We start from the raw sequence: 57,671 nt of genomic DNA on the forward strand, positions 1-57,671 counted from the left end.
CATTTATCCAAGTTGCTTGTGGATTTGGGCATTGAAGAAGCACATAAATACGGCTGGAATGATACTTATACTTTTACTAAATGGATGGGCGAGCAACTTCTTATTGAAAAACTAAACAAGAAGTCTTTGGCGATTGTTCGTCCTGCTATTATTGAAAGCACCATGTTTGGACCTCAGCCAGGTTGGATTGAGGGTGTTAAGGTGGCAGATGCAATTATCTTTGCCTATGCCCGAGGTAAAATTGCAATGTTTCCTGGTGATTCGAATGGTGTGATAGACATTATTCCGGCCGACTTGGTTGCTAATTCTATCATCCTGGCAATGACCAAAACCTTCAAAGACCCAGGTCAAATGAATATTTATCAGAGCTGTAGTAGTGGTACGAATCCAGCTCGAATTGGTCAGCTACGCGATTACATGGTGGATGAAGGTACAGCCAATTACGAAGCCTATCCTAAGTTATTTAAAGGCAAACGTCCGGCTGACTACTTCCCGTTGGCACCTCAGGCGGCATTTGATAACGCGCTTAAGGCGGTTCAGCTGCCGTTGGATGTGGCTCAAAGAGCGCGTTCAATTCTGGGTATGGAAGAGCAAAAATGGGGCTTCCACAAAAATATTGATACAGCGGCTAAGCTATCAACGGTTTTTGCTTTCTACTCTCAGCCAAAATACAAATTCCATAACGGGAAGATACTGGCACTTGCTGAAGAACTTGGTGTGGCAGGCGAGAGTGAGTTTGCAGTCGATCCTAAACTGATTGACTGGAAAAAGTACTTCGGAAAAACTCACATTGCTGGCTTAGAAAAATACGCGCTTATTGATAAATCCAGTAAACCAGGTCTAAAGCAGGAATCTGCTAAGGTAAAGAGCTTGTTTACTGAGAAAGCAAAATCTGAAATTGAAGAAAAGAAAGAAATCAAAGCCGTTGGATAAGGCTTGATTGATCGTCCAGATCCTTCTTTCTGATCAAACCCCATATTAATGAACATTAATATGGGGTTTTTTATGGCTTCAAACTTACTACTGTCTTTTAGCTGTGTAATAATGCGCGCTTTCTCCGTTTGACTCAATTTGGAATTCAGTTTTGATCTCTACAGCAAATATCACAATGCAGTTTGGTGCTAAGCCTTTATTTGAAAACGTATCTGTAAAGTTTGGCGAAGGTAATCGTTATGGACTCATTGGGGCTAACGGTTGCGGTAAATCTACTTTTATGAAAATTCTTGGTGGTGATCTGGAGCCTAGTGCCGGTAATGTCATCATTACTGAGAATGACCGGGTAGGTAAGTTACGCCAGGATCAATTTGCATATGAAGAGTATGCCGTGGTTGACACTGTCATCATGGGGCATACAGAGTTATGGGCTGTAAAAGAAGAACGGGATAAAATATATGCCAACCCGGATATGTCGGAAGAAGACGGAATTCGGGTTGCTGAGTTGGAAGTTGAGTTTGCGGAAATGGATGGCTATACCGCAGAATCCAGAGCATCTGAACTGTTATTGGGCGTAGGAATTCCTTTGGAGCAACATCATGGCCCTATGAGTGAAATTGCTCCGGGTTGGAAGCTTAGGGTTTTGCTCGCTCAGGTGTTATTTTCAGACCCTGACATCATGTTGCTTGACGAACCAACCAATAACCTCGACATCAACACGATTCGTTGGTTGGAAGGCGTTCTTAATGAACGTAACTGCACCATGATCATCATTTCGCACGACAGGCACTTTTTGAACAGTGTATGTACGCATATGGCGGATCTGGATTACGGTGAGCTGCGTCTCTATCCAGGCAATTATGATGAATACATGACCGCCTCAACGCAAGCGAGAGAGCGTTTGCTTTCCGATAACGCTAAGAAGAAAGCTCAAATTGCGGAGCTTAAAACGTTCGTTAGTCGATTTTCTGCCAATGCGTCTAAAGCGAAACAGGCCACTTCACGAGCTCGTCAGATTGATAAAATTAAGCTTGAAGAAGTTAAGCCATCAAGTCGTGTAAATCCGTTTATACGTTTTGAGCAAGAAAAAGAGCTGCACAGAACCGCATTAGAGGTTGAAGGATTAAACAAGTCTTACGATGATTTACACTTGATTAAGAACTTCAATATTATGATTGAAGTTGGTGAGCGAGTTGCCATCATCGGTGAAAACGGCATCGGTAAAACTACATTGTTAAGAATGCTTGCCAAGGATCTTGAAAGTGATTCAGGCATGATAAAGTGGTCTGAAAATGCCAACCTGGGTTATTTTGCTCAAGATCACGCCCATGATTTTGAAGAAGATAAAACCTTGTTTGACTGGATGACTGATTGCGGCAAAGAAGGCGATGACGAGCAAGTGATTCGTGGCACCCTAGGTAGATTGTTGTTTTCAAACAATGATATAGGTAAGAGTGTTAAAGTTATTTCTGGTGGAGAGCAGGGCAGAATGTTGTTTGGCCGTTTGATTCTTCAGCAGCCGAATATCTTGCTGATGGATGAGCCTACGAACCACTTGGACATGGAATCCATTGAATCGTTGAACATGGCGCTTGAGCAGTTTAAAGGCACGTTGTTTTTCGTGAGTCACGACCGGGAGTTTGTTTCTTCGTTGGCTACGCGTGTATTGGAAATTACCAAAGATGGTATTATTGACTATCAAGGCAGTTATGAGGACTACCTTAAGAGTCAAGGTATAGAAGAGTAAATTTTTGGGGATAAAGATGTCCGGTTCTCTTAAAGATCAATTATTGAAAGCTGGCCTGGTGTCGGAAAAACAGGTCAAAAAAGCGAAGAAAGATAAATATCAGAAGGGCAAAGAAGCCAGGAATGGTGGTGAAGCGCTTGTTGATCACGCTAAGATTGCGGCGGAAAAAGCCCGCTTGGCTAAGCTTGAAAAAGACAAAGCACTGAACCAGGAGCTGACAGAGAAAGCTAAAAAAAAGGCGATTTCTGCTCAGATCAAGCAGCTGATTGAAACCAATAGGTTGCCGAAAGATCCGGAAGGCCCTGCTTATAATTTTTCTGATGGTAAGCGAGTTAAGAAGATTAATATTTCTGAAGAGTTTATTAATCAGTTAAGTAAAGGCCGTTTATGCATCGTTAAATTGGGCGATCAATACGAAGTTATTCCTGTGCCTGTTGCCGACAAAATTGCTCAACGAGATGAGAGCAGGATCATTGTTCGTAATGAGAAGATTGAAGTCAGCGATGAACAGGAAGAGGATTGGTATGCTGATTATGAGATTCCTGACGATCTCATGTGGTAAGTCACTACTGAATACCTTATAAAAACACCCGCTTGTGCGGGTGTTTTTATTTGTAGGTATGCGGTAGCGGACAATGTGAAGTAAATGAGGTGTTGGTCGTTCAGACTGTTATCGCTTAACCAGGGATGCGCCGGACTCTGCGTGGTCTGTATAAGGGAATTGGTCAAACATGGCCATCCTTTTAATCTCATGTGTTTTGCTAAGTTCTTCCAAGTCGCGTTTCAGTGTCTCAGGGTTGCATGAAATATAAATAATGTGATCAAAACCACTGATTAGCTTTCGAGTCCCCTCATCCAGCCCAGCACGGGGCGGGTCAACAAATACGGTAGAGAAGTTGTATTCGTTTAGTTCTTCAAAAGGCATTCTCCGTGTTTCTTTACGTTTATGAGAAATTTCGGTGAATTCTTCGCTTGAAAGGCGTGCAACTCGAATATTTTGGATGTCGTTTTTCTCAATGTTATATTCTGCTGCGCGTACACTTGTTTTTGAAACCTCAGTGGCGAGTACTTTCTCGAACTTTGTGCTCAAGGGTAGGGTGAAATTGCCATTGCCACAGTAAAGCTCCAGCAAATCGCCTCCAATGCCTTCAGACTGTGAGCAGGCCCAGTTAATCATATGTTGATTCACTTTGGCGTTAGGTTGGGTAAAGCCGCCTTCAATTTGCTTGTAAGTGTAGGTGTTGTTGATCACACTTAAAGTTTCTTCAACATAGTCTTGCGTCAGAACATGGTGCAGTTTTCTGGCACGACCGATGATCATTACGTCAAGTTCGGCTTCTAGCTTTTTGGCTTCTTCGATCCATTCATCACCAACCTGTCTGTGATAAATCAATGTGATAAGTTTTTGACCCGACAGGGTGGTTAGGAATTCAACCTGAAAGAGTTTTTTACGGAGTTCTTGATTGCCTTTTAATTTATCAAGTAACTCAGGCATTAATGTCTGTATTTGTTTGTCCGCAATTAAAAATTCATCAATTCGGTAAGGTTGTTTAGATTCCCCTTTTTTGTACATGACATAGTATAAATCATCACCTTCGTGCCATACTTTAAACTCCGCTCTCATTCGAAAGCCTGTCTTCTCAGACCTGGCAACATCAAATGTTCCGCTGTAGAGCGGTTCGAATAACGCTCTGACTTGAGATACTTTCTCCTCAAGTAATTGATCATAATTTTCTGGTTTAACAGCGGATGTTGGCATAACAAATTCCTGGTAAATGGGGTAAATCTGACTTCAATCGATAATTTTCATAATCACAGATTTAAAGAGGCATGCTATTATACGCGGCTTAAGACAATCCTCAATCTCGGGTCTCATTTTAAGGTTCTAACACCCGAGTTTTTATACTGAGTTACATCTAAGGAAGTTTCATGTTCACCGGTATCGTTTCAAATACATTTCCTGTTGTTAAAATTCAAGACAGCGATGACTTAAGAAGAATTGTTGTAAAGCTTTCTCCTGAGTTGGTACACGGCCTGAAAATTGGCGCGAGTGTTGCCAATAATGGCGTTTGTTTAACCGTAGTTGGTTTTGATAATACAGAAGTGCACTTTGACATTATCGATGAGACCCTTCGACTGACCAATCTGGGTGAATTAGTGGAAGGTGACGTGGTCAACATTGAGCGTGCAGCATCATACGGTGATGAAATAGGCGGTCATGTGGTTTCCGGTCATATCGTAGGAACGGCTGACATTGTTGAAATTCACAAGACAGAAACGAACACCGCTATCTATTTACAAGCAGACCCCAAATGGTCTAAATACCTTATGCCAAAGGGGTTTGTATCTCTTAATGGCTGCAGTTTAACTGTAGGAGAGGAGGTGTCTGAAGGCCGGTTTTCCATACATCTCATCCCTGAAACGCTAGCCGTGACTACTTTTGGTGAGGCAAAAATTGGGGATCGGATTAACCTGGAAATAGACCCGTCTACTCAAACCATTGTTGATACCGTGGAGCGTTACTTAGCAAATAAGAGTTTTGGCTAAGAGGCTAATGGGTTGACGTATTCTCAAATCCTGTTTGAAACCCTTGACGTAACAAGCCCTATTTTTACCTTGGTATTTATGGGGTGGTGTCTTTCAAAGATTGGTTGGTTGTCCAGTCAGTTTATTAATTCTGCTTCTAACTTAATTTTCTCACTTTTCTTACCCATTTTAATTTTCCATTCCATTCTAAAAATGGACGTGGCCAATGAGCTGAATTGGCATGTGATATTTTTTGGCTGGGGTTTCTCTTTGGTGACTTTTCTGGTCGCTTGGTTGTTGGTTATCAAAACTGATGCTCCACCCAGTGATAAGGGTGTGTTTGTTCAGGGGGCTTTCAGGAGTAATCTTGGAATTCTCGGTATCGCCTTATGCTTTAATAGTTACGGAGATGCCGGTTCGGGGACGGCTGCGTTAATTTTGGCGATGGTAACCCCATTATTTAATGTACTTTCGGTCATCGTTCTTAGTCATTATCAGCACGATTCAACCGGCTTTGACTTAAAAGGCGTTCTGGTTAATATAGCAAAAAACCCACTGATCATTGCTATCATGATCGCCTTACCCATCAGCTACTTGGGGATTGCTCTTCCTGGTTGGGTTCATAAACCTATTGCATCGATTGCTGATATGACTTTGCCTTTAGCCTTGTTGTGTATTGGCGGTTCTCTGGATTTAAAAGCGCTCAGGAATGCATCGTATTTGTCTGTGATGAGCACAGGGCTCAAGCTTATGATTTTCCCGGCATTAGCGGCACTAGGGTGTGTTATTGTTGGGTTTGATTCACTAACTGTCGGCGTAGTTTACCTGATGTTTGCCAGTCCAACCGCTGCGGCCAGTTTTGTTATGGCCAAAGCTATGTCCGGCAATGCGACTATGGCGGCTAATATCATTGCACTATCAACGGTGTTGTCTGCTTTCAGTGTCAGTTTTGGTTTGTTTGTGTTGAAGTCTTTGGGTTGGGCGTTGTAAGTAGCAGGCTGTCGAGTTTCGTTATCGAGGCAGGACTAACAAGGCAAAATCAGGCGAAAACGCGGAGTCTATAATCATAAATGAGCATTTTGAGTCTGATTTTAACGCCGTTAGGGCAACACAGATAGAAAATCAACAACCTGCTAGGGGGGATTATGTGGTCTCAAACGCTGGTTCATCTTGCGCCAAAGAAGCGAGGATTTCATCTCATTACCGATGAGCTTTTATCTTCGATCAAAGAGTTGAATCGATTTAAAGTAGGTATGCTTAACTTGTTTATTCAGCACACATCGGCGTCCTTAACCATTAATGAAAATTGTGATCCGACTGTTCGGTCTGACATGGAGGCCCATTTTAATAAAATGGTTCCGGAAGGCGCGCCTTATTATCAGCATACTTATGAAGGCACAGATGACATGCCGGCCCACTTGAAAACGGTCATTATTGGGCCGTCAGTCAACATACCGATTGCAAACGGACGTCTCTTACTAGGAAGTTGGCAAGGAATTTATCTGGGAGAGCATCGAGATTTCGGTGGTTCACGAAAGATAGTTGCAACTATTTCCGGCGAATAATGACTAAGCAGTAATCTTATAAAAAAGCTAACTGTGCTATAACTTTCGTAGTGGCGCTATTTAGTCATAAATTATCTTGCTTTAAAAAAGGACTGTGTCTAGATGATGAACGCTGAAAATCCAGGTCGCCCGACCATTTTATTCTTATGTGTTGAAAACTCCTGCCGAAGCCAAATTGCAGAGGCTTACGCAAAAACTTTACTTTCTGATATCTGTGATTCCTACAGCAGTGGATCAAAACCCTCCGGTCAAGTTAATCCCAAAGCAATAGCGTCCATGGATCGAGCAGGGTATGACATGAATCGACATACTTCTAAGCCGATAGATGAGTTACCAACCAAGCGTTTTGATATTGCGATTACTATGGGGTGTGGCGACTTTTGCCCGGATATCAAGGCAGGGCACAGTGAGGACTGGGCCATCCCAGACCCAAAGCATCTAAACAGTTCTGAATTTGATCAAATACGAGATCAAATAAAAAATAGAGTAGAGGATTTAAGAACTTTATTGCTGCAATCGGCCTAAGATCTATCCATTAAAATAGGCACCTTCGATTACTGTATGGTTGGTGCTTTATTCCTTTCTCGCATTTCATAAACCCGGTTAATTGCACCAATCAGTTCCAGGACATATCTTAACTCTGAATAGTTGCAGCGCTGGGTGTTCATTACCAAAATCCTTCTTAATTAAATTTGAATACCCCAGCCTAGCGTCATTGGGTATAGTTCTTCAATACAAATTATGAATTTCAGTTATTTGCTTACAAGGATTTCATTTATGTCGGTGAAAGGTATTAAGAAAATTGCCATCGTAGGCACCGGAGCCATTGGAGGTTATTACGGTTGTAAATTAGCAAAGGCCGGGGTCGATGTTCATTTTTTGGCAAGATCGGACTATCAATATATTCAATCGCATGGTTTAAAAGTCGCTTCTGCGAAGGGACAGGATATTTCAGTTGATCCAGTCAATGTCTACAACGACAGCAAAGACATGCCGCAATGTGATTTGATTTTGATCACGTTAAAAACCACATCTAATGATCAGCTTAATGAATTATTAAAACCTCTGCTGCATGAAAAGTCTCTGCTTTGTTCTTTGCAGAATGGCTATGGTTTAGAGCATTATTTATCACAAGTATTTCCACAGGCTTCAATTATTGGCGGTTTATGTTTCATATGCTCTCAAAAAGTTAAGCCAGGAATCATTGATCACCAAGACTTTGGCTCTATTCGGCTTGCCGACTATAACGCAGGGGCTGAGAGGCTTTCGGATGTGGCCGAGCTATTTACTCAGGCAGAAGTACCTACTCAAACATCAGACTCATTAACTAAAGCTCGATGGGAAAAACTGGTGTGGAATGTTCCTTTCAATGGTTTGTCTGTGGTCTTAAATGCTAAAACAGATGCCATGCTGAATAAAGACTCAACTAGGGCATTGATTAAAGAGATTATGCTGGAAGTCATTCAGGTGGCTAGAGTCCATGCTGCGGATATTGACAATGATTTCGCAGACAAGCTCATCGAGCTGACAGACGGTATGGCGGCGTACTATCCAAGCATGAAGGTTGATTACGACCTCAAGCGGCCAATGGAACTGAAAGATATTTATCAAGCAACGCTCAATGCGGCATATGAGAAGGGCATTGCAATGCCTAAAACTGAGATGTTACTGGAATTGCTTACTTTTATGGATCACTCTTAAATGCAAGAGAGTAATAGTGACTATTACTCTCTGCAATCTACTTACGCGTTTAAAGATTATCTTGTTAGTCAATTAGGCCTTATCTTGAGCTTCGGCTGCTGTATTGGCTTGCTTTTTTGATTCAAGCGGGTCGTGCTTGTTCAGGTTGATGGGCTTATCACCGATCGAGATGTGAGAAGAAGCAATCATTTCCTCATCAATATTATCTTCACATTCATAAACAGGCCTTATGTCGTGGTCTGCGACTTCCTGATCAGAGGTATGAACGGCCGTGGAAGACTTTTTATTCTGTTCAATTGCTTCAGAGAACATAATGTATCTTGCTTTCATATAAGCGTCAGCTTGTTCCTGAAATGGAGAACGATAGGGGGTTAGCACAAGATCGAAGACCATAAACATGCAGCCGATAGATGCCCAGGCAATGATGATGCTCTCGCTGGTCGCAGCCTGCAAGTTAGGTGATTGACTCAGGAAGCCATTGAAAAGCTCTATCAACTGCTGAGAGAAAACAACCAAATTAAAATGGGATAATAGCAGGGGAACCCAAACTGTTAAGAAAACCGGAAAAAAACCAAAAGACCACAGAAGCTTTCGAAGCACATAAACTGCAACGCGCTTACGGTTTTCTTTTTTGAGTTCTTTGTCATCTTTAAGGCTGGTCAGGTAGTTTTCGCGAAGCTTCCAGTAATCATCAAGATATTCTTGCTTCAGGGACATATGTTTTGGTTGCATCCAATAACCTCAACTGTATACAAGTTGTACAGTGTTAACGATACCTGTCAAACACTGTTGTGATCAATCTAGGCATCTGCTAGAGTCCGGTCGATATTGTATGTAAATTATTAAATAATAATAGTTTCTTTTGTGACAAATTTTCGAACAAAGTTACCTCAAGTTGGTCTCATAATTGTTCTTCAAGGTTTAGTACTGTTTGTAAGAAGTTGAAACCTTGAATCTGAAATTTTGATATTAAAGGTAATCAGTTCGTAATCGGATAGCTTGAATGAATAACCCTCAGTCAATTTCGTCGTCTAATGTAACCCCTGCCTTGATTACAAAACAAGACCGACTTCCGTATGGTTTTGCTAAAAAGCACGGCGTTCTTCTTGAGTTAAACAGTACCGATGCACCGACTCTTTATGTAAAAAAAGAGACGCCGTTATTTGCATTGACAGAAGTACAACGCATATTAAATTGCCCGTTCAGTGTTTCTGAAGTAACAGACGATGAATTCGAGGATTTGATTGCCAGTCAATATCAGGCCCAGTCCAGTGACGCTATGCAAATGGTTGAAGGAATTGGCGAAGATATGAATCTTGAGTCTTTGGCCGACTCCGTACCTGAGAGTGAAGATCTTCTTGAGCAAGAAGATGATGCGCCAATCATTCGTTTGATCAATGCGATTCTTACCGAAGCCATTAAAGAAAATGCCTCGGATATTCATATTGAGACATTTGAGCGTAATTTGACGGTTCGATTCCGAATCGACGGTGTGCTGCGCGAAATAGTACAGCCTAAGAGACAGCTTGCGCCTCTTCTGGTTTCTCGCATCAAGGTCATGGCAAAACTTGATATTGCAGAGAAACGAGTACCTCAGGATGGCCGAATCTCATTAAGAATTGCAGGACGAGAAGTGGACGTACGTGTATCAACCATGCCTGCCTCTAACGGTGAGCGAGTGGTACTTCGTTTGCTGGACAAAAATGCAACCAGACTTGATCTGTCGCACTTGGGGATGATCGATCGAGACTACAAATTAATGACCGAACTGGTGAACAAACCGCACGGCATTATTCTGGTTACCGGGCCGACTGGCTCGGGTAAGACAACAACCTTGTATGCATCATTGTCTGATATTAATGATCAGAGCCGAAATATTCTTACCGTAGAAGATCCGATTGAATACAATTTACCTGGAATAGGTCAAACGCAGGTAAATACCAAAGCAGACATGACCTTTGCCCGAGGTTTACGTGCGATTCTTCGTCAAGACCCCGACGTTGTAATGATTGGTGAGATTCGAGACAAAGAGACTGCTGAAATTGCTGTTCAGGCGAGTTTAACAGGTCACTTAGTGTTATCGACACTTCATACCAATACAGCGGTAGGTGCAGTTACCCGACTGCAGGATATGGGCGTTGAGCCTTTCTTGATTTCAAGCAGTTTGCTCGGCGCATTAGCCCAGCGCCTGGTTAGGACGCTGTGTGAACAGTGCAAGAAACCGTACGTAGCGGATGAAGCCACCATGAAGTTATTGGGCTTAGACCCAGATGCCCCTGCGCCAACACTGTATCATCCGGTTGGGTGTGATAACTGTAACAATGGCGGCTACAAAGGAAGACAAGGGATTTATGAGTTGATTCACGTGGACGACGAAATGAGAAACCAAATTCACTCATGCGTTGGTGAGCAAGCGATGAACAGTCATGCACGAAAATTATCGCCAAGCATTCGACAAGATGGTATGGAAAAAGTAATGCAGGGCATAACCACAGTCGAAGAAGTTCTTCGAGTCACCAGAGAAGATTAATCCGGAGCTAACACAAGCATGGCAGCATTTGACTATGTCGCTCTGGATGAGCGAGGCAAAGAAAAAAAAGGCGTATTAGAAGGGGATAGTGCTCGTCAAATACGGCAGGCCCTGAGAGACAAAGGGTTCACACCCCTAAGTGTGGATCAGGCAAAAGAGAAATCGAAAGGCGCTGGTCTTAATCTTTCATTCAGTGGTAAGGGTCATATATCCACCCCTGACTTATCTTTGCTTACTCGGCAAATGGCTACCCTGATCCAATCGGGTTTACCACTTGAGGAAGTTTTACAGGCGGTGGCCAACCAAAGCCCAAAGGCTTCTGTAAAATCAATGATGCTATCGATTCGCTCCAAAGTATTGGAAGGTCATAGCCTTGCGAATGCTTTGGGTGAATACCCAGGCGCATTTCCTAAGCTGTTCCGGTCTACCGTTGCTGCAGGTGAGCACTCAGGGCATTTGGATTCTGTGCTTGAAAGCCTTGCTGATTACGTTGAACGTCAGCAGATGGCGGTTCGGAAAATCAAAATGGCCGCGATTTACCCGGTTATCCTTAGTTTTGTCGCCATCGGTGTTGTTGTTTTTCTTTTAACGACGGTCGTGCCTGATATTGTTGAGGTGTTTGATACCTCAAAACAAGAGCTGCCGCCGTTAACGGCAGGATTGATTGCCGTCAGTGATTGGTTGATGGCTTATGGCCACTTTTTGTTGATCTTTATTGTTCTTCTGGTTGTGGGCTATAAGTTTCAAATGAGTCGGAGTGAAGGTTTTGAGCGTAAAGCGCACCAGCTTTACCTTAAATTACCCTTAATCAGTCGCATTGCTCAAGGCGCAGACGTTTCTCGTTTTACCAGTACATTGAGTATCTTAACTTCCAGTGGTGTACCTTTGGTTGAATCCTTAGCTATTAGCTCGGAAGTGATGCAAAACAGAGTGTTACGGGAAGCTATTACAGTAACTTCTGACAAAGTTCGTGAAGGTGCAAGTTTGAAAAATGCACTGGAACAAACAGGTCACTTTCCACCTCTAATGCTCTACATGGTCGCCAGTGGCGAAAGCAGTGGCGAACTGGAAGGTATGCTCAAAAGGACGGCAGAGCAACAAGAACGCGAGCTTGAGTCTCTTGTCTCCACGCTTGTTGGTCTTTTCGAACCTCTGATGTTGTTGTTTATGGGCGGTATTGTCATGGTCATTGTTATGGCAATTATGATGCCGTTAATGAATATGAATACGCTAGTCAGCTAAGCACAAAATATATTTATAATTTTAAGGAAAAAGGCGTTTATAAATGAAAATACAACGTAACCAAGGCTTTACACTTATTGAAATTCTGGTGGTTTTAGTCATTCTCGCTACCTTGGTAGCCGCTGTTGCCCCAAATATTTTGGGGAAAAGTGATGATGCTCGTGTCACTGTTGCTAAAGCAGATTTAAAAGCCATCTCTAATGCACTGGATTTGTATAAATTAGATAACTTCAATTACCCAACAACAGAGCAAGGTCTAGAGGCATTGGTAAATAAGCCAACAGGGTTTCCTGAGCCAAAGAACTGGGCGAAAGGCGGTTATCTACCTAAGATTCCTAAAGATCCATGGGGAACGCCATATCAATATCTGAGCCCTGCTGAAGATAAGCCGTTCGATGTATATACACTAGGCGCTGACAGCCGTGAGGGTGGCGAAGATTATAATTCTGATTTAAGTGTTTGGGACGAGTAAAAAGTCAGTGCTGCAAAAACAACGAGGTTTCACATTAATTGAACTGCTGGTTGTAATGGTTTTAATCGGTGCCTTGTTTGGCACCGTTACCATTTCTATGGGGACTCGTAATGTTAAACGAGATCTTGTAGAGGAAGGCCAGCGACTACAAGCATTGTTTCAGGAAGCCTCACAGCAAGCCATTTTGTATAACCAGGAAGTGGGTTGGTATTTCAAAGAAGGCGAGTATGGCTTTCTATCTTTTGGCTACGAAGCCAACACTTGGTCTGCTATGTCTCAGCGCATGTTCCGACCTCGGGAGACCCTCTTTGAGTTTGAATTAATTGAGTTAGATGGCACGCCAATCTCCGAGAGGCTGGATGACGTTTATAAAGACTCAAATAAACCAGAAGACAGCGACAAGACAACACCTACCATCGTATTTCTTTCCAGTGGGGAAAGCTCTTCCTTTGAACTTTCTCTTTTTGAAAAAGAAGAACCGGACTGGTTGGTTCGTTTGAAATCTGACGGGTTTGCAGCGCCCGAACTGGAGCTTCCTTACGATGAAGACGAATAACCCAATGCGCCATACTCTAGGGTTTACTCTTATTGAGGTTATGATTGCTCTCATCATCTTTTCAGTGGTCGCTGTTTCAGTGGGCCGCTCAGCATCCATTTATATTAATAATGCCGCACGTTTGGAGTTAAAAACAGAAGCCTTGATTGTTGCAGAACAAGAGCTGAATAAGCTGATTCTTACGGGTGGTTTTTTGCCGATAAAAAACACCAATTATGATTTAGAAATTGGTGAAAAAACTTGGGTGGTTAATCAGAAAGTTTCGGCGACAGAAGATGTTAATATGAGACGTGTTGAGTTGAGCGTTTCAGAAAAAGGCGGGCTGTTTGGCCAGGATCACTCCATTATCAATTTATCTGGCTTCGTAGGAAGAAACAGTGGCTAGATCTAATTTCGCGATACTTAAATCAAAGAGTCAACAAGGCTTTACTTTACTTGAGGTTCTCTTAGCAATAGGGATAACCGCATTAATTGGCATTTCAAGTTATACGTTGTTGAGTCAAACGATACGAACGAAAGAAAGTCTTTCAAGCCAAACAGAACGTCTAAGACAGTTTCAGTTAGCCGCGACAATGATTCAAAACGATTTCAGGCAAATAGGTTCAAGAGTAGTCAGAGATCAGTTTGGGGATCATTTAACCACGTTACAAGTTGGGGGGTATAATATTCATGGTTTTGTTGAATTCTCACGAAACGGTATCTCGAATCCTCTAAAATTGAAAAAGTCGAATTATCAACGAGTTGCTTACAAGTTGGATGAAGACAAGCTCATTCGCGTAATTTGGCCTGTTTTGGATCGTGCTGCGGACACGGAACCTCGAACGCAAACATTACTCGAAGGCATCGTCAGTGCAGAAGTCAAAGTCTGGGATGCAGAAGCTAAGGTATGGCTTTCTGAGTGGCCTAACTCAGATCAAACGTCTCAAACACCTCAAACAAAATCTGAATTACCAGACGGCATCTCTTTAGAGATAAAAACAGAAACAGACAGAGTTTACCGCTGGATTGAACAAATATGATTAACAAACAATTTAATCAAAGTGGTTTGGCGCTTGTCTCTGTACTGTTTATTACTGCGTTAGTTGTAACCATCATTACTGCCATTTCTCACCGCCAAACATTAGACATTCAATTAACAGGCAATCTTGTTTTTAGAACGCAAGCTTTTCAATATGCAAAAGGGGCTGAGGTTTTTGCGTCTGAAATGCTATTTCGGGACTTTGAAGAGGACGGGTCTGGTAGTCTAGTTGATGGGCCAAACGATGCATGGGTTAAGTATGGCGCTGTTTTGCCTATGGACGATGGTGTGATTGAAGTTGAGCTGTGGGACCTACAAGGATTATACAATGTAAATAACCTTGTAAATAATGAATATAAGGTAGTTGCAGAGCAGTTGGATTACCTTGATCGTCTTTTTCAGAGAGTATCTGCACTTCATACCGTCACAATAAATCAAGAAATAGCTCAGTCCATAGCAGATTGGATTGATGAGGATGACTCCAGTACAGGGCTGGGTTCTGAAGAAGGGGATTATTTGGTTAAAACACCCGCCTACAGAACGGCTAATTTCTATATGTCTGACTCAGACGAACTATTGCTAATAGAAGGGGTTAATTTTGAGATTTTTGACCTGATTCATCCTTATCTCAGTGCACTTCCAACTAATGCGGCAAAACTGAACATTAATTTGGCATCGAAAGAGTTGTTACTAGCCATTCACCCGGACATCAAAGAATCTGATATTGATGAATTGATTAAGGATCGCGCAGAAGAAGATAACGAGTTTAAAGACGTAGCCACTTTTTTAGCACACCCAGCATTTGCAGGCCTTAAAGACCCGGCTCCAAAAGCGGATTCCTTCCAAGTCTATTCTAATTATTTTTTACTTAAATCCCGTATTACTTTAGGGGATCGCGTCGTCCAAATGCATAGTGTACTATATCGTGATGAAACAGACGGTAGAACAAAAGTACTCACAAGAAATATGAGTAAACGTTTTAATCCTATTAAGCCATTATTACCAATAAATTAATAAAATTATGAAAGAAAAAGGCTTCCTTTTCCTACCGAATAACATTCAGGAACTAACGCAAGATGAGTTCGGTGGTGAACCACAGCTCAGTTTTGTACGTTGGAGCGATGTTACTCGTTCAATTCAAAATCAATTGGATTCTGTTTCTGTTGATGAACTGAAAGAACACCTCATACAATTCCCGGTAGAGAACTTAATTGCCGTGTTGCCACCTTCATCGGTGTCTATGTTATCAGTTGAAGCGCCCACTAAAAAAGCGCGACAGCTTAAGCAAGCGATGCCATTTTTAGTTGAAGAGCTGTCCATTCAAGAGCCAGATCAAGTACTTTTGGTCTCGGATTATAAAATCCATAATAACAAGGTAAATGTCACAACGGTTGATAAATCATTATTGACGGGTGTGCTTTCCTTTTTGCAGACGCATGATTTGGATGTGAGTGAGGTGTTCTCAATTGAGCAACTTCTGCCCGTACTAAATCAACAATTGCTTATTATTTTAGATGGCTCTAACTGCTATATTTCTTCTGAATACCAAAAACCCATTTGTGTTCCCACACTGCAGCTATCATGGGCTTTAAAAAAGATCATCCAGTCGGACGACAAAACCGCAACCTTGAACGTTAAACTGGTTTTAACCAAAGCTTGCGATAAAGAGTATTCGGTTGTTCAAGAAGAAATAGAGCAATCGTTACCAGGAAGCGAACCTGTAGAGTTCTACCCTGAACGAGTGGATTCAATTGAGTCTTATTTGGCTGCGTTGGCCGGTGCCGCTGCTAATGATTCTGCTATTCTACAAAACTTGCTTGTGGGTGAGTTTAAACCTCAGAAAAAGAACAATACTTACGTTTCGGTATTTGTACCTACGATTGTCTTTGCTGTAATGGTGCTGTGTTTTCAGTTATCTCTGTCTCTGTACAACGGTTGGCAATATCAACAAAAAGCACAACAGTTACAGGCTGATATTTATTCTACTGTGAAAAAAGCAATTCCGGGTGCCAGAATTGAGAAACTCAGGGGCGATAAAGCACTGAGATCCAGAATCAAACAGGCGTTATCTTCAGGTTCGCAAGAATCATCTTCCCTGGCGATTGAAAAAGTAACGGGGGATATTATCTCGGCATTGACTTCATTCAAATCCGATAGGCCTTACGTTCAACGACTTTCTTATCGCTCTAATACTGGTGAGACGCAATTGGAACTACATGCCAACTCGTTTGCACAAGTAGATCAATTGAAAAATGCCTTAGATAAGACAGGGTATTTGGTCACAGTGGGTTCTGTTACTAATGATAACGGCTTATTCAAAGGCCGTATTACTTTACAAGCAAAGGAGGGCTAACGGATGTCTTTGATGGATAAAGCTGCGCGCTCTTCACTTTTAAATCCTTTGTTTGCTCAATGGAATCAACTATCAAACCGAGACCGACTGGCTCTTAAAGCTTTAAGTAGCTTTTTTGGTCTGTTCTTTATTTATACCTTGGCGATCAAACCTATTTTAGACTTCGAAACAGAGCAGCAAAAATACTTCGAGTCCAGAGTGGAATTTTTGACTGAGATCAAAGGCTATGAGCCAGATTTAAAGAGAATAAAAGGCAAGGGTGGTGCTAATGCTCGTGCGAGCGGATCAGCCACGTCCATTATCAATCGTCTGGCTCGCAGTAAGAGTATTTCAATAAAGCAGATTAGCCCAGACAGAGATAATAAAGTGAGAGCGACATTTGAAAATGTCAACGGCTTGAAGTTATTGGAACTTATTGAAGAGTTATCATCTAAGCATAATGTGACTGTATCGCAGGCGTCCATTGATCGTCGTGATGTAGGCAAAATTAATGCAAAACTTGTGTTTAATGGCTAATAAAAACGTAATAAAAACAAAGATGTTTGTTTGCTCCATATAAGCGTGCTAATTTTATATGGAAAGAACATCAGCAGGGAGAAGTAACGAGTGGGCGAACAATTTAAAGAAGAAGACCTACGATTTGTAAAAGCAGAACGGGACTCTGCTGGTGATTTAAAATCACTTCTTTTGCATATTTATGAAGATGAACCTACCTTTCGCTATTTATTCAATGCCGGTAAACCAGGTTACTCCCAACGAGTGAGGGCGACCATTCGTGAAGCGGTGCACAGCTATTTCGATGACGACCATACGGTTATGAGCCTGTATTACAAACACCAGCTGATCGGTTGTGTGTTTATCGGGACTTCCGACGAAGAGTTGAGCGTCACTCACAACCCTATCTGGTATGCAAAAATGTTGTTGACTGCCGGTTTTGATGGCACAGATCGCTACATTAAGTATCAGCAAACGCTGGTGACGTCCATGCCGCAACATCCTTGTATCGTGCTGCCTTTAATGGGGGTTCACCCTAAGTTCAGAGAGCATGGTTGTGGCCATTTTCTTATGAAGGTCACTCTCGAATATTGTGAAAAATATTACAATAAGCCAGGCATTGGCGTTGAAGTAGCAAATGCAGAGTACGTTCGATTCTGCGAAAGTTTTGGTTTTGAGGTTATGAACAAGATTAACCTTGGTGAAGCCGAAACAACGGTATTATACAAATCATTTAAGTGATTCCTGTTCAGGAATCACTCTTCTATTTTTTAATCAGTGACATTCATAATCAGGTAATCATCATGTCTCATTTCGACTTATTTGTTATTGGCGCAGGTTCTGGCGGTGTGCGTGCTGCAAGAATGGCTGCTGCCCAAGGCGTCAAAGTAGCTGTAGCAGAATCGCGTTACTTAGGTGGGACATGCGTTAATGTTGGTTGTGTTCCAAAGAAATTATTTGTGTATGCTTCTGAGTTTGTTGCTGCACCTGAAGCCTCAAAGAATTTTGGTTGGGACTTTGAAGTCCCTCAATTTAATTGGCAAAGATTGCGGGAAAATAAGAATACTGAAATAGCACGACTGAATGGTATTTATCAGCGATTACTGGACAACTCTGAGGTTACAACCTTTGATGGTGCAGCCAAAATTGAAGGCCCAGGAAAGGTCTCTATCAATGGCGAAGTAATCACAGCGGACAAAATTCTTATTGCGACAGGTGGCTGGCCTTCAAAACCGGACATTGAAGGCGCAGAGCAGGGTATTACCTCCAATGAGTTTTTCTTTTTGGAAGAGCTTCCGAAAAAAGTGCTTGTGGTCGGTGGCGGTTACATTGCGGTTGAGTTTGCGGGCATCTTAAATGGATTGGGCGTGGATACAAAACTCTCTTATCGAGGTGACAAACTGATACGTGGTTTTGATGAAGATGTACGCAGTCACTTGACCACTGAAGTGGCTAAGTCCGGAATAGATGTCGACTTAGGCCGCTCGCCACAAAAAATCACAAAAACTGAAGACGGGTATGTGGTTGAATTCTCAACGGGTGATGCTTTAACTGTGGACCTTGTAGTATTTGCAACGGGCAGGTCGCCTCTGACAGATCAACTGGGTCTTGAGAACACGAATGTTCAGCTTGCTGAGAACGGAGCAATCAAAGTCAATGAATACTTTGAAACCTCGGAAGCAGGCATTTTCGCATTGGGCGATGTAATTGATCGAGTTCAGTTAACGCCGGTTGCACTTCATGAAGCCATGCAGTTTGTTGCGAATGAGTTTAAAGGACTGCCTAAAAAGGGTATGGATTATGATCTGATTGCTTCTGCTGTATTTTCTCAGCCGAACGTTGCAACCGTTGGCATTACTGAGCAGCAAGCCAATGAACGCTTCTCAAACATTGATATTTACCTTTCAGAATTTCGTGCTCTCAAAGAAACCATTAGCGGCGGTGATGCCAGAACACTGATGAAAATCATTGTCGATAAAGATTCAGACAAAGTACTGGGAATGCATATGGTGGGTGAACACGCGGGCGAAATCATTCAGGGATTCGCAGCAGCAATGAAGATGGGTATTACTAAAACCGTTCTTGATTCCACTGTCGGTATCCACCCAACCAGTGCCGAAGAATTTGTTACTATGAGGGAGCCTGTTTCCAGGTAACCGCCGGTTGAATAATGAGTTTTTTATTCTGGGTTAACTCAAAAGGTTAGTGGTAAATTTAAAGTAATGAGGCTGGGCGGTGTTTTACTCGCCTAGCCATTCCGTAATAATGTTCTCGAGATCCTTCTTTTTAAATGGCTTTGCAAGATAGCCATTCATTCCTACGTCCATTGCTTTGCTGTGTGCTTCAGCCAATACATTTGCGGAAAGAGCAACGATAGGCGTTTTCGCATTCAGGGCAGAGGTTTCTCTGATCTGTTCAGTGGCTTGAAAGCCATCAAGTATGGGCATTTGGATGTCCATAAAAATGATGTCGTATTCTTTATGCTTACATTTATTCACGGCTTTCAATCCGTTTTCAGCAACATCTACTGTAATGCCGATTTTTTTCAGCATGGCGACAGCAACTTTTTGATTTACAGGGTTATCTTCGGCCAACAAAGCCAAGCCATGATGATCACCTTCAACCTCAACCTGCAACGCAGGCTCACTCAGTGTGCTTGATGGCGGATGCGCAGCTTGTATCTTGTATGGAAGTGTCAAATAACACGAGAAGTTTGAACCCACACCGAGCTGGCTCTGAACTTTTAAATCGCCCCCCATAAGCTGCAGAAGGTTCTTTGAGATAGCAAGCCCAAGTCCTGTGCCTCCGTATTTACGGGAGGTAGAGTTATCTGCTTGTTTGAAGGATTCAAACATTTGTGACAGTTGGCGTTTCGGAATGCCTATGCCTGTGTCAATAATGTCTATGACGATCTCGACTTCCGTTGCTGTTTTGCTCTCTGGGTGTACGGCAATTTTGACAAAACCACTTTCGGTAAACTTAATCGCATTACCGATCAAGTTAATTAGCACCTGGCGTAATCTTGTTGGGTCAGACTGAACGGATAAATCAAGTTCCGGGTCAATTTCCAAAAGAAAGGATAAGTTCTTTTCTTCCGCGATGGGAAGCAGGCTTTGGTGAATACTTTTAAGCAACTCCGGTAACCTGAAATAAACAGACTCAACGATCATTTTACCGCTCTCGATGCGAGAGAAGTCCAGAATATCATTGACCACTGTCAATAAGTGCTCGGTGGAGTTAATAGCCACATGGACAAAGTCTTTCTCTTCGTCAGACAGGTTGGCATTCTGAAGAAGCTGGAGCATTCCCATTACACCATTCATAGGGGTTCGTAGCTCATGAGACATAACGGCAAGAAATTGGCTTTTGGCATATGAGGCGGCTTCTGCTTCCCGCTGTGCCAGCTTAATTTGTCGTAAATCTTCCGATCTTGACACCTCATGCTCTTCCAGGTTTTCTGCTAACTTATTAAAGTTACTCTGGAGCTGGCCCAGTTCTGATTTTGTGGTGACTTCCACACGCGCGGATAAGTTACCCGACGCGATTTCACTTAGCGTGTCACTGAGTGCTACAACAGGCTTGGATAGAGATCGTCCTATTCGCCAAGACACCAACATGGCAAGTAAAATGGCAGTAAAGCCAATAGATACGCCATTTAGAATAATTTGATTATGTTGAGCCTGCATTTGTTCACTTGATAGGAGCACCAGAACTCGCCCCAATTCAAGGTTTTCCATTGATCGCTTTTTCCCTTGAATCCCAATATCTTTAAACGACACGGGTTTGTAAATTACGTGAGAATATTCGTGTAGGTTAGGGCGGTTTATCTGCCGGCAATCACCACGCTTGTAAATTTGTGATTGCTCTTTGATGACCTTAATACACAGAACTTCCGGGTCGACCAAAGCATTATCCGCATGCGGGTTTAAATAGCTTCCGTCACCGCTGAATATCAGTAACTCTGAAGAGGTTGCGAGCTGAGCAGCCAATAACGAACCTTTTTCATCGAAGCGTGTGATGGTGTCTCCGAAGCGCGTCATAATGAAAAAGGAGACAAGTAACGCCACGATAATAATTGAAGGTACAACGCCGAGTAACATCGCGCGTTGGAAGATAGAGAGGGTGCTTCTATCACTCATATTCAGCTTCCTGATCTCTCATCTGGATAACCTTGGATAATAAAATCTCTGGTTCAGGTAAATTTATCGAAAAAGATGAGGCAACAAAGTTATTGGTTTGTATAACTAAATGCTCAGGAAAATAAATTCCAGGCTTGTAAGTCTTGGTATTCATATGGTTAGCAAGTTCAATCGCTGATAACGCAACGCCGTACTCATTTGCGCACAGTGAAGCCAGGCTCCCCGATGTCACAAACGATTTAGACGGGCCAAATACCGGCTTATTTGCTCGATATGTATTTAAAATCAAAGCACGCATTGTAAATTGATTAAAAATTGTCTCATCCGGTAGCGCAAGTATATAGTCACTTTGTTCGATAATACTTTTAAGGTGGTCACTGAATTTAAAATAACCGTGATTCTTATAGCCATTCAATTCAAGAGTTTGGGGCTTTTGCTCTGTTAAAATGTCATATTGCAGTTGAGTATGTCGGCTGTAAATCACCGCCACATGGGCGTCTTGGGGTAAAACTGCTTGGGCTAAGTTGATTTGGTCACTGGGTGAAGGCTCCGGAATCAATACTGCGTAATTCTTAATTAAGTTCCTGCCAGGGTTATCACATATCATGATTGGCTGAGCTAACTCAGGCAAACCCGCCGGGCTACAGCCATAGTAGACCAGCATATGAGGCGCTCGGCTTGGGATTTTATTTTGACGTAATTTATAGCCGTAACTGCGATACATTTCTTGTGTATCAGAGCTCAGGTTGTCAAAGACAACGACGCCTTTTAGTACCTCTGTATTTTCAAAGGCACCCGCAAGTGGGCAGATCATTAAACAGGCTAAAAGAAATACCTGAAGTAGATGCTTTCTGTCAGTGGTCACAATTCATCCTTGAACTGTACTCATACAGGTGTACAGGGGAGCTAAATATATAACATTATCAATAATCTTCCAAGAAATGATCGAGTGAGATGCAGTCTGCACCTGACAAATATAACAGTAGATAAATAAGCCGCCTCATATCAGAATTCACACAGCAACAAGGAGCTGAGGTAACAATGATTGATAAAATCGAACAATGGATTGATCGGACTTTAAAAGAATATGATCATTTGAAGGTCTCTTGTGCTGTTTTACTGCCTGAATTTCAGGCTTTTTTTGGCGCTGAGGTATTGGAGAACAGTTACTTTGTGGTGGTTGACTCCATACCAAAGCCCGACTTTGATGAGCTGACCGGAGCCGGCTACGACGAGTTTTTGAATATGAAGCCTGCCGGTATCACTTATAAAAACACGTACTTCATACAACGAGGATTCGAAAATCGATTCGCGTTGCACTTTCATGAGCTTGTACATGTACTGCAATGGCAGCTATTAGGTGCATTCGGGTTCATCCAGCGTTACTTGGATGAAATCGCTGAATATGGCTATGACAAAGCACCATTAGAGGTTATGGCGTATGAGCTGGATTCCTATTTCAGCGCAGGCCTCCCTGTCAAATCCATCCCGGATTATGTGTCGAAACACCTGTAAGGTAATCGCTTATAAATTGATCGTAAATTAATCAGAAATAGCCGTTTCTACTTGCTGGATGCGTTGTTCAAGCGAGCCCGACAACAGGATGAAAGGCACTTGTCGTTTGTTGAGTTCTTTTATGTACCAGTGGTGTTGCCATTGACGAAATGATTCATCTTGACGGGTACCGTCCTGAACGAAAGGGAAGTCGGGGTTGCATAAAAAAGTGATGTGGTAAGGGCGTTCAGCATAGGCCTCTATAATTTGAGGTCTTGTTTTAAACATCGCTTCTGAATAGCAAAGTGTTGTTAATGGGGATGTGTCACAAAATACATAATTCTTTGCTTTAAGCTGGGCTTTGTCTTCATTGTGTGTCTGAACCCGGCAGATATCAATCAGGTCTTCTTGGTTTAATTCACCGTTATTTTGTTCCCACAGTGTGCGTCCATATTCTTGGATTGGTGGTTCTTGGTAGAGTCTGGATAATACGCCCGATAATGTCGATTTACCCGTAGACTCCCCACCTAAAAAACATACTCTCCTAACCGAAAAGTGATTTCGAACCAGGTTTGAAATTAGTTTTTTGTCATACGTTGGTTGGGATCTAAGTTGCGTTCCACTGACTGGAACGTCTGAACGCTCAAGATCGACGCATTGGTGAATAACAGGGCAACCAAACCCTGTTTCACTGCCACTCAAATATCGGGCAAATCCATCTCCGTACTCTTCGCTAGTGTAGACTGCGTCAACATCCAGCCTTAACCGCTTTGCTATTAGCTCAAAAGTGAATGCCCGGTGAACGTTGTCGTCTTCATCGTTAAACGGCATTTTTAAGCCAAACTCCCCCTTTGCGACCCATTCTTCAACTTGCGCGGCATCGGTACAAAGTATCGTCGCATTTGGGTAGAGGCTTTGAAGCCAGTGCGTCCTGAGTGCAGCAGGGCAAGAAGAAAATTCCGGCCTAGAGTAGCTGATAATAATGATCTCGTCGCATTGTGAGCGAGCGGTGTCAATTAAGTACTCATGGCCTTTATGAAGTGGTGAAAATTTACCAACGATCAGTCCTCGGCGGTAAGTCTTGTTTCCCACGCTTTTTCTCCGGCTTGTTCTTTTTTATAAATTTTCAGCCAAATGTAAAACCCATACCAGGCATTACACCAAAATATGGCATATACAATGGATGTTAAATAAAGCTCTCTGGAGGCGTACAGTGGTACAGCCACGGTATCGACAATCAGCCAACAAACCCAGGTCTCTATACGACGATTCATGAGTAAAAATTGACCGAGGACACTGAACATTAATACAAACGAATCTACAAAGGGGGCATAAGCGTCAGTGGTATTTAGCAGCAACCCCCCGTAACCAAATGTGGCGAGTATAGCGGCAATAGAAAATAGCCCAAGTCGTACTGGGTTGGTTCTTTGAATTGGGTGTGATTTTCCTTGGTTTTTGCCCCAGTAAGTCCAGCCATAGATACTGGTCATCATAAAGAAAATCATTAAGGTCACATCTGCGTAGAGCTGTACTTTATAAAATAAGACCGAAAATAATATGCAGCCAACGATGCCTACCCACCATGTGTTTACATTGTTTCTTGCTGCTAACATAACGCTGACGACAAAAAATGCATTTGCCACCCATTCTAAATATTCCATTATTTTGGATTCCTGAAAATATCGCTGGTGTATTGAATTACTTTTGAGCCGAGATCCGTTTTGGAGAGTGGTTGAACGGTTACTGGAAAGCCCAGTTTATCTTTGATTAATTGCTTTAATTTATCACTGTAACTCATTGATAATAAATAAAGCGTCAAGCTTCCATCTGAGTGTTGATGAAGGGAAAACTGAGACAAAGGGTATTTATTTAATAGGTGTGTTATGTCTACGTTATTTATCCATTCATTATGGGTTGTTTTATACTGCACCGGCGGTCTTCCTTCAAGGTTTCGGATAAACCAATCATTACCTTCTTGTTCCAGGCAACCATAATCACCGGTTTTATAACGCAGTAATGGCAGGCAATGATTGAAACCTCCCGTGACGGTTATTTCACCCCTTTGACCGATTGGAAGCGGCGTTCCGTATTCATCCAGGGCTTCGACGAATAATTGTGATTGAAGCAGTTTGAAGCCTTGCTTTCCCGGAACACTGCACCCGATAGGACCAACTTCATTGAGAGAATAAAGATCAATTACCGGGCAACCGAACCGATTTTTCAGCCTGTTTCGACAACCGTCCAGCAAACTCATTGATGTTGACAGCAATGCCTTCGGTTTGTGTTGGAACGGTATTTCAGATAGTGCGTCCAATGATACCGGATCTCCGGATATTAAATCAGGTTTATTAATATCAATGTATTTTTGTCGGTCAGATGACTTGAGCCAATCATTAGGGTGGAAGTTGAGTTTCACAAGCCCCTTGTTGTTCAAGTAAGGAGAGATGGATGCGTAGGTAAAACACTTCTCTTGGTAACCGGCCAGCATTATGGCTAAGTCACTTTCAAATTCTTCGGTGTTTACATTATTCCAGCTAAGCGCCTTTTTATGGTAACAGCTGTACCTTGCGGCAACGGTTGGGTGTGAAGGAATCAGCAAGGGGTGGCCTGTGGTCCCTGAGGTTTCATACGCAATGAGTTGATCAATAGGTAAATCATTTGGGATGAACTTCGTTATGTCTTTACTGAGTTCAGCTCGGTCAACCGCAGGCATGTCCGATAGGTTATTTAACCCTTTCAAGTAATCTTGATAAAAGGGCACTTTCGTAAGGCAATACTCGATAAAATCAGTCATCCAGTCATTTTGATCGATGATAGGGGATGCTGATTTCTGCATTTCTCGTTTGGTATAGTTTTTAAGCGTTTCTAGGTCGTCTTTGTTCAGGTGATGGCCGGACCGATTATTGAACGTTGGTGCATGGGGCTGGTCAATCAGTGATCGTAACCGTTCCGCACTTTCTTCATTTAAGGTTGGCATTCTTTCGATATCAGCCCAAGGCGCGAGAGTCATGGCCATATTATTCTCTGGTCATCTTATCTGCGGCCTCTTTTGCCTTTTGCTTTGCAAGTGCGACTCTTAACTTTCGTGCTCGCTCTTCAGCAGATTTTGAAGCCTGAAGTACTTTGAATCGTTCAGTAGAGCTCGCGGCCTGAAGTCTGTCTTCGGCTTGAGTCGGCGTTTCACCTTTTGGTCGTAAATTCAGCGAATGAAGAACCACTCGAATAAACTCTTCACGGCGATCAACGTCATTAATATAAACACGATTCGACCCTGCATCCGAGAGTTCTTTTGCGGTTTGATGCAATAACGCAATGACATCTGTTAGTGAAAGCCTGTATTGAGCAAAACAATCATCGGAAATAAAAAACAAAATAAGCAAGCTGATGCGGTACCAGTTTCGCTGTTGCAGGGGCTTTTGAAATTCAACAAGGTCATGCGCTTTAACGTGCGGACAATGACGAAACACAACATCATGAAGCATTGGATAAAAATACGCTGGTACGGTTTGATCCTGCCACGCTTTGGGGGTATCGGTCAGACGATGGTGTAAGTGGTTTATATCTGGCCCGTCCGGCTCTGATGCAGCTCGGGAAAACTCGTCTTTCATGAATTGGAGACCTCATAATGTCTCTGGCTGAAGTGCTTTGCAAATTGCACCATGGCCTCCCAGGAAGAAACAGGATAAACAGACCATTGTTGATCCTGTTCTGCCCTAACCAGGAGATCATGGTCTTTCTTCATCCAATTGTCCGGCGTGACGGCAGGGTAGTCCCAATTAAGGTTCAGCACCATAGTGCCTCCGCCATTTGCATTTTGTAATGCTTGTTCAGCAATGTTCCAACCTGATACATCGTTTTCATCTTGATCGAACATGGTGGTCACACCATCGTCGGAAAGAATGACGATGTGTGTATCTCGTAACCGTTGTTGCTCAATGTGTGTTTTTCTTAAAATATGAATAGGGAAGGCGGTTCCGCCTCCGAAATAGTCAGTGAGCACATTTAAAATTTGATGCTCATTTTTTACAAAACCTTCAGTGGTTTTAAATTGGTTTGTACCACTCCATAATGTTACTTGAACCGAAGCGCCAGCCCGCAAAGCCGACAAACAAAGAATTGTGCCTGCCAATGCAGTATAGGAGATTTCTTGTTGTGGATTTGGCATGGAGCCGGAGCAGTCCACATAAAGATCCAGGTCGCATGGTTCAATGTCAGGTTCGTTTTCTTCCGCATATCCCCATTCTCGTTTAACCGTTGTTACACCGGGAATCACCGTACTGCTGCTCGAAAGAGTTCCAAACCAGTCAATGTCTTCCATGGGTTCACCGGGTTCCCACAAGGTGGTGCCTTCCGGAATTAACTCAGCTTTAACAGGCTGACTTTTGGATGGGAAGGAAACCAACAAAGGCATGGCTCGCTCGCGGTAATAGCGTATGGCGATATCATGATCGGAAAGGGTCAGCCCCGCAGATTTTAAGATTTGCCCATAATGAAAAGGATCTCTGTATTGACCTGCACTGGATGTGTTCTCGGGTGAAACTGAAAGAGGTTCGCCTTGGTTTTTTTGGCCGGATGTATTCGATAATTGTTCACCCACCAGACTCGGATCATTGGAAGGGTGAACAGTGTCATTTTCTTCTGAATCACTGTTGATTAAGCCAGATGGAAACTGCCCGGTTGCGGCGTGTCGGGTATCCATTAACTTTGCAATTTGTTCCGACATTTCACGTTCTTCAGCAAGATAGGGCAGCAGTAGTGAAGCAAATCGAGAAGCGCCCTTCAAAGCGTCACTTGCATATACTTTGATGATTCGGGCACCTAACCATGCATCGCCCTCCAATATATCCTCTCTTTCGTTGTTTGTGCTCTCTACTGAATTTTCATAGAAAGCAGCGCCCAAACTGCCCCGTTTTAGCTGCCAGAGATGTTCGTATATTCGCATATATAACTGCCAAATACGGCTGCTTGGGTGATTTTGAACGTTTTCTGTATTTTGAGCGCTGCTTGAATTCTGAAAAGTACTCGCATTAATACGGCGATAAATATCATCCATTTTCAGGTCGCACTGTCGTTTCAAATGATTATTAATCAGTAAATCTGTGTAAAGGTTAGCAACCATGCCTGCGTGCTCTTCCAGAGTAGGAAGGTTGGCATATATCCGGGCAATCATTCTTGCATGATCTGAGACGGAAGCCGGTGATAAGATATGATGCCCAATTTCATGCGCCAATATCTCGACCGCATAATCCTGAAGTTTAAACTGTGTAATGGCCACAAGATCTATCACTACCGTTTGATCGGATAACCGAATCATGGCAAAACTTCCGGTCAACCCTTCTTTGGCTGCTTCAATTTGAGTTTCACAAAGAACTGGTGGTCTTAACTTTGTGTACTTACTCCATAAAGACAAGGCTTTTTGCCAGGCTTGTTCCCAATGAGCCAAGTTTGGTTCTGATCTCTGCATGGGTTAACCCTCGGGCTCAATATAAGGCAGGCTCATTATTATCACTGAAAATGAATCTTCAGAGGTCAACGCCAAAGTATCCGTTAAACATGCGACAGAAGAGAAGGCTCGAAGGTCCTCCAGTTCTGTGAGGGAGCTGAAACCTGCCAAAATGTCAGGGTGATTAGCCATGTCGGGCAGGTTTGTCAGATCTTCCAAATGCGCGAGAATCATCGTCGCCCCAAATGCATCCGCATAAAGTCGCCAAACTAAGGAACCAGATTTTACCAACAACTGATTTTCTGAAGCATAGACTGTCGGAGGTTCAGGAAAATCGCCCCCTAAGTGACTGTTCTGACCAACTCTGATTTGTGGCTGATAAGAGGACGTAAGCAAGCGTGAAGGGTGACTGTCATACGTGGATATCCAACGGTTTTCATTCAGCCTTGTTAAAAAGTCATCAACCTTGTTTGGCTCTGTGATCTTAAACAGTGACATTACAATGTCAGAGGGCAGCGAATGTACTTCCTTGAGTGCAGGATCTCTTAAGTGAACCAAACCAGACAACCAGGCCGCAGCGAAACCGGCAGATTGATACATTTTCGGTGAATCAAGAATGGAAGTGGAAGAGACCTGCACCATCAATGTTAGCCAATTCTTAGGGTAAAGATCGCCAAATGTAAGAAGGTGGCTATACAGGTTACTGGTTTGAGAGAATATCATTCCCGGATGTTTTGATACCAAAAGCAAGAGGTTTGGAAACAAGGTATTCCAGGTATTCAATATCAAGTCTTTTCTTTCCGGCTGCTTAAACCAGTTCAGGCCCGTCAGCTCTAAACCATGCTGAAAACCACTGAGAGCGACTGCCTTGGCCTCCTCGAAATCTACCGTGTCATAATGAACCATTAACGGATCTAAACACGCGGTTAAAAACCACTGGAAGTCTGATATTTCCAACAATGGTGATTGGTGTTTCGCCTGAGATACCGCCTGATTACAAAATTGTCTTTCAGTCTCGAAAATTTGTTTTAATAAAATCGACTTCACGATAGCAACTCAGGACTCAAGCCATTTAAGGTAATTGGTGTATCTTTGATGGAGGTATTTGAGTTTAACGACATCCTCATAAATATGGCCGTACATTTTTTTTCCATGGATCAACTTGGAAATCTCGGACTCGATACGATTCAATCGCTTTTGAGCTTGTTTTTGCGAGACGCCATCGAGCCCTTCATCAAATTCATCGGACAAGCTTTGAACCGGGTCCTTACTGTCTAGACGGAGTCGTTCATACTCATTGCACGACTCATCAAATAAATGCCTTAACCAACCAATTTTGTCGCTTCTGAAAAAGCCGTTCTCAGGAAGATCAAAAAAGGGCGCATTGATATCTGCGAATAACCGGGAATGGAAGACATACGGCAGTACTTGGCGTACGTCATTTAACTCAACTGTTTGGTTTCCCCGGAAGTAAGCCAGAGCTTTTGCGAATTGCAATAAGGACATCAGCGATCGAACAGAAATGCCATTCAGTGTTTGACAGCCCAGATCTTTAAGTCTGTCTCGTCCTGTATCCATCGCTACGAGCGTATGAGCCGGCACCCCAGAAAGTCTGGAGGTATCTTTGGTTTTGTATTCAAACTGGGAAGCTGAAAACTCAGAGTATTCAAAGTGACTGCTGAAAAACTCAATTCTACGACGAATATCCTCAGGCACTTCAATCGTCCTGATGGCAGAAGACATTTCTTGAATTTCATCTTTTGAAAAAATAATTTGTGAAGGCACCATTTCTTCCGGTTTAAGACCTTCTTCAATACGCAGTAGTAACTGGTTTAAAAAACGAGGGTTGAACGACAAGGCTTGAACAACGACATCTATACGATCTTTTAAGGCTTCGATTACCTGATAGGTTCCACCTCCAGCATCGTCATTCGCCGTCAAATACCAGGCCGCATCCGGGCACTCATAAACCTGATTGTAAAGTTCTGCATAGTTATCACCCATCACGGTCAGTAAAGCACTCTGGGTTCGGGTAGGAATCCGGTTGTATTCATCTACGATTTTTACTCGCATCCCAAGCCATTTACGCCACGAAATGCGTATATCTTCGATGGCTTGTGCTGAGGCTAAATCTGAAGGTAACGGGTTTCCGAGTAAATCAGCGACCGTCATTTGAGGGTGGCCGTGCTGCATAGAACGCTTGATTTCTTTGGTTGTGTATCCACCCAAAACGCCCATAAGTAAAGCGCTGGCTGTTTTTCCTCGACCAGGACCACCAATAAACAGGCATTTACTTTGGGTAGCAAATGTTAACAGAGGTAATAAGATAAAACTGGAATACGATTGCTCTGTAGGCAAGTTAACAACGCTGTTGCTGTCTCCGGTACGAAATTGTTGAGGCGGTTTATCGTTGTATTCAATGTCATAATGGGGGCTAATAATAGCGTTGTTTACTATCCAGAAATACGCCTGTCTTAACTTCTCATCCAAACTTTGGGCGTGAGACGAAGGTTGATCTGCCTCTGAGCCAAATGGGCCACTGTATAGGTCGGCGACGTCAAACGCCTTGGTTTTCTGATTGTGCTTCGGTTTCGTTGGCGAAGCAGAAAGGTGACCAAAAAGATTAAACTTACTCATCGTTCAGAACATTCTCCAGAAGTACTCAGATAACTAACCTGATCTGAGCAATGACATTCCTTTATCAAACCTAATATACATTAAAAAATGGAAGTGAAGGGTGTTCATTCCCGCATTAATAGAACTTTACATTAATAGAACTATGCTAAATGTAATCCGTATTTTTGGTGCATAACAGCATGATGAGTGACATTAACGAACTAAACTTAAAAACGCTGCTCGAACATGCCCATATTGGCGTTGTCATTCATCGTTATGATACCTCAATCGTTTATGCCAACCCGACTGCGCTTCGGCTTTTAAGATTGAATTATGAACAAATGATTGGAAAAGACGCATTTGATCCTCAGTGGAGTTTTCTTGATGATGCGGGCAAAAAACTGCTTATAGATGACTATCCGGTCAATAAGGTAAAGCGTACCAACGACAGACTGTCGAATGAAGTCATTGGTATCATCGACAGCTCCAGAGCTGAAATTAGCTGGGTGATGGTCAATGCTTATCTGGAAGGCACGTCGAAAGACAACAATAGTTTTATCATTGTCACCTTCACAGATGTATCGGATTCAAAAGAGTTATTCTCATTTCAGGATATTGTTGAAAATACTCAAGACGTAGTAATTGTGACAGAGGCCGAAGACATCAAATCGCCCACAGGCCCAAAAATTGTCTATGTAAACAAAGCCCTGGAAAGACTTACGGGCTATAAAAAACAAGACATTATTGGAGAGACACCACGAGTTTTACAAGGCACACTCACTGATAATGATGCCAAAAGACGCATTCATAAAGCGCTTGAGGATAACTTACCTGTCACTGAAACTCTGCTTAACTACGACTCAACAGGAAGGCCTTATTGGGTTGAAATGAACATCATTCCTCTCAAAAATAAATACGGAGAAGTTACTCATTTTGCTGCTATCGAGCGTGATATTTCAGAGCGTAAATTTCACCAAGAACAGCTCGAACAAAGAAACAAAGATCTCAAAGAACTGAAACGTAACCTGGAAACGCTCGTTGAAGAACGGACTTTAGAGCTTCAAAAAGCCAAGGCTAAATTAGAGAAAATTGCATTTTTTGACCCACTGACAAATATCCCAAATCGCAGGTTCTTCATCGATCAGGCCAATAAGTTGTTTTCAGCCTGCAGTCGCAGAGACTCCTTGGTTGCTGTGGGATTAATCGACATTGATAACTTTAAAGTGTTAAACGATACCTATGGTCACGACGTGGGCGATGCTGTTTTGGTTAAGTTGGCGGAGGTATTTACTCATCTTTTCAGAATAGATGATGCCTATTGTCGATTTGGTGGGGAAGAGTTTGCGTTTGCTGTCGCCATATCTCAAACCTCGGATGCTGAAGCAATGTCTCACAGGTTGTTGAGTTCAATCAGAGACATAAAGCTCAGAACAGAAGCAGGGCATACCCTCGCTATTACTGCGAGTCTTGGGATAAATGTTCAACAAGCAACCCCTGAAATGGATCTAGAAAAAGAATTAAAGCAGGCTGATATGGCTATGTACGAGGCCAAAAAGTCAGGAAAAGATCAGTTCGTATTAACACGCGATCCGTCGATAAGCTCTTGTCAAAAATGATATTGATAATGGGGATTTTGTTGTGAAATCAATATGGATAGCTTTTATCGTTTTCATACTCGCCGCAAGCCCCTTGCAGGCGAAGGACTTCATAATCTTTGGCACTAATGACCCGCCTTATAAATATCATGAGGGAGACAAAAATGAGGTGAAAGGGATAGTAGTGGACGTACTAAAAGAAGTTTTTGATGAGTTATCCATAAAGCCTATTTTCAAAATTGTCGATTCAGATTCACGTATACAGGCTGAACTAATAGCAGGGCGGATTCAAATGGCGATGCTGTATTCAAAAAACGCTGAACGGCAACGCTATCTAATATATCCAGATCAAAGTTTCATCGATATTTCCTGGAACTTATTTATCAGAAATGAGGATCTTGGAAAAATACAATTCACCAACTATCAAGACTTAACGTCGCTGAATATTGGGGTAGTGAAAGATGTGTCCTACACTGAAGAGTTTTTGAATTCTGGCTTAAAGTTTATACAGGTGCCCAGAACAGGGCTAGAACTGAGAATGCTGCTTGCAAAACGGTTTGATGCCATACCTCTTCCCACTGTAAGCACCATCTTTGAAGCAAAGGAATCAGAGGCTCTGAGCCAAATCACCTACCTGCCAAAAGTTATCAAGAATAAACCTTACTACAATGTATTTTCCAAATCGACAAAGTACCCGGATATTCAATCCATCAGTCAACGCTACGATGAAATAATATTAAACATGAAAAACGACGGTAGAATTTTACGTATCTTTGAAAAGTACTTGGGCGCAGGTCACCAATGGAATGATCAGTAATCATAACTGCGATACTCAGGACACAATGCAAAAGGCATATTTATTTAAGGCTGAACCATGAATTCAATTTTCTCTTTTGGTGCTGATTTCTTAATCTGGGGCGGAATTGCTGTTTGTATTTTACACAGCGCCGTATTTTCAGGGCTTAACCTGGCTTTCTTTAGCATGAGTCGTCTTCAACTGGAAGTTGAAGTCAAACAGGGCAACAATGCCGCTAAGAAGATATTGACCATGCGTGAGGATTCCAACTTCTTATTAGCAACTATTTTATGGGGCAATGTCTCCATTAATGTATTGCTGACGCTTCTGTCTGAGTCGACGCTTGCAGGCATTTACTCATTCTTGTTTTCAACGATTGCCATTACTTTTTTGGGTGAAATATTTCCACAAGCCTATTTTTCACGCAATGCTCTGAAAATGGCTTCACTTCTAACACCAATCATTAAGTTCTATCAAAAAGTATTATTTATTGTCGCTCGGCCTACAGCAATCATGCTGGACGGATGGCTGGGCAAAGAAGGGATTACCTACTTCCGGGAGGAAGAACTCAAAGCCATCATAACTGCTCATGCAGAAGCAAATGAAGCAGACGTCGTGCATGTAGAGGGGTTGGGTGCCTTAAATTTTTTAGAAATTGATAAGATTTCAGTCATGGATGAAGGGGAGGTTCTCGACCCTAAAAGCATTATACAGCTGCCTTGCAAGTTAGACCTGCCAATCCTACCGGAGGCAGATAGCCCAGAAAGGGAAAAGTTTGTTACAGAGGTCAATGCATCTGGCCATAAATGGGTTGTTCTTGTCAGTGAAAAACAGCAGCCTCAATTGGTTTTGGACGCCGACGGCTATTTACGCTCGCTCATGTTTAATAACAAGAACACGGATGGTTATGCGTTTTGTCACCGGCCTGTTGTCATAAGAGATGAAAACTACACTCTTGGTAAAGCCCTTAGTGAGCTCAAACAATCCACAAACCTGGATGAGCACTCAACGGATGTCCTTAATTACGACTTGGTTCTTGTTTGGGGTGAAACGGATAAAAGAGTGATTACTGGCGCCGATGTGTTAGGCCGGTTACTGGAAGGTATTGGCGAATTTGAATAACCAAAGCAGTTCGTAATTAGGTCAATCACCGTCTAGTATTTTTAATATGAAAACAATCTAACCAAAACTGTGTAGGCCTTAAATGTGACTTTATAAGACCTTGCCTAGTTGAAAAATCAAGGAATCGACGACATGAAGTTAGCAATTTTGTCATGCGGCCCCAGATCATACAGCACTCAACGCTTAAAAGAGGCGGCCAAGCAAAGAGGGCACAAAGTTAAAGTATTAAACACCTTGAAATTTGCGATCGATTTGCAAAGAGGGGTGCCGGATTTACACTTTAAACAGAAAGTTTTGAGTGATTACGATGCAGTTCTGCCCAGAATTGGCGCGTCTATCACGTATTATGGGACTGCTGTTGTTCGTCAGTTTCAGGAAATGGATGTATTTTGTGCAAACACAGCTCACGGGATCAGTAACTCCAGAGACAAATTGCGAAGCCTCCAGCTATTAAGCCGACACCAGATAGGTATTCCCAGAACCGCTTTTGTTCGTGATAAAAAGGATGTGCTTCCTGCCATTGAGCGCGTGGGTGGTGCTCCAGTCATTATTAAGCTGATCGAAGGAACACAGGGAATAGGCGTACTGTTAGCGGAATCGGTCAATACGGCAGAATCTATTATCGAACTGCTGCAAAGCCAGAAACAAAATGTGCTGATTCAGAAGTTTGTTGCCGAAAGCAAAGGTAAAGACATAAGAGCCATTGTGGTTGGTGACCGGGTCGTTGCTGCTATGAGGCGAGTGGCACAAGGACAGGAGTTTAGGAGCAATGTCCATCGTGGGGGTATTGCAGAAGCGGTAGAACTATCGGATGAATATAAAGAAACCGCTGTTCGTGCTGCTCAGATTATGGGATTGCAGGTTGCGGGTGTAGATATGCTGGAAGGCAAAACCGGCCCTCAAATTATGGAAGTAAACTCCTCACCAGGCCTGGAAGGCATTGAAACCTGTACTGGGCTTGACGTGGCGGGCGCAATTATTGAGTACATTGCCGCTCAGGTCGACTTCCCTGAAATTGATGTTCGCCAACGACTCACTGTCAGTAAGGGCTATGGTATCGGAGAAATCTATATACCCGAAGGCTCAAAATTTGTTGGTAAGAGCATTCAAGAAACTCAGATTCAGGAGCAGGATATTAATGTTCTGACTCTATACCGAGGGAATAAAGTCATTCCGAACCCTCGTAGAGATCGCGTATTAGAATCGGACGATAAATTACTGTGTTTCGGTAAGATGGAATCCATGCGCTCTATGGTGCCGGCAAAAGCACGTCGAAGAAGAAGCCCGGCCGTTGCTGATTTACCAGAACAACTTCCTGAAGGAAGTGAACCGGACGATGCTTGAGGGGCTGAGTTTCTGAAATGTAATCATAATCGTTTTTCAGGAGTTGCATCTCATATCCTAACAACCACCAATACATGACCCAGTGCATGATCAAAAACGTCTAAATTATTTAGTGTGTTTTTGATCATGCAATGGCAGCAACTTGAACGATAGTGATTGTAATCACTGGAAGTTTCTTATTTTGTATCACGCAAACTAAGCTCGCTTTTATCTATCTGTAGCCTCAGGGTGTTTTTTTGATTTTCAAAAGAACACTGTTCGACGGCATTAATACTCATAACCATTCATTTCATAATCTGACAAAGTCATTGATAAATACCTTAATTTAATCAAATACTTACCTCATATCTAAGTGCGCATAATATATATTATGTTAAATTATGTATGTGCAGATACAATCCCTCTTAAGTAGATAGAGTTGTAACCCACAGCCCTGCTTGCTTTATTGAATGCTTGCATACAGCTCTAAGGTTTTTACTCGAATTACTGAAGTTGGAAACCAGGCGCATAGCTTTTAAATGATCGTGCGGAGATTGCCTGGAAATGAAGTTTCGTGAGTAATTACACAAACGTCGCACTCTCCTTACCTATAGAAAAGACACTACGTGATATCTCAATGCTTGATGCTTGGTTCAGGCCTATTTGATAAATTCTTTTTGTGTTGAAGAAATTTTGGTGAATCAGCAATTACCGACAACTACTAGCAATCATTTACGAAAGATGATTGCCGTAAGCTCTGCCCGACTTATTGGCCAAGATTATTTCTAAGACGTAAGAAGTCTCTATTTTTGTCTTCTGTTGTCATTGGATCAATGAAAAACCTAACGGATCATTAGACCTGCTATTTCCTTCATTTTACTTATAAGGTTCCAGCAAGATTCCGTATATTTTTTCACAAGCTTCAGGGGCCATGTTCATTGCTGTGCAATTAGTTTGGAGATGAAGGCAGTTTGTAGTTTTGTTTGGCGATGTTTTTTCATTAAATTATCTAAATGATTTCCGTCCGGTAGAACTTACTTCAAAGCCACAGATTCAAGCAATGATCGATGTAAGTACAGGGGTATTTACACATACCCACAATTACCAGTAGTAGACACTACTGGTAATTCGTAGTGTTTGATCTTATACTCACTGTTACTTTTCTATCACTGTCTTAGGCTTGTTGCTTGTGTCGAAAACCCTGTTTCCCGGCTTACCGCTGTTTGATTCTGCTAAATTCTTTAACCAGATCCCCCGAAACGCAGTATTTTCTGATCAGTCGCCCGCTGTTGAAAAATTTGTTCTTGGTCTCAATATAGAAAAAGCGATGGATGACTATCGCTATACCAAAGACTTCCTTACAAGTTACAGCAAGAAAAGCCAGGACACCTACGACAAGTTTCGTGGTGACGCTGAAAGGTTGCTTTTATGGTCCTGGCTGGTAAAGCGTAAATCCGTAGTGGATCTTCGCAGACGTGATCTTGAAGAATACACTGACTTTGTGGCTAAGCCCGATTCTAACTGGCAAGCAGACAATACCGAAAGACGTTTCATTACTGTTAATGGTCTGCGGGAACCGAACGAACGCTGGCGCCCTTTCCGCTCAGCCGGAGCTGGCAAGGGACGTTTGAATACCAAATCCTGGCAGGGTTTGTTTTCCAATCTTAGTGTTTATTTCAACTACCTTATGGCTGAGGACTACGCAGCTGGTAACCAAATATCTATTGTAAAGAAAAACTGTCCCTATCTGCGTCAGGAAACCGGTGTCAATACGGCTAAACGCTTGTCTGAACTGCAGTGGGAATATCTGCTCAATACTTCAATAGCCATTGCGAACGCTGATCCACAGCATGAAAGAACCCTTTTTGTTATCGCAACTCTAAAATCACTTAAGCTGCGTATATCTGAACTGGCAGAGCGCCCTAATTGGTTACCCATGATGTCTCATTACCACCGGGATCATGAAGGTAACTGGTGGTACCGCACGTATGGAAAAGGCGCCAAAGAACGAGACGTATCCATTTCTAATGAATACCTCCAGTTTCTCAAACGTTATCGGGAATACAGAGGCTTATCCCCCCTTCCCTCTAAAGAATCTTCAGAACCGGTGATCGAATCCAGAGTGCGGAATCGTGGCATTGGCAGCAGGCAGCTACGCAATATCGTTGAATATGCATTCACACAAAGCTGTGATGCATTATTGAATGATGGCTTTGAAGTTGAAGCCTCTGAACTCAGGGCGGCCACCACTCACTGGTTAAGGCATACGGGGGCGTCAATGGAAGTTGCTGCTGGCCGAGAACTTGCGCATGTACAAGCAGACTTAGGGCATGGGAGTATCCGCACTACGGATGAACTCTATGTGGATTCCGACAATTTGGAGCGAGCTTCAAGTGCTAAGGGTCAGGACGTATAGTCAGTGCTTTAACCGGGAGCCAAACCTCAAGGCAAGCGCCTCGCAGAAGCTCGGAATCACTTATTTTCAAAGTTCCTTGGTGCTTTTGAACAATCTTATAGCAAATGGCCAAGCCTAACCCGGTGCTTAAACCCGTCGGTTTTGTAGTAAAGAATGCTTCCAGAGCTTTATCCCGGATCTCAGCCGGTATTCCCTGTCCATTATCTTCAACTTGCAAACAAATCCCTTCAACCTCATCTCTGTCTTCAACAAGTAAGGTTAATATTACTTTTCCTTTAAACCCTTGTATTGTCCCGTCATGATTCATTATTGCTTCATCAATCGCGTCAACTGCATTAACGATCAAATTGGTTACAACTTGTCCTATTTGGCTTGGAAAACACGTGATGAGCGGGATGTCAGAAAAATGGGTTTCAATGGAGTGATGCTTTGTTTTTCCGGATAAAATCAGTAGGCATTCTTTTATAATGTTCTTCAGTGAAACGTTTTCAACGGGCTCTTCATCAAAACGGCTAGCTTTGCGCAACGCTTGAGTAATATTAAGAATACTCTGTGTGGTGGTTTTTACATCCATTATTGGCTTACGAATATCTTCAATTTGTTTTTTAACTTGTCCTGAAATTTTAGCTACTTTTGGATCATTACCGATGAGTGTATTAAAAAAAGACTCTAGCTCATTGAGCTTATGAATAATATTATGCTGGGTGGTACTGACAAAACTGACTGAGTTGACGATTTCATGAGCGACGGTGGGTACCAATTGTCCCAGTGTGGCCAGCTTTTCTGCCTGGATGAGTTGATTTATCGCTTTTTCAAGCTCTTGACTGGACTGGCTAAGAGCGTCTTGACTTTGACTGAGCGCAGTGCGGGCACTGTTATAGGCCTCTTCAAAAGCAATCCACTCTTGGTAAGGTGATTGTAAAGAGACTTCAGACATCCTATCTTTTTCCGTTGTTTTTAAGAACGTATTTAACGGGTCATAAAAATATTTTTTCCCCCAGAAGCCTCTCAAAAGATAGAAAAACAACATACAAACAATCAAAAATACAAAATACTTCCGTATGATATCAAAATACCCTCGATAGAATTCTTCAGGCGTTAGCACAACGATTTGTATGTTTAGGTCTTTTAGTATCTGAGTATTAAAATAATAGCGTTCATCGTTTAGTATGATTTGCTCTTCATCGACTGGTAAGAACTCCCGATATGGGTATTTTTCTCTCGATGAACGATAAATGATCTCATTAGAGTCAGGTTTGAGGAGCAAAAAAATTACACTTTCATATAAGTTTAATAAACCCGTTTGGTCTATGATTGTGAACAAACCATTGACATCTACTTCAGCGATGAGAACTCCGGTTTTAGAGGGAAAGAGAAATCCAAAAACTTCTTTACCCGAGATAACAGAAACATAAATTGGGGTAATAACTCGAAGTTTAGAATTGATGGCTTCCAAAATATAGCCATTGATTTTGCTTGAAGACAGATCTATAGACTCAACATATTTTTTGCCATATTTATTAAAAAAAACCTTTTTAACAAGTGCGTTACTATCGACACTGAACACGGCTTCTAAAGATGCCAGTTTTCGAAAAGCTGACTGATCTTCGTCAGTCTGAAGTGAGGCATGCTCCAAATAAGGCAATGCTATTTGAACCTGCCCTATCTCTCTTATGATAAAGCTATCAATCACCTCATTCATACTTACTATCAGACGGCGGTGTTCCAACTCCTTTTGAATCAGTAAGCTTTTTTTGGAATCCACTATAATCATCCAAAAGATCGCCAGTATGAGAAAGACTAGAGAAAGATCGATAATCAAAGAGTGGCGTTTCAGCGTTCTTGTTTTATTGGCCAAGAACATAATCCTTACCGTCTATATGATAAAAGAATAACCCTCCATCCACATCACCAAATTTATTGAACTGAATCCTCCCTGTGGTTCCCTCATACGTGTTGGAAAGAATGTATTTTTTTAGTGCATCTGAATTTGTCTCTTTCGTGTTATAGATAGCCTCCAATAAGACTCGTGCAGCATCATAAGTTAGGGGAGCTTGATAGGCTGGTAAATAATTATATCGATTTTGAAAACTCTTCACATACGCTTGGTATGCAACATTGTTGGTGGATACGTGCCCTGGAATAAAGACTTTATCTGTATATTTACCGATTGCTTCAATGAGAAATGCTCCGCGAACCCAAGGTGTCGTGACGGTATTCACATCAGCATTCATTTTATGAATATTTTGAATTAAGATCCCTACTTCCCTGGGTGTACCGCCAGCTAAAATATAGACGTTTTCAAATCCAACTTCCTCTAACTTTTGAAAGGGAGCGGTAAGGTCAACATCAATTGCAGAAAACGAACTATGTTTAATGGTTCCCTTGTAGGCGTCTGAAAATACTTTGAATGCTGCGTCAGTGTATTTTTGATTTTTCTCCCTTTCCTGGATGACCAGTACTTCATTCACATTCCTATTATTGAAATGGGTAGCGATGCTTTTTTGTTCTGCAACCATATCTACTGTATTTCTGATGACGTTATCATCTTTATCACTAATGACAGTGGTCGTTGGGCCGACAATCATATGAAGCGTATCTGCGTTTTTTGTTACTTCATCATAAATAGCTAAAAACGCCGTAGATGTAGTAATAATCATGATGAAATCGCTTTTATTCTTTAACGTCTCATAGGCACTTTTGGATTTCTGAGGGTCATCACTATTATCTATTGAAAGTATCTCCAAATTAAGATTTGGGTGCTTTTGTTTGAATTCTTCATAGGCTAGCTTGACGCTTTTAAAGGCATCAATTGACGACTGAGAATTTTTTCCTTCAAAGTTCGTTATTACACCAAGCGTGCGAACAGTCGAGGCTGATTTTGAGAAGACGAAATATCCAAGACCGACGACTAAGACACCAATAACCAAAGCTACAATAGTGCCGTGTTTACTCATTATTCTCTCCTAAGATCGGCTGATTTGCTTCCAATAAGGATGCAATATATCTATCTACATGAAGGTCCTAATTTTATGAGTCTCGTGTTAATGAAGTTCATATGTTCATCTGTAAGCGGTTATTCAGTCAGTTTATTTGATGAAGGATATATTTGCTTAAACATGTTCAAGTACGAAAATCTCACTGAATGAGAGCATGCAAGCTCGCCCTATTCAATACATAGTGCAAAGTGTTCAAGGCTTTATAAAGCATGCTCTCTTCCAAAGCTCTAGACTTAAACAGCGAACCGAATTCAATTCCTTTATAGAGCTTTGATATCCAGTATAGACGGATTTTATGAAACAGAAATTTTATGCTTTATGGGCTCTTTTAACGTTCATTGGCGGGAAGGGTGTCATGATATTGCCCAAGGAGCCTGAGCAGATAAGGTTTACTGTACTTTTTCCATTTGAAACAATTACATGCAATAAACTGTTAATGTCACTTTCAAGAAGTTGCCCTTGCGTCTACACTTAATACTTCAAATGGTTAGTGAGAAAAACAATGATAAAGAAAGGAATTATTGCTACAGCCCTTTGTGTGGCTGCAACTACAGCATCTGCAGATGTTGTCGGAGTTCATGGCCGAGTTGGCGCCTGGATGATGGACTATTCTGGAGAATTTAAGGATCTTGAGAACAACGGTACAGTTGCTGACATTGAAGACGATCTAGGCTTTGATGGTGAAACCGTTGGGTTTGCAGAAATTGCTTTTGAGCACCCTATTCCCCTGCTTCCTAATATCAAGCTTGCTTATATGGGCATTGATACTTCTGAGGAGAGTCGGCTTGATAGAAACATTACCATGGAAGGCGTGACCTTTTTGGCAGGCACAGAAGTTAAAACCGATTTTCAGGCCGAAATCTACGATACAACTTTATACTACGAGTTGATGGATAACTGGATTCAAGCCGACCTTGGATTAACTGTCCGTTACCTGGATATCGACCTTGAGCTTCGAAATACTTTCTTCAAAACAACCAATAGCTTATCAACGCCCTTGCCGATGATTTATGCGAATGCTCAATTTGATCTCCCGCTCACGGATGTTTATGCAAACGTAAACTTTAATGGTCTGACAATTGACGACATTGTAACTTACGATGCTCAAGCAGCGATTGGCTGGATGCCATTAACATTTGCAGGTGCTGAACTTGGCTATAGACACTTCGTTATTGAGGCTGATGACCTTGAGGATTACGACTTCGATTTAACGCTTTCCGGGCCATACCTTGCGTTAAAAGCAGATTTCTAAAAGTGTAAATGAATAAAAAAAGCTGCCAAAAGGTAGCTTTTTTTATACTGGCAGAGCTATGGTTGATTCAACAGCCTGAATTTCACTTCTTGCCGCCGAAATGATTTCTATGCTTCTATCAGGTGTCAGTTGAAGCAGGTGAGCCATCTTATTAAAGGATGCAATATTTGGTAACGGCGGGCAATTTACAATGAATTTTTGTACGATGTTTAAGTGGGCTTCCGCGATGATCAAGATATCAGCCATATTGAGTTTTTCAGCCTCAGGACGATAATTCCAGTCTTCTGCATGTGCCGCTATTTCAATCAGATTACGGGACCATTTCCACTCTCTCAGCATGTAGGCTCCCATGATATTCTTCGTCTTATTGATAAACTCATCTATGTTAAAAGACTCGTCTTCTAATAACTCAGGTATGTTATCCATATAGACCAAAGAAGGAAGAACACCGATATTTTGAACAATCCCGCCTAGCAACGCCTCATTTTCATCAACACCTTTAACGCATTTTGCCAGTACAAAGCCAATTGCAGAAACTTTTCGGCTGATGTTCCAGTGCGCTTTGAAGCGCTTTTTAATTTCTGAGTTTTTGGCAGTAAATAACTCTCGAATTGCAAAGAGTTGGACAAGCTGCTTGGTTGTTTTAAAACCAATGCGAGTGATGGCCTCTTCACAGCTAGTCACCTGCCTTGAGCCACGAAATAACGGGCTGTTCGCAGTACTGACCAGTTTGACGGCAATGGCCGGGTCCATGGAAATGGTTCTAGCGATTTGTGTTGATGATGAATCCGGGTCATCTATGAGCGCTGCTACTTTCTCAGCCACTTCCGGCATGCTTGGTAAAGTAAATCGCCCCTTCTTCACATCGCTGGCAAATCTTTGTACCAGATCCTTCATTAACGTAGGCGATGATAAATCCACATCGACGGAGTGACTGATATTCTGCGCTTGGGACTGGCTGAAGAACTTAGCGATGACATCCCATGCAACTTCGACCATGGTGCAGTCAGGGTCAGCATAAACATCAAATTGTCTTGGTTGAAGGTGTGCGATTGGATTAATTGCGTCAGGAGTGTTTGCTTTAATGATCTTGATTTTACCGTCTTTCGCTACTTTCTTGATGGAGCCACTGAGTAAAAAGTACTCCACATTATTGCAGCTTCCATGTTCAAGAATTTGTTCCTTATTTTTGTAACTGATGACTTTATTTTTTGCTTCTAAAAGCACCAGTTGCTTCTTCCCCATGTCACGTAGCGGCATGAACTTTTTCAGCTCAAGCATTGTTGCTTTACGAACAACAACTTGCTTAGGGTCAACCTTCTCTTCTGTCCTGAACGAAAACATACGCACTCCTAATCAGATCTTAAATTAAGAATAGCCAATTATTTGAGAAGTGCGCTGTGAGACATTGCTGAAAACTAGCTTGGAAAGGCGATTGCGGAGGCCACAGACTGGATTTCTTTTCTGGCATTCACCAAAATCTTAATGCTTTTTTCTGGTGTTAAGTTTAATTTTAAGGAAAGCTTCGAGAATGAAGTAATTTCTGGCAATGGCGGGCAGGTTAAAAACTTTCTAAGTATATTCAAATGAGCATTTGCCACGATAACAATGTCCGTCATGTCTATGGCTTGATGCCCGGACTGGTATTTCCAGTTTTCGGCGTGGGCAACCACATCCACTAATTGTTGTGGCCACTCCCAGTGTTTGAGCATATAAACGCCCATTTTAGTTTTCGTCTTATTTACAAACTCATCAATGGATAAGTCATACCGCTCTAACACTTCAGGCATATGCTCTGCATACAAGAGCGCTGGCACAACACCAATGTTATGTACTGCCCCAGCAAGAAGAGCTTCATTTGGATTGGAGGTTTTATTTAATTTAGACAAAACATATGCAATGGCGGCCACTTGCTTGCTTATATTCCAGTGGGAACGAAGGCGCTTCTGAATTTCAGGTGTGTTGGACTGGTATAAATCCCGAACAGCAAATACCTTTATCAAATCCTTGGCTGTTTTCAACCCTAAACGAACAATGGCATCTTCACTTGAGGTTATATCCCTCACCCCTTTAAAGAGCGGGCTATTTGCAGCATTCACTAACTTAATAGCAATTGCGGAGTCAAGACTGACCTTTCTTGCAATTTTAGTGGCATTAGCGTCTGGGTCATCCAGAATTTCAACAATCTGATGAGCGACTTCCGGAATGCTTGGTAATACGAATCGACCACTATCAACATCATTTTCAAAGTGATCCAGAACCGCCCTTACTGCGCTATCAATCGGAGTAGTGGATAGAATGGGCGTATAATTGTCATTCACACGCTCAGGGGCAAGAAGTTCCTTCGCCTGATCAAAATAATCACTTAAAATTGATCGGCTGGTCACCAGAATGGTTATCTTCGTTTTAGCGATCACTTTGTATCTTCTGGGCTGAAGATTGGCTATGGGGTGCGTGGCTGCTTCTGAAGAGGAAGAGATTGTTTTTGATTTACCATCTTGTGCTATTAGCTTGATTTTACCCGAGAGTAAGTAATATTGAAAATCATCTGTTGAACCCGCCTCAGCGATCACAGCCCCTTTTTTCAGTGAGATACGCTTACTTTTAGCTGTGATTAAAATTTGATGCTGAGGCGTTAAAGCATTAATTGGATAAAGCTCTTTTATCTCATCAACTGAAACGCGTTTGCGCTCTTTGCGTTTTTTGATGCGAAATATTTTCAACATATTTCGTCCATTTATTATTCTAATTCTTAGGATTGGATTTTTGTCTTGCTTGAAATACCACTTAGTCGTTTCTGCTGTTTTTTAACGCAGCCAGATCTTTTTTGCTTTCTTGAAGCGTATATTCCAAATCAGCTACTTTCTGAGATGATTCTTTTAAATCACTTTCCAGCCCTTTGATATGGTCAGACATTTCAGATGTGACATCGGATAAGGTAGCCTTCAGTGTTTGATTAAATTTTCGGTTCATTATGAACCAAGTTAAAGCAACACCAGTTAAGAACGAAACAATTAATAAAAAAGGCATAAAATAGTACTTACATATTAGAAGGTTATGTAAATTTACATGAATTTACATAACCGTCAAGTTTTTAAGAGCATTCACCTTTTTATCTTTATGCTGCATTGATAATCTCATCAGGAAGCTTAGAAGCAATAGCCCACATGTAGTGGTCACCCAGTTTCTTAGCTGCGTTTGGTAGTTGATCCATTGCTTCAAACTGAAAATCTTTTGTAGTACGGCCTATGACTCTGAAAACTTCATTCTGTGCCTTAAGAAATAATTCTTCACCGTCACGATAGATTGCTATATCCATCTGTAACCCACCCTATGTGTTATTTATTGTTATAGTATTCGTCGTAAATCTCGTTTTTGCATTAAAGTTCAACGCCATCAAAATGACAACCATTAAAGTATGGGTGCTAAAGCCTTAATTTATATCGCTGTTTTATTTATGATCAAACGGATGAAAGGCATTAGATCACTTGGCAAAACGCCAATCACGCCATCCTGAGAGGCCAACTCTGCTGCGTAGCCATGCACGAAAGCTCCGTAGTTCGCTGCATTGAGAGCATTCCTGCTTTTCGCTAAAGCGGCTAATAAAATACCTGATAACGTATCGCCAGCCCCGCCGACAGATAAAGATTCGTTGCCGCAAATACATACAAGAATATTGTTCCGTTTGCTGGAAATAAGTGTTCCAGAGCCTTTAAGAAGCACTGTGCATGCGAATTTATCAACCAACTGCTCAATGGCCAAAAAACGATTTTGGTTAACACTTTCGGGGGGAATGTTGAGCAGTCTTGCCGCTTCTTTTGGATGTGGCGTCAAAATACATTGGCTGTGTCCGTGTTGTTTCCATATTTCAGGGTTTTCAGAAAGGAGGTTTAATGCGTCGGCATCGATGATTGTCGGAAGTTTTTGCTTCAACACCGCAATAACGGCTTCTTTGGCTGCTGATGATTTTCCTAATCCTGGCCCAATGCAAACAGCATGGGCATTTTGTAACGAGGTTGTTATTTGAGAAACTGTATTATCACTCAAGAGAGGTTGTACCATAATTTCCGGACTACGGGTCAGGATTGGCAAAATGGCACGTTCACCTACGATAGCGGTTAATAAGCCGACTCCGGATCGAAGGCAAGCCTCGGAGGCCAGTACAGCAGCTCCATTTAAGCCATCCACTCCTCCAATAAAAACGGCTCGTCCTGAATCACCTTTATGCCCTGCGGGCTTCCGTTTATAGCTCTCAGTATTTATTTCTTCTAAAGATAATAGTTTTGTCGAGCTTTTTACTTGGTCGTAAATATCTTCTGGTGTGCCCAAGCCTGAAAAAAACAAACGACCTGTAAAGTTTCGGCTGTTGCCAGTGACAAGTCCTTTATTAATTCCAATAAATGTCAGAGTAATGTCAGCATGAACCGCACAGCCAAGCTCCATGCCTGAATCAGACGAAAGCCCGGAAGGAACATCTATTGAGTATACGGCGGAAAATTCAGCTGCATTGATGAAGTCAATTACCGCTTTATAAGAGGGTTTAACCGTACCGGAAAGCCCTGTACCCAGTAGCGCGTCAATTAAAACGGTCTTGTTTGTTTGAATTTGAGCTGATGGTTGCAAAGTCTTCCAGCTATCAAAGGACTGCACCTTGATCTTGAGTTTATTAAGCGCTTGAAACGCTAAATAACAGGTTTCACTTAACTCTTTTTCCGGTGACGTTAATTCAGTAGCAAAAATTACTTCTACATCATAGCCAGACTCTAGTGCCAATCTTGCAATGACCAAGCCGTCGCCACCGTTATTCCCTTTTCCGCAGAAAATTTTAAACGACCTATGTTGCGGGTATTGCTGCTGGATAAATTTAAAAGCGGCTGAACCCGCCTTCTCCATCAGATCGTAGCCTCGGTCATAGAGCTTTGTGATCAAGGCATGATCAAGCGCTCGGGTTTGTTCTGCTGAGTAAAGATATGTGGGTAGCTGACTTAGGTTGTCGCTGCAAACTTCACTGATCAAGAGAGACTCCACAAATAATTATTGGAATGCACGAGAGAATACGAGAGGCATCCTGTCTTGTCCCCAAGCGGTTAGCTTTCCCTTAGAAAAGGATGGAACTCCCCAAAGCCCTAATCGAGATAGATTTTTCATGTTATTACTTAAGTTATCTTCATAGTCTTTTGTTTTTAAAGACTTATGAACTTTATCAGGCTGGATGGAGAACTGCTTGCAAATGTCGTTAATATAGGTTTCTTGGCTCACATCTTTGCCAAGACTCCAGATGTCTGTCATAAGTTTGTAGATAAGATCAAACTGTTGCTCTTTTGGAGCATGGAAATACAACGCCATACAGCTAGATACTCCATCACCTAAAGGATCTCTGACCCGGCCAAAGGGGATATTCTCAAAATGGGCGATTCGTGCAGCATCTTTTAGAATGAACAATTTCTTAGCTCGAGGCACAGGTAAACCCCTGGTTACCATAGGGAGAACCGGAAGAAAAGATATCTCATCAATGGGGTATTTATTCTTATGCTGCATCAGTCTTGCTATTGCAATGTACGAATAGGGACTCCGAAAAGAAAAGTACATGTCGACGTTGTCCTGCGGCCGACTCGGAACACGCACCCTGCCCCAGTCAGGATAATACAGGGCCTTATGCTCTTGAGCAGAAAACTTTTGTAGCCGGTTTTTTAATAGGTAAAGTCGGTCTAAGCCCCAGTACCACTCGCCACGGTAATGGATTGAACTTCCTGAGTAATAACCTGAATTATAAAGTTGCTCCGTGTTATTTTTTAATACACCGGCCACATCAAACATATCCAGCGCTTTTTCATTGGCAATCAGCTTATGGAGAACAGAAAAGTCGCCATGCCAGTATGCGTCTGTTACCTTGGTGGCTAACTCCAGCCATTCTGATGTGGTATTGCGATGCAATAACAACAATCTTAGCGCCTCTGGCTTTAACCTTTTCTGGTTTGGAATCAAATTGGGAAAGTCTAACCCCCAGGCCTGCGCTAAATATCCTGCATCAATCAGCGAGTATCGTTCTTGTGCATCTTGCTCTGGAATGAATTCAGGCTTTCTGGGCTCAACGACCTGAATATCAAAACTGATCTGAAATGCCTGCTCCATTTCGATTAACACAGGAAGCATGATGGTTGAGTATGGATCGTCCAAATCGAAATAAAATGTTGCGTGGTGGTTTTGTCTCGTGGAAACCCTTACAAACTCACTGAGGTAGTATCTTGCGTTTCTTAAACGCTTCGAACACATGATTTGCGCAAGATATGGTTGAAGTAATTTGTTAATAGGTATCACCAATCCATTGATTAATTTAACTTTAAAGCCAAGGTTAGGCCATCAGATATTGGCAGCATTGAAATCTGAAAGTCAGCATCGTTATGTAAGGTTTGATTTAACTCCCTAACCCCGAGGGTTGCCTCGGTGTTGTCTCCTGAATCCAGAACACTGCCCTTCCAAAATACATTATCAATTAACATCACTCCTCTGATTCTCAGGAGTCTCTTTGCTAAAGATAGATACTCTGGATAGTTTTCTTTGTCCGCATCAATAAAAATCATATCAAATGAAGCTTCACCGAATTCTGTGATCAGCCGCCTCATTGTTTCTTTTGCGTCACCTAGCATTAGTTTGATTTTATGATCAACTCCGGCCTCACGCCAATATCGCTGAGCAACATCCGTCCACTTGGGCTCTTGGTCGCAGGTGTATAACACACTGTCTTTAGATGTGTTCAATGCCATACATAGGCTGCTGTAGCCTGTGTATGTGCCAATTTCGAGAATCCGACCAGGTTGAATAAGATTAGTTAACATCGACATAAATTGCCCTTGCTCTGGAGAAATTTGCATGCGGGACATTTCGTCGGACTCGGTTTCTAACCGTAAGTTTTTTAATATCGAGGGTTCTCGTATACCAACGTCTAACAAATAGTGCTGTAGCTGGGTCGAGAGCAGGCTTGTTTCTCTGGTCATAAAAATTCATTCCTTTGCACTAGAATCATAAGAGTGAGATACATATCTAAACATTTTTAAAAAGTTTAGTGGATTTTGTTAAGTATTTTTATTGACAAAGGGAACTTTTAAAGGCTTATATTATCTAAAGTTGTTCAGGAAATGAACGATAACAAAAGTGTAATAAAGTTGTTGTAATTTCGAGTTACTAAAACAAGGAGATTAACCAATGAGAAATGGCATTATTTGCTATGGGCCTGTAACTAAGCCCAAAAGACAAATCACTGTAACTACAAGTGAAAAGTAATTGTTAGTATTTAGTATAAAGATGTAAGTAAGGCAAGGAACTTCTAGCATACATAAGCTAGAGTTACCTGCCGGATTTCCCTTCTGAGTTTAGTCTTTTACGCGTTCCGCGACCTTAGTGATTAAATTTCTTAACCATATATGCGCTGGATTACTGTGAAGTAATGGACTCCAGGCCATCTTCAATTCAAATGACGGTATTTCAAATGGAGGATCTTTGACTTGCAGCTTATTTATTTGAGTATTCAAACCAATGGCTCTGGTCGGCAGGGTTGCGATTAAGTCGTTGTCTTGAGCAAGCAAAATTGCTATTTGGTAATGCCTTGTAAAAACACTGATATTTCGTTTCTTATCGATTTTAGACAGCGCTTCATCCACCCACCCAAGTTTTTGAACTTGTCTTGGGTTCACACCCACACCCACACCAACGCCCGTTTTACTGACCCAGATATGTTTGGCAGACAAATAACTGTCTAAGTCAAAATCATTAATAATCGGGTTATTGGGACTCATTACACAGGAAAAGCTGTCGGTCCATACCGTTTTCTGGTGAAAAGACTGTGGTAAATGGTCAAAACGATTAATTGCCATATCGACTCTGCCCTGCTCTACGTCAGCAAAGCTGACATCGCTGGGCGTAAGTACATCCAGGGTGATGTTTGGCGCCTTCTGCCTGACTTCTTTCAGCATTTCAGGCATTAAGGTGGACTCAGCATAGTCTGAAGCCATAATGCGGAACACACGGCTGCTTTTTCCTTCTTCAAAGTCAACGGTGGGTTGAACTGCCTGATCCACCCGAGACAGAATCTCACGAATTTGAGGCTGTAATTCTTTAGCTCTCTCGGTCGCAGTCATTCCTTCCGAAGTTCTAATTAATAGAGGGTCTTGAAACAGGTCTCTAAGGCGCTTCAGGCCATTACTCATTGCGGGCTGAGTAATACCAAGCTGTTCTGCCGCCTTGGTGACATTTTCTTCTCTGAGCAGGACATCCAAATGAACTAATAAATTTAAATCTACTCTGCCTGTATTCACAATAAGAATACCACCTCAGTTCAGTATAATTTCAGCTTATTTTACACTGATTAAAGGCATTCCTCATGTTTTTTCTTGATGTTTTCTTTTTAAGGTTCAACGTCTCAGTTCTACTTTTAGTACCGTTTGTTCTGATTTTTGCACGACCTTTCATCTGAAGAACAAAAAAATGACCTATACTTAACTACATCTTCCTCCCTCGACAAACCTCAATGAATTCAGTGGTGTCATGCTTGAGCAAAAAAGTTCAAAAAAGCTAAATATTAAATATTCATTACAAATTATTTTTTAAGATCAAAATATTTCTAGAAGCGAAACGCTAATACGGGTATTAATATTTATGTACTGACAAAGATGTCGGTACCGAGACAAACTTTTCATCAGTTGACACCAAAGGGGAAAGTATAGATGAGAAGACAGAAACGCGATCAAGCTAGTCGTGCATTCAACAAAGGCTACAACGCAGGTGTTTTAGGCAAATCTAAAGAGATGGCTCCTCAGAATCCAACAACACGACATAGTTGGCTCTGTGGATGGCGTGAAGGCCGTGCGGATCAATGGGATGGTATGACTGGGGTTTCTGGTGTCCACAAGATTCCACTCTGACGAGAGTTGGAATTTCTATATCGAGGGAAAAGGGGCTGAATAAGCCCCTTTTTTATTACCTGTGATTACCTATCTATTACCCTTCTAAGATCAGGCGTTTTTAATAAGTTCTCTGCCTCCGCATTACAATGGAGTATATCACCAAGGTTTCTGACACCGACAAAACGCGACTCAGAGCCACGGCCGGGTCGAATTTTGATAGTTTGAATAGTCATCACCGAACGTTTTCTTTAGTATTTCTTCTTCAGGCATGATTTGAAATCTTTGAATATACAAAACAAAAAATATAACCGCTAGCATGCAAGAGATGTCAGCAAAATAAAAACCTGTTCCGACTAAAAATAACGCCATTCCTAAATACATTGGATTACGACTGTATTGATAGATTCCTTGTGTGACCAATGAAGAGGAGCTTTCCGGTTTTCTTGGATCAACTGTGGTTTTCCTTCGTTTTACTTCAACCACAGCTAAGAGGCATATAACGCCTCCAAATACCATCCAAAGGACAGGTAACCAAATTGGCATTTCCGGGAAGGACAATAGAGGCACCCAATCGCTCAGCTCAACCTGCCCCAGGATCATTAAAAACATAACAAGCAAGGGCGGAATCTTAAGGTCCATTACTTTCTCCGAAATGGTTATTAATGACAGGGTTAATCTATTGTTTTAGCACAAAAAAGCCCGGCTCGATAGCCAGGCCTTACTCACAAGTATCAACAAATATGAATCACAGCGTTAAAGCTTCAGAAATTTCATTGCGTCAGACTCATTGTACTCCTGTTATTGATACCTGTTTGAGATTGCCAAAGAAACTGGCTTAAATTGTATCTGCCGGCACCCTCACGACGCCTTCCATGATAACGCGTGCACTTCTGCTCATTATTGCTTTGGTTGCTGTCCAGCCGCTTGCAGTGTGTTCAGCTTCAGCGCCAACTTTTAAGGTACCTGAAGGATGCCCAAACCGAACTTCTTTACGCTCACAACCTCCGGCAGCAATATTCACCAGTGTTCCAGGAATGGCAGCAGCAGTGCCTATTGCAACCGCTGCAGTTCCCATCATTGCGTGATGCAACTTACCCATGGATAACGCTCTTACAAGTAAGTCTACCGCCTCAGCAGATACTGTCTTTCCGCTCGAAGAGGTATATTCCTTTGGTGGTGCCACAAACGCGATTTTAGGCGTATGCTGCCGCCCTGCTGCTTCATCAAGCGTTTCTATAAGTCCCATTTTAAGAGCACCATAGGCCCTTATACGCTCAAATTTTGCCAAAGCATCAGCGTCACCATTGATATCGTCTTGTAACTCTGTACCTGTGTAGCCAAGTTGATCAGCATTAACAAAAATCGTAGGAATGCCTGCGTTGATCATAGTAACGTTAAGCACTCCAATTTCAGGCACTGTTAATTCATCAATAACATTGCCCGTTGGAAACATATCTCCATCGCCGTCGGCTGGGTCCATGAACTCAATTTTGACTTCAGCTGCCGGGAAAGTAACGCCATCCAGTTCAAAATCGCCCAGTTCCTGAACCTCTCCATTAACGATAGGGACGTGAGCAAGAATGGTTTTTTTTATGTTTGCCTGCCAGATACGCACAATAACTACGCCATTGTCAGGAATCCGTTCCTTACCCACCAAACCGTTGGATACAGCAAAAGCGCCTACCGCAGCCGTTAAATTGCCACAATTGCCACTCCAATCCACAAATGGTTTATCGATGGAGACCTGGCCAAATAAATAGTCCACATCATGGTTTGGCTGATTACTTTCAGACAGAATCACTGTTTTGCTGGTACTGGATGTAGCGCCACCCATACCGTCAATTTGCTTTCCGTATGGATCAGGACTTCCGATTACCCTGAGTAGCAGTGCATCACGTGCTTTGCCAGGCGTTTGAGCCTCTTCAGGAAGGTCTTTTAGGTTAAAGAAAACACCTTTACTTGTGCCGCCTCGGATGTAGGTTGCCGGCACTTTTAATTGAGGTTTGTACGTCATTATTTATGCTCAAGAACGATCAGTTGAAAAAACTTAGCGGCCAAGAAAAAGTACTTTTTCTTGGCCGCCTTTGGCGTTACTTTGAAGACTCAAGGAAGTCTTTAGCAAAACGCTGAAGTACGCCTCCTGCTTCATAAACAGAAACTTCTTCTGCTGTATCGAGTCTACAGGTTACCGCAACCTCAATTCGCTCCCCATTCTTACGCTCGATAACCAGCGTGAGTGTTGCACCAGGTGTTCTATCACCGTTAACACTGTAGATTTCTGAGCCATCAAGGTTCAGCGTTTTACGGTTGGTTCCTTCTTGGAACTGAAGTGGTAATACCCCCATGCCGACCAGATTTGTGCGATGAATTCGCTCAAAGCCTTCCGCAACAATCACCTCAACACCTGCAAGTCGAACCCCTTTTGCCGCCCAGTCACGCGAAGAACCCTGGCCATAATCTGCCCCAGCCACAATTATTAACGGCTGTTTGCGGCTCATGTAAGTTTCTATGGCCTCCCACATTCTTGTTACTTTGCCTTCCGGCTCAATACGGGCGAGAGAACCCTGCTTTATTTCACCGTTTTCCTGAACCATTTCATTTAATAGTTTTGGGTTGGCAAACGTGGCACGTTGCGTCGTTAAATGATCTCCTCTATGAGTTGCATAGGAGTTAAAGTCTTCTTCTGGCAGCCCCATTTGAGCAAGGTATTCGCCAGCAGCACTGCTTGGCAGAATCGCATTTGAAGGCGATAAGTGATCGGTTGTGATGTTGTCGCCTAATACCGCCAGTGGGCGTAACCCTTTTAGGGTGCGCTCACCTGCAAGAGCTCCTTCCCAATAAGGAGGTCTGCGAATATAAGTACTCGTTTCACGCCAGTCATATAGAGGACTTTCCGCTTCCTCTACTGTACCGAGATCAAACATAGGAATGTAAATCTGCTTGAACTGCTCTGGTTTTACACTGGCTTGAACGATGGAATCAATCTCTTCATCACTCGGCCAAATATCTTTCAGTGTCACTGGGTTACCGTGCTGATCCTTACCCAGAACATCTTTCTCAATATCAAACCGAATGGTTCCCGCTATCGCATAAGCAACAACTAAAGGAGGTGATGCCAAAAACGCTTGTTTAGCGTATGGGTGAATTCGGCCATCGAAATTACGATTGCCGGAAAGTACCGCCGTAGAGTAAAGATCACGGTCAATGATCTCCTGTTGAATTGCAGGGTCAAGTGCGCCACTCATGCCGTTACAGGTAGTGCATGCGTAAGCCACAATGCCAAACCCAAGTTTTTCAAGTTCTGGCAGTAGACCTGATTCTTCAAGGTACAATTTTGCGACCTTAGAGCCCGGCGCAAATGAAGACTTAACCCAAGGCTTTCGGATCAGGCCCAATTCATTTGCTTTGCGTGCTAACAGGCCTGCTGCAACGACATTGCGTGGATTGCTGGTGTTTGTACAACTGGTAATGGCCGCGATAATCACAGCACCGTCCGGCATCTCACCTTCTTTCTCTTCCCAGTCTGCAGCAATTCCTCGTTCAGCTAGATCGGAGGTTGGTAAGCGTCTGTGCGGGTTTGATGGGCCAGCCATGTTGCGAACAACACTGGATAAATCAAACTCAAGTACACGCTCGTATTCCGCAGTTTCCAAGCTATCCGCCCACAGCCCGGTTTCTTTGGCATACTGCTCGACCAATGCGACTTGTTCAGGTTCACGACCTGTTAGCTTAAGGTAGTCAATCGTCTGCTCATCAATGTAAAACATCGCAGCGGTTGCGCCATATTCAGGGGTCATGTTAGAGATGGTCGCACGGTCGCCAATGGTAAGATCTCGTGAACCTTCACCGAAGAACTCAAGATAAGAAGATACAACGCGCTCTTTACGCAAGAACTCAGTAATCGCCAAAACAATATCTGTGGCTGTAATTCCTGGCTGTCTTTTGCCCGTCAGTTTTACCCCAATAATATCCGGCAAACGCATCATGGATGCTCGACCCAGCATGACGTTTTCAGCTTCCAGGCCGCCCACACCAATGGCAATCACCCCCAAAGCATCAACATGCGGCGTATGACTATCTGTCCCTACACAGGTATCAGGGAAAGCCACCCCGTCTCGACCTTGGATAACCGGAGACATTTTTTCAAGGTTTATCTGATGCATGATGCCGTTTCCGGCAGGTATTACATCGACGTTCTTAAATGCCGTTTTTGTCCACTCAATAAAGTGAAAGCGGTCTTCGTTCCGGCGGTCTTCAATGGCACGGTTTTTTTCAAATGCATCCGGTTCAAAACCGCCATGCTCTACGGCAAGAGAGTGATCAACAATCAACTGCGTTGGTACAACAGGATTGACTTTGGATGGATCACCACCCTGCTCTGCAATTGCATCTCGTAAGCCGGCAAGATCCACAAGTGCGGTCTGACCAAGAATGTCATGACATACTACGCGGGCAGGATACCAGGGAAAGTCCAAATCACGTTTACGTTCAATGATCTGCTTTAAAGAGTCAGTCAGCGAGTCGGGGTTGCAGCGACGAACCAATTGTTCAGCAAGAACACGAGAGGTATACGGTAACTTTTCATAAGCCCCAGGCTGAATCGAATTAACTGCTTCACGAGTATCAAAAAAATCCAACTCGGTGCCGGCAAGAGGTTTGCGATATTGAGAGTTCATAGTTGAAGAAATCCATCAAGTCATTTTGTCTTCAGGTGGGCCGAACTAGACGCTGGCTCATTCTGTACATCACGAAATACAATCAGTGACCACAAGGTCACTGTTTAGATTATTTAGCACACCACAACTACGCTTTTGGCGCAGTTGTGTGCAATGCACTACACACGGTCTTCTATGGCAACCCATTCAGCCGACTCTGGGCCAGTGTAATCGGCACTCGGACGAATGATACGATTATTTGCGCGCTGTTCTTTCACATGGGCAGTCCAGCCAGTTACACGAGACATCACAAAAATCGGTGTAAACAGCTTTGTTGGAATTCCCATGAAGTGATAGGCAGAAGCATGGAAGAAATCTGCATTACAGAACAGTTTCTTTTCTCGCCACATGACTTCTTCGCATCGAACAGACACAGGGTACAAAACAGTATCGCCGGCTTCTTTGGCCAGTTTTTCAGACCACTGTTTGATGATCCCGTTTCTCGGGTCTGACTCGCGGTAAATGGCATGACCAAAGCCCATGATTTTGTCTTTTCGGGCCAACATAGCCATCAGCTCTTCTTCCGCTTTAGCAGGAGAAGAGAAACGTTCAATCAGCTCCATGGCTGCTTCGTTCGCCCCGCCATGCAATGGACCGCGCAAAGAGCCGATTGCACCTGTCACACAACTGTGAATGTCTGAAAGCGTAGAAGCGCAAACTCTTGCCGTAAAAGTGGAAGCATTAAATTCGTGTTCAGCATACAGGATCAATGAAACATGCATTACCTGCTCATGCAGTTCCGACGGAGCCTTACCATGCAATAAATGTAAGAAATGGCCACCGATGGAGTCATCATCTGTGGCTGTTTCGATGCGTACGCCGTCATGACTGAATCGATACCAATAGCAAATAATGGAAGGAAACAACGCCAACATGCGGTCGATTTTATCGTCCTGCTCTGCGAAATCTTTTTCTTCATCGAGATTGCCCAGTACAGAACAACCTGTCCGCATCACGTCCATTGGATGAGCGTCTGCAGGAATTAATTCCAAAGCGGATTTCATCGCCTCAGGCAAAGCTCTCATGGATTTAAGCTTTGCTTTATATTCTGCAAGCTCCTCGGTAGTTGGTAAGTGGCCGCGTAATAATAAATGAGCAACTTCTTCAAACTGTGCGTTATTCGCAAGGTCGTTAATGTCGTAGCCCCGGTACGTTAAACCTGCACCTGTTTTTCCAACGGTACAAAGTGCTGTTTCACCTGCTACCTGGCCTCTCAGGCCTGCTCCGGCTAATGCTTTATCTACCATTTTAATCCCTCATCTTAAGTCGTTTGTGGTCTCTATATCACGAATAATCTACATTAAATAGAAGATTTAACTTATTGAAATAATTACTTATTCTTACCTTCTGCAAAAAGAGCGTCGAGCTTCTTCTCATAATCGTGATAACCTAGGAAATCATAAAGTTCCATACGTGTTTGCATTAAATCAACCACGTCTTTTTGGTCACCCTTTTCAAGAATATTTTCGTAAACCGTCAATGCAGCTTTATTCATCGCACGAAAAGCACTGAGCGGGTAAAGCACCATTGACGCACCTGCTTTAGCAAGTTCTTCTTTGTTGTATAAAGGGGTTTGACCAAACTCTGTAATATTAGCAAGAATTGGAACATCTATAGCTTTGCTGAAGGCCTCGTAATGCTCTAATTCATTGACTGCTTCTGCAAAAATGCCATCTGCTCCGGCCTCAACACAAGCTTGAGCACGCTCTATAGCAGCATCCAG

53 protein-coding genes and 1 pseudogene (2 of these 54 only partly in view) are annotated in these 57,671 nt (G+C 42.5%); 28 read left to right on the forward strand and 26 right to left on the reverse strand.

Going from position 1 to position 57,671, the window contains the following annotated elements:
- The 3 genes from ABD744_RS07360 to ABD744_RS07370 all read left to right on the forward strand — a co-directional run.
- Window positions 1-933, forward strand: the 3' portion of a protein-coding gene (locus ABD744_RS07360) for an SDR family oxidoreductase (RefSeq protein ID WP_344796982.1). 654 nt of this gene lie to the left of the window's left edge; only the last 933 of its 1,587 coding nucleotides appear in the window; its start codon lies beyond the left edge, outside the window; its stop codon occupies window positions 931-933.
- A 151-nt stretch (window positions 934-1,084) separates the two neighbouring features.
- Window positions 1,085-2,680 carry an ABC-F family ATPase gene (locus tag ABD744_RS07365; protein WP_344796984.1) on the forward strand — a complete coding sequence of 532 codons (1,596 nt, stop codon included), beginning with the start codon at window positions 1,085-1,087 and terminating at the stop codon, window positions 2,678-2,680.
- Window positions 2,681-2,696: 16 nt separating this feature from the next.
- A complete protein-coding gene (locus ABD744_RS07370; protein ID WP_344796986.1) occupies window positions 2,697-3,242 on the forward strand; it encodes a DUF2058 domain-containing protein in 546 nt (181 codons plus the stop codon).
- A 108-nt stretch (window positions 3,243-3,350) separates the two neighbouring features.
- Here the strand turns inward: ABD744_RS07370 and trmA are convergent, their stop codons facing one another.
- On the reverse strand, window positions 3,351-4,439 hold the full coding sequence (gene trmA / locus ABD744_RS07375) for a tRNA (uridine(54)-C5)-methyltransferase TrmA (RefSeq protein ID WP_344796988.1): 1,089 nt from the start codon (window positions 4,437-4,439) through the stop codon (window positions 3,351-3,353).
- A 170-nt stretch (window positions 4,440-4,609) separates the two neighbouring features.
- On the opposite strand from trmA, the gene ABD744_RS07380 reads away from it, so the two are divergent.
- The 5 genes from ABD744_RS07380 (at window position 4,610) to ABD744_RS07400 (ending at window position 8,472) form a co-directional block, all read left to right on the forward strand.
- A complete protein-coding gene (locus tag ABD744_RS07380) occupies window positions 4,610-5,227 on the forward strand; it encodes a riboflavin synthase subunit alpha (RefSeq protein WP_344796990.1) in 618 nt (205 codons plus the stop codon).
- Between the two features lie 12 nt (window positions 5,228-5,239).
- Complete coding sequence (locus tag ABD744_RS07385; RefSeq protein WP_344796992.1) at window positions 5,240-6,196, forward strand: AEC family transporter; 957 nt, start codon at window positions 5,240-5,242, stop codon at window positions 6,194-6,196.
- Between the two features lie 155 nt (window positions 6,197-6,351).
- Entirely contained in the window at window positions 6,352-6,771 is a 420-nt protein-coding gene (locus ABD744_RS07390) for a secondary thiamine-phosphate synthase enzyme YjbQ (RefSeq protein WP_344796994.1), read from the forward strand.
- Window positions 6,772-6,873: 102 nt separating this feature from the next.
- On the forward strand, window positions 6,874-7,296 hold the full coding sequence (locus tag ABD744_RS07395) for an arsenate reductase ArsC (RefSeq protein ID WP_344796996.1): 423 nt from the start codon (window positions 6,874-6,876) through the stop codon (window positions 7,294-7,296).
- Between the two features lie 252 nt (window positions 7,297-7,548).
- A complete protein-coding gene (locus ABD744_RS07400; protein ID WP_344796998.1) occupies window positions 7,549-8,472 on the forward strand; it encodes a putative 2-dehydropantoate 2-reductase in 924 nt (307 codons plus the stop codon).
- Between the two features lie 72 nt (window positions 8,473-8,544).
- Here the strand turns inward: ABD744_RS07400 and ABD744_RS07405 are convergent, their stop codons facing one another.
- Window positions 8,545-9,204: a hypothetical protein gene (locus tag ABD744_RS07405; protein WP_344796999.1), complete on the reverse strand. Its 660-nt coding sequence runs from the start codon at window positions 9,202-9,204 to the stop codon at window positions 8,545-8,547.
- A 271-nt stretch (window positions 9,205-9,475) separates the two neighbouring features.
- Here ABD744_RS07405 and gspE point away from each other — a divergent pair, with 271 nt between their 5' ends.
- The 11 genes from gspE (at window position 9,476) to gorA (ending at window position 19,294) form a co-directional block, all read left to right on the forward strand.
- Window positions 9,476-11,002: a type II secretion system ATPase GspE gene (gene gspE, locus ABD744_RS07410; protein WP_344797001.1), complete on the forward strand. Its 1,527-nt coding sequence runs from the start codon at window positions 9,476-9,478 to the stop codon at window positions 11,000-11,002.
- An 18-nt stretch (window positions 11,003-11,020) separates the two neighbouring features.
- Window positions 11,021-12,244 (forward strand): type II secretion system inner membrane protein GspF, encoded by a 1,224-nt coding sequence (gspF, locus tag ABD744_RS07415; RefSeq protein ID WP_344797003.1) that lies wholly within the window; start codon window positions 11,021-11,023, stop codon window positions 12,242-12,244.
- A 43-nt stretch (window positions 12,245-12,287) separates the two neighbouring features.
- Complete coding sequence (gene gspG / locus ABD744_RS07420) at window positions 12,288-12,716, forward strand: type II secretion system major pseudopilin GspG (RefSeq protein WP_344797005.1); 429 nt, start codon at window positions 12,288-12,290, stop codon at window positions 12,714-12,716.
- A gap of 7 nt (window positions 12,717-12,723) precedes the next feature.
- A complete protein-coding gene (gene gspH / locus ABD744_RS07425; RefSeq protein WP_344797008.1) occupies window positions 12,724-13,272 on the forward strand; it encodes a type II secretion system minor pseudopilin GspH in 549 nt (182 codons plus the stop codon).
- Entirely contained in the window at window positions 13,259-13,657 is a 399-nt protein-coding gene (gene gspI, locus ABD744_RS07430; protein ID WP_344797010.1) for a type II secretion system minor pseudopilin GspI, read from the forward strand. The genes gspH and gspI overlap by 14 nt, the downstream gene beginning before the upstream one ends.
- On the forward strand, window positions 13,650-14,291 hold the full coding sequence (gene gspJ / locus ABD744_RS07435; RefSeq protein ID WP_344797012.1) for a type II secretion system minor pseudopilin GspJ: 642 nt from the start codon (window positions 13,650-13,652) through the stop codon (window positions 14,289-14,291). The genes gspI and gspJ overlap by 8 nt, the downstream gene beginning before the upstream one ends.
- Window positions 14,288-15,304: a type II secretion system minor pseudopilin GspK gene (gspK, locus tag ABD744_RS07440; protein ID WP_344797014.1), complete on the forward strand. Its 1,017-nt coding sequence runs from the start codon at window positions 14,288-14,290 to the stop codon at window positions 15,302-15,304. The genes gspJ and gspK overlap by 4 nt, the downstream gene beginning before the upstream one ends.
- Before the next feature lie 7 nt (window positions 15,305-15,311).
- Window positions 15,312-16,643 (forward strand): type II secretion system protein GspL, encoded by a 1,332-nt coding sequence (gene gspL, locus ABD744_RS07445; protein ID WP_344797016.1) that lies wholly within the window; start codon window positions 15,312-15,314, stop codon window positions 16,641-16,643.
- Between the two features lie 3 nt (window positions 16,644-16,646).
- The gene (gene gspM, locus ABD744_RS07450; RefSeq protein WP_344797018.1) at window positions 16,647-17,159 is read left to right on the forward strand and encodes a type II secretion system protein GspM; all 513 of its coding nucleotides are present in this window, start codon (window positions 16,647-16,649) and stop codon (window positions 17,157-17,159) included.
- 90 nt (window positions 17,160-17,249) lie between these two features.
- Window positions 17,250-17,879: a GNAT family N-acetyltransferase gene (locus tag ABD744_RS07455; protein WP_344797020.1), complete on the forward strand. Its 630-nt coding sequence runs from the start codon at window positions 17,250-17,252 to the stop codon at window positions 17,877-17,879.
- A gap of 62 nt (window positions 17,880-17,941) precedes the next feature.
- On the forward strand, window positions 17,942-19,294 hold the full coding sequence (gorA, locus tag ABD744_RS07460; protein ID WP_344797022.1) for a glutathione-disulfide reductase: 1,353 nt from the start codon (window positions 17,942-17,944) through the stop codon (window positions 19,292-19,294).
- Between the two features lie 84 nt (window positions 19,295-19,378).
- Here gorA and ABD744_RS07465 read toward each other — a convergent pair whose 3' ends face one another.
- Both ABD744_RS07465 and ABD744_RS07470 read right to left on the reverse strand, forming a co-directional pair.
- On the reverse strand, window positions 19,379-21,277 hold the full coding sequence (locus ABD744_RS07465) for an ATP-binding protein (RefSeq protein WP_344797024.1): 1,899 nt from the start codon (window positions 21,275-21,277) through the stop codon (window positions 19,379-19,381).
- On the reverse strand, window positions 21,270-22,142 hold the full coding sequence (locus tag ABD744_RS07470; protein ID WP_344797026.1) for a hypothetical protein: 873 nt from the start codon (window positions 22,140-22,142) through the stop codon (window positions 21,270-21,272). The genes ABD744_RS07465 and ABD744_RS07470 overlap by 8 nt, the downstream gene beginning before the upstream one ends.
- A gap of 176 nt (window positions 22,143-22,318) precedes the next feature.
- Between ABD744_RS07470 and ABD744_RS07475 the strand changes: the two genes are divergently transcribed.
- Window positions 22,319-22,792: a hypothetical protein gene (locus tag ABD744_RS07475; protein WP_344797028.1), complete on the forward strand. Its 474-nt coding sequence runs from the start codon at window positions 22,319-22,321 to the stop codon at window positions 22,790-22,792.
- A gap of 27 nt (window positions 22,793-22,819) precedes the next feature.
- On the opposite strand, the gene ABD744_RS07480 is transcribed toward ABD744_RS07475, so the two are convergent.
- The 7 genes from ABD744_RS07480 to ABD744_RS07510 are packed head-to-tail and all read right to left on the reverse strand — an operon-like array spanning window position 22,820 to window position 30,851.
- Window positions 22,820-23,863 (reverse strand): AAA family ATPase, encoded by a 1,044-nt coding sequence (locus ABD744_RS07480; RefSeq protein ID WP_344797030.1) that lies wholly within the window; start codon window positions 23,861-23,863, stop codon window positions 22,820-22,822.
- Window positions 23,833-24,432, reverse strand: coding sequence for a nicotinamide riboside transporter PnuC (pnuC, locus tag ABD744_RS07485; protein WP_344797033.1), 600 nt, complete (start codon window positions 24,430-24,432; stop codon window positions 23,833-23,835). The genes ABD744_RS07480 and pnuC overlap by 31 nt, the downstream gene beginning before the upstream one ends.
- Entirely contained in the window at window positions 24,432-25,787 is a 1,356-nt protein-coding gene (locus ABD744_RS07490; protein ID WP_344797035.1) for a hypothetical protein, read from the reverse strand. Before ABD744_RS07490 ends, pnuC begins: the two co-directional genes overlap by 1 nt.
- A 1-nt stretch (window position 25,788) precedes the next feature.
- A complete protein-coding gene (locus tag ABD744_RS07495) occupies window positions 25,789-26,379 on the reverse strand; it encodes a hypothetical protein (RefSeq protein WP_344797037.1) in 591 nt (196 codons plus the stop codon).
- Window positions 26,376-28,235, reverse strand: a complete 1,860-nt coding sequence (locus tag ABD744_RS07500; RefSeq protein ID WP_344797039.1) for a hypothetical protein — start codon at window positions 28,233-28,235, stop codon at window positions 26,376-26,378. Before ABD744_RS07500 ends, ABD744_RS07495 begins: the two co-directional genes overlap by 4 nt.
- Window positions 28,236-28,238: 3 nt before the next feature.
- Window positions 28,239-29,261: a hypothetical protein gene (locus ABD744_RS07505; RefSeq protein WP_344797041.1), complete on the reverse strand. Its 1,023-nt coding sequence runs from the start codon at window positions 29,259-29,261 to the stop codon at window positions 28,239-28,241.
- 9 nt (window positions 29,262-29,270) lie between these two features.
- Window positions 29,271-30,851: an AAA family ATPase gene (locus ABD744_RS07510; protein ID WP_344797043.1), complete on the reverse strand. Its 1,581-nt coding sequence runs from the start codon at window positions 30,849-30,851 to the stop codon at window positions 29,271-29,273.
- Window positions 30,852-31,030: 179 nt separating this feature from the next.
- Here ABD744_RS07510 and ABD744_RS07515 point away from each other — a divergent pair, with 179 nt between their 5' ends.
- The 6 genes and pseudogenes from ABD744_RS07515 to ABD744_RS07540 all read left to right on the forward strand — a co-directional run bounded on the left by ABD744_RS07515 (window position 31,031) and on the right by ABD744_RS07540 (window position 38,082).
- Window positions 31,031-32,446, forward strand: a complete 1,416-nt coding sequence (locus ABD744_RS07515; RefSeq protein WP_344797044.1) for a diguanylate cyclase — start codon at window positions 31,031-31,033, stop codon at window positions 32,444-32,446.
- A 22-nt stretch (window positions 32,447-32,468) separates the two neighbouring features.
- Window positions 32,469-33,242: a substrate-binding periplasmic protein gene (locus ABD744_RS07520; protein WP_344797045.1), complete on the forward strand. Its 774-nt coding sequence runs from the start codon at window positions 32,469-32,471 to the stop codon at window positions 33,240-33,242.
- 57 nt (window positions 33,243-33,299) lie between these two features.
- On the forward strand, window positions 33,300-34,343 hold the full coding sequence (locus tag ABD744_RS07525) for a DUF21 domain-containing protein (protein WP_344797046.1): 1,044 nt from the start codon (window positions 33,300-33,302) through the stop codon (window positions 34,341-34,343).
- 132 nt (window positions 34,344-34,475) lie between these two features.
- Window positions 34,476-35,354, forward strand: a pseudogene (locus ABD744_RS07530) (ATP-grasp domain-containing protein); the annotation flags it as partial.
- A gap of 60 nt (window positions 35,355-35,414) precedes the next feature.
- Window positions 35,415-35,687: a cation:proton antiporter regulatory subunit gene (locus tag ABD744_RS07535; RefSeq protein ID WP_425562151.1), complete on the forward strand. Its 273-nt coding sequence runs from the start codon at window positions 35,415-35,417 to the stop codon at window positions 35,685-35,687.
- Between the two features lie 1,168 nt (window positions 35,688-36,855).
- On the forward strand, window positions 36,856-38,082 hold the full coding sequence (locus ABD744_RS07540) for a tyrosine-type recombinase/integrase (RefSeq protein ID WP_344797048.1): 1,227 nt from the start codon (window positions 36,856-36,858) through the stop codon (window positions 38,080-38,082).
- On the opposite strand, the gene ABD744_RS07545 is transcribed toward ABD744_RS07540, so the two are convergent.
- Together ABD744_RS07545 and ABD744_RS07550 are read right to left on the reverse strand one after the other, a co-directional pair.
- Window positions 38,063-39,940, reverse strand: a complete 1,878-nt coding sequence (locus tag ABD744_RS07545; RefSeq protein ID WP_344797050.1) for a sensor histidine kinase — start codon at window positions 39,938-39,940, stop codon at window positions 38,063-38,065. The genes ABD744_RS07540 and ABD744_RS07545 overlap by 20 nt on opposite strands.
- A complete protein-coding gene (locus ABD744_RS07550) occupies window positions 39,930-41,039 on the reverse strand; it encodes an ABC transporter substrate-binding protein (RefSeq protein ID WP_344797052.1) in 1,110 nt (369 codons plus the stop codon). Before ABD744_RS07550 ends, ABD744_RS07545 begins: the two co-directional genes overlap by 11 nt.
- Before the next feature lie 544 nt (window positions 41,040-41,583).
- Here ABD744_RS07550 and ABD744_RS07555 point away from each other — a divergent pair.
- Window positions 41,584-42,333, forward strand: a complete 750-nt coding sequence (locus tag ABD744_RS07555; protein ID WP_344797054.1) for a TIGR04219 family outer membrane beta-barrel protein — start codon at window positions 41,584-41,586, stop codon at window positions 42,331-42,333.
- A 42-nt stretch (window positions 42,334-42,375) separates the two neighbouring features.
- Here ABD744_RS07555 and ABD744_RS07560 read toward each other — a convergent pair whose 3' ends face one another.
- From ABD744_RS07560 to ABD744_RS07595, 8 genes are all read right to left on the reverse strand, one after another.
- The gene (locus ABD744_RS07560; RefSeq protein WP_344797056.1) at window positions 42,376-43,677 is read right to left on the reverse strand and encodes an HDOD domain-containing protein; all 1,302 of its coding nucleotides are present in this window, start codon (window positions 43,675-43,677) and stop codon (window positions 42,376-42,378) included.
- 74 nt (window positions 43,678-43,751) lie between these two features.
- Window positions 43,752-45,059 (reverse strand): HDOD domain-containing protein, encoded by a 1,308-nt coding sequence (locus ABD744_RS07565; protein ID WP_344797058.1) that lies wholly within the window; start codon window positions 45,057-45,059, stop codon window positions 43,752-43,754.
- Window positions 45,060-45,120: 61 nt separating this feature from the next.
- Entirely contained in the window at window positions 45,121-45,363 is a 243-nt protein-coding gene (locus ABD744_RS07570; RefSeq protein WP_344797060.1) for a hypothetical protein, read from the reverse strand.
- Between the two features lie 88 nt (window positions 45,364-45,451).
- Entirely contained in the window at window positions 45,452-45,652 is a 201-nt protein-coding gene (locus ABD744_RS07575; RefSeq protein WP_344797062.1) for a hypothetical protein, read from the reverse strand.
- Between the two features lie 119 nt (window positions 45,653-45,771).
- Window positions 45,772-47,349, reverse strand: coding sequence for an NAD(P)H-hydrate dehydratase (locus tag ABD744_RS07580; RefSeq protein ID WP_344797064.1), 1,578 nt, complete (start codon window positions 47,347-47,349; stop codon window positions 45,772-45,774).
- An 18-nt stretch (window positions 47,350-47,367) separates the two neighbouring features.
- Window positions 47,368-48,606, reverse strand: a complete 1,239-nt coding sequence (locus ABD744_RS07585; protein ID WP_344797066.1) for a DsbA family protein — start codon at window positions 48,604-48,606, stop codon at window positions 47,368-47,370.
- A 56-nt stretch (window positions 48,607-48,662) separates the two neighbouring features.
- Window positions 48,663-49,328, reverse strand: a complete 666-nt coding sequence (locus ABD744_RS07590) for an O-methyltransferase (RefSeq protein WP_344797068.1) — start codon at window positions 49,326-49,328, stop codon at window positions 48,663-48,665.
- Window positions 49,329-49,703: 375 nt separating this feature from the next.
- On the reverse strand, window positions 49,704-50,645 hold the full coding sequence (locus tag ABD744_RS07595; RefSeq protein WP_344797070.1) for a LysR family transcriptional regulator: 942 nt from the start codon (window positions 50,643-50,645) through the stop codon (window positions 49,704-49,706).
- A gap of 408 nt (window positions 50,646-51,053) precedes the next feature.
- On the opposite strand from ABD744_RS07595, the gene rmf reads away from it, so the two are divergent.
- Entirely contained in the window at window positions 51,054-51,251 is a 198-nt protein-coding gene (gene rmf, locus ABD744_RS07600; protein WP_344797072.1) for a ribosome modulation factor, read from the forward strand.
- A 171-nt stretch (window positions 51,252-51,422) separates the two neighbouring features.
- Here rmf and ABD744_RS07605 read toward each other — a convergent pair whose 3' ends face one another.
- The 5 genes from ABD744_RS07605 to prpB form a co-directional block, all read right to left on the reverse strand.
- Window positions 51,423-51,872 (reverse strand): methyltransferase family protein, encoded by a 450-nt coding sequence (locus ABD744_RS07605; RefSeq protein WP_344797074.1) that lies wholly within the window; start codon window positions 51,870-51,872, stop codon window positions 51,423-51,425.
- Between the two features lie 196 nt (window positions 51,873-52,068).
- Window positions 52,069-53,247: a 2-methylaconitate cis-trans isomerase PrpF gene (gene prpF, locus ABD744_RS07610; RefSeq protein ID WP_344797076.1), complete on the reverse strand. Its 1,179-nt coding sequence runs from the start codon at window positions 53,245-53,247 to the stop codon at window positions 52,069-52,071.
- Window positions 53,248-53,323: 76 nt separating this feature from the next.
- Window positions 53,324-55,909, reverse strand: coding sequence for a Fe/S-dependent 2-methylisocitrate dehydratase AcnD (acnD, locus tag ABD744_RS07615; protein ID WP_344797078.1), 2,586 nt, complete (start codon window positions 55,907-55,909; stop codon window positions 53,324-53,326).
- A 158-nt stretch (window positions 55,910-56,067) separates the two neighbouring features.
- The gene (prpC, locus tag ABD744_RS07620; protein WP_344797080.1) at window positions 56,068-57,195 is read right to left on the reverse strand and encodes a bifunctional 2-methylcitrate synthase/citrate synthase; all 1,128 of its coding nucleotides are present in this window, start codon (window positions 57,193-57,195) and stop codon (window positions 56,068-56,070) included.
- 83 nt (window positions 57,196-57,278) lie between these two features.
- On the reverse strand, window positions 57,279-57,671 hold the 3' end of the coding sequence (gene prpB, locus ABD744_RS07625) for a methylisocitrate lyase (protein ID WP_344797082.1). The gene runs 498 nt beyond the window's last position; 393 of the gene's 891 nt are visible here — the last part of the coding sequence; its start codon lies off the right edge, out of view; its stop codon occupies window positions 57,279-57,281.

The organism is Litoribacillus peritrichatus (genome assembly GCF_039537985.1).
In the GTDB taxonomy this organism is placed as follows: Bacteria; Pseudomonadota; Gammaproteobacteria; order Pseudomonadales; family Litoribrevibacteraceae; genus Litoribacillus; species Litoribacillus peritrichatus.

Bases quoted from the DNA above. Each gene is read 5' to 3' on its own strand.
- ABD744_RS07370 (WP_344796986.1), top strand. From the start codon at position 2,697: ATGTCCGGTTCTCTTAAAGATCAATTATTGAAAGCTGGCCTGGTGTCG.
- trmA (WP_344796988.1), bottom strand. From the start codon at position 4,439: ATGCCAACATCCGCTGTTAAACCAGAAAATTATGATCAATTACTTGAG.
- ABD744_RS07380 (WP_344796990.1), top strand. From the start codon at position 4,610: ATGTTCACCGGTATCGTTTCAAATACATTTCCTGTTGTTAAAATTCAA.
- ABD744_RS07390 (WP_344796994.1), top strand. From the start codon at position 6,352: ATGTGGTCTCAAACGCTGGTTCATCTTGCGCCAAAGAAGCGAGGATTT.
- ABD744_RS07395 (WP_344796996.1), top strand. From the start codon at position 6,874: ATGATGAACGCTGAAAATCCAGGTCGCCCGACCATTTTATTCTTATGT.
- ABD744_RS07400 (WP_344796998.1), top strand. From the start codon at position 7,549: ATGTCGGTGAAAGGTATTAAGAAAATTGCCATCGTAGGCACCGGAGCC.
- ABD744_RS07405 (WP_344796999.1), bottom strand. From the start codon at position 9,204: ATGCAACCAAAACATATGTCCCTGAAGCAAGAATATCTTGATGATTAC.
- gspE (WP_344797001.1), top strand. From the start codon at position 9,476: ATGAATAACCCTCAGTCAATTTCGTCGTCTAATGTAACCCCTGCCTTG.
- gspF (WP_344797003.1), top strand. From the start codon at position 11,021: ATGGCAGCATTTGACTATGTCGCTCTGGATGAGCGAGGCAAAGAAAAA.
- gspG (WP_344797005.1), top strand. From the start codon at position 12,288: ATGAAAATACAACGTAACCAAGGCTTTACACTTATTGAAATTCTGGTG.
- gspI (WP_344797010.1), top strand. From the start codon at position 13,259: ATGAAGACGAATAACCCAATGCGCCATACTCTAGGGTTTACTCTTATT.
- gspK (WP_344797014.1), top strand. From the start codon at position 14,288: ATGATTAACAAACAATTTAATCAAAGTGGTTTGGCGCTTGTCTCTGTA.
- gspL (WP_344797016.1), top strand. From the start codon at position 15,312: ATGAAAGAAAAAGGCTTCCTTTTCCTACCGAATAACATTCAGGAACTA.
- gspM (WP_344797018.1), top strand. From the start codon at position 16,647: ATGTCTTTGATGGATAAAGCTGCGCGCTCTTCACTTTTAAATCCTTTG.
- gorA (WP_344797022.1), top strand. From the start codon at position 17,942: ATGTCTCATTTCGACTTATTTGTTATTGGCGCAGGTTCTGGCGGTGTG.
- ABD744_RS07465 (WP_344797024.1), bottom strand. From the start codon at position 21,277: ATGAGTGATAGAAGCACCCTCTCTATCTTCCAACGCGCGATGTTACTC.
- ABD744_RS07475 (WP_344797028.1), top strand. From the start codon at position 22,319: ATGATTGATAAAATCGAACAATGGATTGATCGGACTTTAAAAGAATAT.
- pnuC (WP_344797033.1), bottom strand. From the start codon at position 24,432: ATGGAATATTTAGAATGGGTGGCAAATGCATTTTTTGTCGTCAGCGTT.
- ABD744_RS07490 (WP_344797035.1), bottom strand. From the start codon at position 25,787: ATGGCCATGACTCTCGCGCCTTGGGCTGATATCGAAAGAATGCCAACC.
- ABD744_RS07495 (WP_344797037.1), bottom strand. From the start codon at position 26,379: ATGAAAGACGAGTTTTCCCGAGCTGCATCAGAGCCGGACGGGCCAGAT.
- ABD744_RS07500 (WP_344797039.1), bottom strand. From the start codon at position 28,235: ATGCAGAGATCAGAACCAAACTTGGCTCATTGGGAACAAGCCTGGCAA.
- ABD744_RS07510 (WP_344797043.1), bottom strand. From the start codon at position 30,851: ATGAGTAAGTTTAATCTTTTTGGTCACCTTTCTGCTTCGCCAACGAAA.
- ABD744_RS07515 (WP_344797044.1), top strand. From the start codon at position 31,031: ATGATGAGTGACATTAACGAACTAAACTTAAAAACGCTGCTCGAACAT.
- ABD744_RS07525 (WP_344797046.1), top strand. From the start codon at position 33,300: ATGAATTCAATTTTCTCTTTTGGTGCTGATTTCTTAATCTGGGGCGGA.
- ABD744_RS07550 (WP_344797052.1), bottom strand. From the start codon at position 41,039: ATGAGTAAACACGGCACTATTGTAGCTTTGGTTATTGGTGTCTTAGTC.
- ABD744_RS07555 (WP_344797054.1), top strand. From the start codon at position 41,584: ATGATAAAGAAAGGAATTATTGCTACAGCCCTTTGTGTGGCTGCAACT.
- ABD744_RS07560 (WP_344797056.1), bottom strand. From the start codon at position 43,677: ATGTTTTCGTTCAGGACAGAAGAGAAGGTTGACCCTAAGCAAGTTGTT.
- ABD744_RS07565 (WP_344797058.1), bottom strand. From the start codon at position 45,059: ATGTTGAAAATATTTCGCATCAAAAAACGCAAAGAGCGCAAACGCGTT.
- ABD744_RS07570 (WP_344797060.1), bottom strand. From the start codon at position 45,363: ATGCCTTTTTTATTAATTGTTTCGTTCTTAACTGGTGTTGCTTTAACT.
- ABD744_RS07575 (WP_344797062.1), bottom strand. From the start codon at position 45,652: ATGGATATAGCAATCTATCGTGACGGTGAAGAATTATTTCTTAAGGCA.
- ABD744_RS07585 (WP_344797066.1), bottom strand. From the start codon at position 48,606: ATGTGTTCGAAGCGTTTAAGAAACGCAAGATACTACCTCAGTGAGTTT.
- ABD744_RS07590 (WP_344797068.1), bottom strand. From the start codon at position 49,328: ATGACCAGAGAAACAAGCCTGCTCTCGACCCAGCTACAGCACTATTTG.
- rmf (WP_344797072.1), top strand. From the start codon at position 51,054: ATGAGAAGACAGAAACGCGATCAAGCTAGTCGTGCATTCAACAAAGGC.
- ABD744_RS07605 (WP_344797074.1), bottom strand. From the start codon at position 51,872: ATGGACCTTAAGATTCCGCCCTTGCTTGTTATGTTTTTAATGATCCTG.
- prpF (WP_344797076.1), bottom strand. From the start codon at position 53,247: ATGACGTACAAACCTCAATTAAAAGTGCCGGCAACCTACATCCGAGGC.
- acnD (WP_344797078.1), bottom strand. From the start codon at position 55,909: ATGAACTCTCAATATCGCAAACCTCTTGCCGGCACCGAGTTGGATTTT.
- prpC (WP_344797080.1), bottom strand. From the start codon at position 57,195: ATGGTAGATAAAGCATTAGCCGGAGCAGGCCTGAGAGGCCAGGTAGCA.